General features: G+C 69.4%; 51 protein-coding genes, 4 tRNA genes and 1 other RNA gene (1 of these 56 running past the window's edge). 21 read left to right on the plus strand and 35 right to left on the minus strand.

Features of this window, described 5'->3' with window-relative positions; all coding sequences use genetic code 11:
• Positions 1 to 293: 293 nt before the first annotated feature.
• From LR948_RS02270 to LR948_RS02285, 4 genes are all read right to left on the minus strand, one after another.
• Positions 294 to 944, minus strand: coding sequence for a CAP domain-containing protein (locus LR948_RS02270; RefSeq protein WP_232752305.1), 651 nt, complete (start codon positions 942 to 944; stop codon positions 294 to 296).
• Positions 944 to 2,284 (minus strand): 8-oxoguanine deaminase, encoded by a 1,341-nt coding sequence (locus LR948_RS02275; protein ID WP_232752306.1) that lies wholly within the window; start codon positions 2,282 to 2,284, stop codon positions 944 to 946. The genes LR948_RS02270 and LR948_RS02275 overlap by 1 nt, the downstream gene beginning before the upstream one ends.
• Positions 2,281 to 3,078 carry a histidinol-phosphatase gene (hisN, locus tag LR948_RS02280; RefSeq protein ID WP_255702744.1) on the minus strand — a complete coding sequence of 266 codons (798 nt, stop codon included), beginning with the start codon at positions 3,076 to 3,078 and terminating at the stop codon, positions 2,281 to 2,283. Before hisN ends, LR948_RS02275 begins: the two co-directional genes overlap by 4 nt.
• A 151-nt stretch (positions 3,079 to 3,229) precedes the next feature.
• On the minus strand, positions 3,230 to 3,613 hold the full coding sequence (locus tag LR948_RS02285) for a helix-turn-helix domain-containing protein (RefSeq protein ID WP_232752307.1): 384 nt from the start codon (positions 3,611 to 3,613) through the stop codon (positions 3,230 to 3,232).
• Between the two features lie 282 nt (positions 3,614 to 3,895).
• On the opposite strand from LR948_RS02285, the gene LR948_RS02290 reads away from it, so the two are divergent.
• The 3 genes from LR948_RS02290 to LR948_RS02300 are packed head-to-tail and all read left to right on the plus strand — an operon-like array spanning position 3,896 to position 6,493.
• Positions 3,896 to 4,867, plus strand: coding sequence for an NADPH:quinone oxidoreductase family protein (locus LR948_RS02290; protein ID WP_232752308.1), 972 nt, complete (start codon positions 3,896 to 3,898; stop codon positions 4,865 to 4,867).
• A gap of 4 nt (positions 4,868 to 4,871) precedes the next feature.
• Entirely contained in the window at positions 4,872 to 5,771 is a 900-nt protein-coding gene (locus tag LR948_RS02295; protein ID WP_232752309.1) for an aminotransferase class IV, read from the plus strand.
• Entirely contained in the window at positions 5,768 to 6,493 is a 726-nt protein-coding gene (locus LR948_RS02300) for an HAD family hydrolase (RefSeq protein WP_232752310.1), read from the plus strand. Before LR948_RS02295 ends, LR948_RS02300 begins: the two co-directional genes overlap by 4 nt.
• 64 nt (positions 6,494 to 6,557) lie before the next feature.
• Here the strand turns inward: LR948_RS02300 and LR948_RS02305 are convergent, their stop codons facing one another.
• Positions 6,558 to 7,400 (minus strand): LysR family transcriptional regulator, encoded by an 843-nt coding sequence (locus LR948_RS02305; protein WP_232752311.1) that lies wholly within the window; start codon positions 7,398 to 7,400, stop codon positions 6,558 to 6,560.
• 125 nt (positions 7,401 to 7,525) lie between these two features.
• On the opposite strand from LR948_RS02305, the gene LR948_RS02310 reads away from it, so the two are divergent.
• Positions 7,526 to 7,735, plus strand: a complete 210-nt coding sequence (locus LR948_RS02310) for a DUF1127 domain-containing protein (protein WP_232752312.1) — start codon at positions 7,526 to 7,528, stop codon at positions 7,733 to 7,735.
• Between the two features lie 157 nt (positions 7,736 to 7,892).
• Positions 7,893 to 8,636 (plus strand): Bax inhibitor-1/YccA family protein, encoded by a 744-nt coding sequence (locus tag LR948_RS02315; RefSeq protein WP_232752313.1) that lies wholly within the window; start codon positions 7,893 to 7,895, stop codon positions 8,634 to 8,636.
• 482 nt (positions 8,637 to 9,118) lie between these two features.
• Here LR948_RS02315 and LR948_RS02320 read toward each other — a convergent pair whose 3' ends face one another.
• From LR948_RS02320 to LR948_RS02335, 4 genes are all read right to left on the minus strand, one after another.
• On the minus strand, positions 9,119 to 9,628 hold the full coding sequence (locus LR948_RS02320; protein ID WP_232752314.1) for a GNAT family N-acetyltransferase: 510 nt from the start codon (positions 9,626 to 9,628) through the stop codon (positions 9,119 to 9,121).
• 113 nt (positions 9,629 to 9,741) lie between these two features.
• A complete protein-coding gene (gene rpmG / locus LR948_RS02325; protein WP_218448217.1) occupies positions 9,742 to 9,909 on the minus strand; it encodes a 50S ribosomal protein L33 in 168 nt (55 codons plus the stop codon).
• 111 nt (positions 9,910 to 10,020) lie between these two features.
• An RNA gene (rnpB, locus tag LR948_RS02330) (RNase P RNA component class A) lies at positions 10,021 to 10,428 on the minus strand.
• A 34-nt stretch (positions 10,429 to 10,462) separates the two neighbouring features.
• On the minus strand, positions 10,463 to 11,176 hold the full coding sequence (locus LR948_RS02335; protein ID WP_232752315.1) for an alpha/beta fold hydrolase: 714 nt from the start codon (positions 11,174 to 11,176) through the stop codon (positions 10,463 to 10,465).
• A gap of 164 nt (positions 11,177 to 11,340) precedes the next feature.
• On the opposite strand from LR948_RS02335, the gene LR948_RS02340 reads away from it, so the two are divergent.
• Both LR948_RS02340 and LR948_RS02345 read left to right on the plus strand, forming a co-directional pair.
• Positions 11,341 to 12,525: an NAD(P)/FAD-dependent oxidoreductase gene (locus LR948_RS02340; RefSeq protein ID WP_232752316.1), complete on the plus strand. Its 1,185-nt coding sequence runs from the start codon at positions 11,341 to 11,343 to the stop codon at positions 12,523 to 12,525.
• A 69-nt stretch (positions 12,526 to 12,594) separates the two neighbouring features.
• Positions 12,595 to 13,281 carry a hypothetical protein gene (locus LR948_RS02345; RefSeq protein ID WP_232752317.1) on the plus strand — a complete coding sequence of 229 codons (687 nt, stop codon included), beginning with the start codon at positions 12,595 to 12,597 and terminating at the stop codon, positions 13,279 to 13,281.
• Between the two features lie 16 nt (positions 13,282 to 13,297).
• On the opposite strand, the gene murD is transcribed toward LR948_RS02345, so the two are convergent.
• The 8 genes from murD to LR948_RS02385 all read right to left on the minus strand — a co-directional run bounded on the left by murD (position 13,298) and on the right by LR948_RS02385 (position 21,411).
• On the minus strand, positions 13,298 to 14,701 hold the full coding sequence (murD, locus tag LR948_RS02350; RefSeq protein ID WP_232752318.1) for a UDP-N-acetylmuramoyl-L-alanine--D-glutamate ligase: 1,404 nt from the start codon (positions 14,699 to 14,701) through the stop codon (positions 13,298 to 13,300).
• 73 nt (positions 14,702 to 14,774) lie between these two features.
• Entirely contained in the window at positions 14,775 to 15,995 is a 1,221-nt protein-coding gene (locus LR948_RS02355) for a Coenzyme F420 hydrogenase/dehydrogenase, beta subunit C-terminal domain (RefSeq protein ID WP_232752319.1), read from the minus strand.
• A gap of 250 nt (positions 15,996 to 16,245) precedes the next feature.
• Positions 16,246 to 16,728, minus strand: a complete 483-nt coding sequence (locus LR948_RS02360) for an ImmA/IrrE family metallo-endopeptidase (RefSeq protein WP_232752320.1) — start codon at positions 16,726 to 16,728, stop codon at positions 16,246 to 16,248.
• Positions 16,706 to 17,062, minus strand: coding sequence for a hypothetical protein (locus tag LR948_RS02365; protein ID WP_232752321.1), 357 nt, complete (start codon positions 17,060 to 17,062; stop codon positions 16,706 to 16,708). Before LR948_RS02365 ends, LR948_RS02360 begins: the two co-directional genes overlap by 23 nt.
• A gap of 108 nt (positions 17,063 to 17,170) precedes the next feature.
• Positions 17,171 to 18,379: a beta-ketoacyl-[acyl-carrier-protein] synthase family protein gene (locus LR948_RS02370; RefSeq protein WP_232752322.1), complete on the minus strand. Its 1,209-nt coding sequence runs from the start codon at positions 18,377 to 18,379 to the stop codon at positions 17,171 to 17,173.
• On the minus strand, positions 18,376 to 18,636 hold the full coding sequence (locus LR948_RS02375; RefSeq protein ID WP_232752323.1) for an acyl carrier protein: 261 nt from the start codon (positions 18,634 to 18,636) through the stop codon (positions 18,376 to 18,378). The genes LR948_RS02370 and LR948_RS02375 overlap by 4 nt, the downstream gene beginning before the upstream one ends.
• A 36-nt stretch (positions 18,637 to 18,672) precedes the next feature.
• Positions 18,673 to 19,767, minus strand: a complete 1,095-nt coding sequence (locus LR948_RS02380) for a UDP-3-O-(3-hydroxymyristoyl)glucosamine N-acyltransferase (protein WP_232752324.1) — start codon at positions 19,765 to 19,767, stop codon at positions 18,673 to 18,675.
• Positions 19,768 to 19,797: 30 nt separating this feature from the next.
• Positions 19,798 to 21,411, minus strand: coding sequence for a murein L,D-transpeptidase (locus LR948_RS02385; RefSeq protein ID WP_232752325.1), 1,614 nt, complete (start codon positions 21,409 to 21,411; stop codon positions 19,798 to 19,800).
• Between the two features lie 334 nt (positions 21,412 to 21,745).
• On the opposite strand from LR948_RS02385, the gene LR948_RS02390 reads away from it, so the two are divergent.
• The gene (locus LR948_RS02390; RefSeq protein ID WP_232752326.1) at positions 21,746 to 22,315 is read left to right on the plus strand and encodes a DUF882 domain-containing protein; all 570 of its coding nucleotides are present in this window, start codon (positions 21,746 to 21,748) and stop codon (positions 22,313 to 22,315) included.
• 391 nt (positions 22,316 to 22,706) lie between these two features.
• On the opposite strand, the gene LR948_RS02395 is transcribed toward LR948_RS02390, so the two are convergent.
• The 3 genes from LR948_RS02395 to LR948_RS02405 form a co-directional block, all read right to left on the minus strand.
• Positions 22,707 to 22,783: transfer RNA gene (locus tag LR948_RS02395), tRNA-Asp, on the minus strand.
• A gap of 35 nt (positions 22,784 to 22,818) precedes the next feature.
• Positions 22,819 to 22,895 (minus strand) — tRNA-Asp (locus LR948_RS02400).
• Positions 22,896 to 23,011: 116 nt separating this feature from the next.
• Positions 23,012 to 23,950 (minus strand): pirin family protein, encoded by a 939-nt coding sequence (locus LR948_RS02405; RefSeq protein WP_232752327.1) that lies wholly within the window; start codon positions 23,948 to 23,950, stop codon positions 23,012 to 23,014.
• Positions 23,951 to 24,167: 217 nt separating this feature from the next.
• On the opposite strand from LR948_RS02405, the gene LR948_RS18980 reads away from it, so the two are divergent.
• The 4 genes from LR948_RS18980 to LR948_RS02425 all read left to right on the plus strand — a co-directional run bounded on the left by LR948_RS18980 (position 24,168) and on the right by LR948_RS02425 (position 29,269).
• The gene (locus tag LR948_RS18980) at positions 24,168 to 25,103 is read left to right on the plus strand and encodes a LytTR family DNA-binding domain-containing protein (RefSeq protein WP_232752328.1); all 936 of its coding nucleotides are present in this window, start codon (positions 24,168 to 24,170) and stop codon (positions 25,101 to 25,103) included.
• Between the two features lie 62 nt (positions 25,104 to 25,165).
• A complete protein-coding gene (locus LR948_RS02415) occupies positions 25,166 to 25,819 on the plus strand; it encodes an ABC transporter ATP-binding protein (RefSeq protein ID WP_232752329.1) in 654 nt (217 codons plus the stop codon).
• Complete coding sequence (locus LR948_RS02420) at positions 25,816 to 28,218, plus strand: ABC transporter permease (RefSeq protein WP_232752330.1); 2,403 nt, start codon at positions 25,816 to 25,818, stop codon at positions 28,216 to 28,218. The genes LR948_RS02415 and LR948_RS02420 overlap by 4 nt, the downstream gene beginning before the upstream one ends.
• Entirely contained in the window at positions 28,208 to 29,269 is a 1,062-nt protein-coding gene (locus LR948_RS02425) for a lipocalin-like domain-containing protein (RefSeq protein WP_232752331.1), read from the plus strand. Before LR948_RS02420 ends, LR948_RS02425 begins: the two co-directional genes overlap by 11 nt.
• Before the next feature lie 66 nt (positions 29,270 to 29,335).
• Here LR948_RS02425 and LR948_RS02430 read toward each other — a convergent pair whose 3' ends face one another.
• From LR948_RS02430 to LR948_RS02480, 11 genes are all read right to left on the minus strand, one after another.
• On the minus strand, positions 29,336 to 30,094 hold the full coding sequence (locus LR948_RS02430; RefSeq protein ID WP_232752332.1) for an SDR family NAD(P)-dependent oxidoreductase: 759 nt from the start codon (positions 30,092 to 30,094) through the stop codon (positions 29,336 to 29,338).
• A 22-nt stretch (positions 30,095 to 30,116) separates the two neighbouring features.
• Positions 30,117 to 31,433 (minus strand): TRAP transporter large permease, encoded by a 1,317-nt coding sequence (locus LR948_RS02435; protein ID WP_232752333.1) that lies wholly within the window; start codon positions 31,431 to 31,433, stop codon positions 30,117 to 30,119.
• A 4-nt stretch (positions 31,434 to 31,437) separates the two neighbouring features.
• On the minus strand, positions 31,438 to 32,010 hold the full coding sequence (locus LR948_RS02440; protein WP_232752334.1) for a TRAP transporter small permease: 573 nt from the start codon (positions 32,008 to 32,010) through the stop codon (positions 31,438 to 31,440).
• Positions 32,011 to 32,065: 55 nt separating this feature from the next.
• Complete coding sequence (locus LR948_RS02445) at positions 32,066 to 33,109, minus strand: TRAP transporter substrate-binding protein (RefSeq protein ID WP_232752335.1); 1,044 nt, start codon at positions 33,107 to 33,109, stop codon at positions 32,066 to 32,068.
• Between the two features lie 177 nt (positions 33,110 to 33,286).
• Positions 33,287 to 34,069, minus strand: a complete 783-nt coding sequence (locus tag LR948_RS02450) for a SurA N-terminal domain-containing protein (RefSeq protein WP_232752336.1) — start codon at positions 34,067 to 34,069, stop codon at positions 33,287 to 33,289.
• A 780-nt stretch (positions 34,070 to 34,849) separates the two neighbouring features.
• Positions 34,850 to 34,925 (minus strand) — tRNA-Val (locus tag LR948_RS02455).
• 423 nt (positions 34,926 to 35,348) lie between these two features.
• Positions 35,349 to 35,423, minus strand: a tRNA-Val gene (locus tag LR948_RS02460).
• Positions 35,424 to 35,442: 19 nt separating this feature from the next.
• Positions 35,443 to 36,066, minus strand: coding sequence for an HU family DNA-binding protein (locus LR948_RS02465; RefSeq protein WP_232752337.1), 624 nt, complete (start codon positions 36,064 to 36,066; stop codon positions 35,443 to 35,445).
• Positions 36,067 to 36,219: 153 nt separating this feature from the next.
• Positions 36,220 to 38,628, minus strand: a complete 2,409-nt coding sequence (lon, locus tag LR948_RS02470; protein ID WP_232752338.1) for an endopeptidase La — start codon at positions 38,626 to 38,628, stop codon at positions 36,220 to 36,222.
• A gap of 601 nt (positions 38,629 to 39,229) precedes the next feature.
• Positions 39,230 to 40,351, minus strand: a complete 1,122-nt coding sequence (locus LR948_RS02475; protein ID WP_232752339.1) for an alkene reductase — start codon at positions 40,349 to 40,351, stop codon at positions 39,230 to 39,232.
• Between the two features lie 127 nt (positions 40,352 to 40,478).
• On the minus strand, positions 40,479 to 40,985 hold the full coding sequence (locus LR948_RS02480) for a lactoylglutathione lyase family protein (protein ID WP_232752340.1): 507 nt from the start codon (positions 40,983 to 40,985) through the stop codon (positions 40,479 to 40,481).
• Positions 40,986 to 41,102: 117 nt separating this feature from the next.
• Here LR948_RS02480 and LR948_RS02485 point away from each other — a divergent pair, with 117 nt between their 5' ends.
• The 5 genes from LR948_RS02485 (at position 41,103) to LR948_RS02505 (ending at position 46,469) form a co-directional block, all read left to right on the plus strand.
• Positions 41,103 to 42,008, plus strand: coding sequence for a LysR family transcriptional regulator (locus LR948_RS02485; protein WP_232752341.1), 906 nt, complete (start codon positions 41,103 to 41,105; stop codon positions 42,006 to 42,008).
• A 1,253-nt stretch (positions 42,009 to 43,261) separates the two neighbouring features.
• Entirely contained in the window at positions 43,262 to 44,479 is a 1,218-nt protein-coding gene (locus LR948_RS02490; RefSeq protein ID WP_232752342.1) for an NAD-dependent epimerase/dehydratase family protein, read from the plus strand.
• 7 nt (positions 44,480 to 44,486) lie between these two features.
• Positions 44,487 to 44,867 (plus strand): VOC family protein, encoded by a 381-nt coding sequence (locus tag LR948_RS02495; RefSeq protein WP_232752343.1) that lies wholly within the window; start codon positions 44,487 to 44,489, stop codon positions 44,865 to 44,867.
• Positions 44,851 to 45,651: a glycosyltransferase gene (locus tag LR948_RS02500; protein ID WP_232752344.1), complete on the plus strand. Its 801-nt coding sequence runs from the start codon at positions 44,851 to 44,853 to the stop codon at positions 45,649 to 45,651. Before LR948_RS02495 ends, LR948_RS02500 begins: the two co-directional genes overlap by 17 nt.
• Entirely contained in the window at positions 45,648 to 46,469 is an 822-nt protein-coding gene (locus LR948_RS02505; RefSeq protein WP_232752345.1) for an NAD(P)-dependent oxidoreductase, read from the plus strand. The genes LR948_RS02500 and LR948_RS02505 overlap by 4 nt, the downstream gene beginning before the upstream one ends.
• 238 nt (positions 46,470 to 46,707) lie before the next feature.
• On the opposite strand, the gene LR948_RS02510 is transcribed toward LR948_RS02505, so the two are convergent.
• Both LR948_RS02510 and tgt read right to left on the minus strand, forming a co-directional pair.
• Entirely contained in the window at positions 46,708 to 47,001 is a 294-nt protein-coding gene (locus LR948_RS02510; protein WP_232752346.1) for a glucose-6-phosphate isomerase, read from the minus strand.
• A 157-nt stretch (positions 47,002 to 47,158) separates the two neighbouring features.
• Complete coding sequence (tgt, locus tag LR948_RS02515) at positions 47,159 to 48,286, minus strand: tRNA guanosine(34) transglycosylase Tgt (protein WP_232752347.1); 1,128 nt, start codon at positions 48,284 to 48,286, stop codon at positions 47,159 to 47,161.
• Between the two features lie 155 nt (positions 48,287 to 48,441).
• On the opposite strand from tgt, the gene rimK reads away from it, so the two are divergent.
• Positions 48,442 to 49,851 carry a 30S ribosomal protein S6--L-glutamate ligase gene (gene rimK, locus LR948_RS02520; RefSeq protein ID WP_232752348.1) on the plus strand — a complete coding sequence of 470 codons (1,410 nt, stop codon included), beginning with the start codon at positions 48,442 to 48,444 and terminating at the stop codon, positions 49,849 to 49,851.
• Between the two features lie 435 nt (positions 49,852 to 50,286).
• On the opposite strand, the gene ubiG is transcribed toward rimK, so the two are convergent.
• Positions 50,287 to 50,997, minus strand: coding sequence for a bifunctional 2-polyprenyl-6-hydroxyphenol methylase/3-demethylubiquinol 3-O-methyltransferase UbiG (gene ubiG / locus LR948_RS02525; protein WP_232752349.1), 711 nt, complete (start codon positions 50,995 to 50,997; stop codon positions 50,287 to 50,289).
• Positions 50,990 to 51,826, minus strand: a complete 837-nt coding sequence (locus LR948_RS02530) for an isoprenylcysteine carboxylmethyltransferase family protein (RefSeq protein ID WP_232752350.1) — start codon at positions 51,824 to 51,826, stop codon at positions 50,990 to 50,992. The genes ubiG and LR948_RS02530 overlap by 8 nt, the downstream gene beginning before the upstream one ends.
• Before the next feature lie 158 nt (positions 51,827 to 51,984).
• On the opposite strand from LR948_RS02530, the gene LR948_RS02535 reads away from it, so the two are divergent.
• From LR948_RS02535 to LR948_RS02545, 3 genes are all read left to right on the plus strand, one after another.
• Positions 51,985 to 52,347, plus strand: a complete 363-nt coding sequence (locus LR948_RS02535; protein ID WP_232752351.1) for an SUF system Fe-S cluster assembly protein — start codon at positions 51,985 to 51,987, stop codon at positions 52,345 to 52,347.
• Between the two features lie 178 nt (positions 52,348 to 52,525).
• On the plus strand, positions 52,526 to 54,205 hold the full coding sequence (locus tag LR948_RS02540; RefSeq protein ID WP_232752352.1) for a mechanosensitive ion channel family protein: 1,680 nt from the start codon (positions 52,526 to 52,528) through the stop codon (positions 54,203 to 54,205).
• 303 nt (positions 54,206 to 54,508) lie between these two features.
• Positions 54,509 to 55,594, plus strand: the 5' portion of a protein-coding gene (locus tag LR948_RS02545) for a glycerophosphodiester phosphodiesterase family protein (RefSeq protein ID WP_232752353.1). It continues 153 nt past the right edge of the window; 1,086 of the gene's 1,239 nt are visible here — the first part of the coding sequence; it begins with the start codon at positions 54,509 to 54,511; its stop codon lies beyond the right edge, outside the window.

Genomic DNA, 55,594 nt, shown 5'->3' on the forward strand with positions numbered 1-55,594 from the left:
GGGCCATTGAGGCCCGCCCGGCCGGAGCGAGAGCTCTGCCCTCGCGCTCCCGGAGTATTTTGGGCCCGGTCAGGCCGGGGTGGGGTGGATCGGGGGCGCTTTTGTTTCTTGGGTTCGGGCTGGCCATCCGTCCGGCCGGGCCATTGAGGCCCGCCCGGCCGGAGCGAGAGCTCTGCCCTCGCGCTCCCGGAGTATTTTGGGCCCGGTCAGGCCTGTAGAGGGGGCTTCTTGGCGGGCGGTGCGCTTCTATGGGGATGGTTGGGCTGTTTTGAGAGGGGGGTTTTGTGGCTCTGTCAGCAGCCGGGGCGCGCGAGGACCAGGACCCAGAGGTTGCCGGGGGCGCGGGCGAGGCCGGCTTCGGTGACATCCGGCAGGAGCAGGTTTTCCAGGTGCGCGGGTGAGGTCGTCCAGCCGCGCAGCGCGGCCTCGATGCTGCCTTGGCCGCGCGCGAGGTTTTCGGCGAGGCGGCAGAAGCGGTAGCCGGCGCGGCGGGCGCGTTCCGCTATATCAGAGCCGTCGGAGCCGATGTGCGAGAAGCGGGAATTGCGGGTGAGGTCGCGGGCGTGGGTCTCGGCCATGGCCTGAAGCCTGGGGTTGGCCGCGAGCGAGCCGAGGCCGGCCCGGGCGCGGAAGGCGGTGATGGCGGCGAGGTTGGAGCTGGCGTCGGCGGTGGTCGCGACGGGCGCTCCGGCGTTGGCGGACGCGGGTGAGGGTGCGGCGGCGCCTGAGGCGGCGGTGCGATTGGCGGGAAGCGCGGTAGCTTCTGCGCCAGTCATAGGTGCCGCGGAGGCCGCTCTGGGATCGGCGGTGATTTCAGGCGCGGCGGAAGTCGCGGGAAGCGCGGCGGCGGTCGCGCTAGGACCGGATGCTCCGTCCTGCACCGCCAGCGCGCAGCCCGCCACAACGAGGCACGCCAGCACCACCCCCGCCAGCCCCGCGCGCATCAGACCGCCTCGGCCAGGCGCCGCGCGAGGTGGCGCTGGCGCTCCAGCACCTGGGGCAGGTCCAGCGTCGCGATCTGGCCGTCGCGCACCACCTGGCGGCCTTCGACGAAGAGGTCCCGCACCCGGGTCGGACCGGCGAGGAGCAGCGCGGCGGGATCCCAGCTGCCGGCGCTTTCGACGCCGCGCAGGTTCCAGAGCGCCAGGTCGGCCCGGGCGCCCGGCGCGATGCGCCCGCAGTCTTCGCGGCCCAGCACCTCGGCGCCGCCGCGGGTGGCGATCCAGAGCGCCTCGCGCGCGCTCATCGCATCGGCTCCCCGGGCCACGCGTTGCAGAAGCAGCGCCTGCCGCGCCTCGGCCACCAGGTTGCCCGCGTCGTTCGAGGCGGAGCCGTCGACGCCGAGCCCCACCGGCACGCCCGCGTCGCGCATCGCCCGGACCGGGGCAATGCCCGAGCCCAGCCGGCAGTTCGAACAGGGGCAATGGGCGATGCCGGTGCGACTCCGGGCAAAGAGGTCGATCTCATCGCCGTCGAGCTTCACGCAATGGGCGTGCCAGACGTCCGGGCCGGTCCAGCCCAGGCCCTCGGCGTATTGGCCGGGGCGGCAGCCGAACTGCGCCAGGCTGTAGGCCACGTCCTCGTCGTTCTCGGCCAGGTGGGTGTGCAGCATCACCCCCTTGTCGCGGGCCAGGAGCGCCGCGTCGCGCATCAGCTCGCGGCTGACCGAGAAGGGCGAACAGGGCGCGATGCCGACGCGCAGCATGGCACCCGGGGCGGGGTCGTGGAAGGCGTCGACCACGCGAATGCAATCCTCGAGGATCGCGGCCTCCGCTTCGACCAGCGCATCGGGCGGCAGGCCGCCCGCGCTTTCGCCGATCGACATGGCCCCGCGGGTGGGATGGAAACGCATCCCGATCTCGCCCGCCGCGGCGATCGTGTCGTCGAGCCGCGCGCCGCCGGGATAGAGGTAAAGGTGATCCGAGGTCAGCGTGCAGCCCGAAAGCGCCAGTTCCGCCAGGCCAGTGAGCGCCGAGACATAGACTTCCTCGGGGCCGAAGCGCGCCCAGATCGGGTATAGCGTCTTCAACCAGCCGAAGAGCAGCGCGTCCTGCCCGCCGGGCACCGCGCGGGTGAGGCTCTGGTAGAGGTGATGATGGGTGTTCACGAGGCCCGGCGTGACCAGGCAGCCCTCGGCCTGGATCACCTCGCCCCGGGGTTCGAGGCCCTGGCCGATCTCGGTGATGACGCCATCCGCGAGGCGGATATCGGCGCCCGAGAGCTCGCGCCCGGCGTCGTCCATGGTCAGCACATGGGTCGCGCCGCGGATCAGGACCTCGCTCACGCGACATCCTCCAGCAGCGCCAGCGCCGCGGCGTGCAGCTCGGGCGTGGCGGCGGCCAGGGCGCGGCCGCCCGCGAGCGCGGGGCGACCCTGCCAGTCGGTGACAACCCCACCCGCGGCCTCGATCACCCCGATCGGGGCCTGGATGTCATAGGCGTTGAGCCCGGCCTCGATCACCAGGTCGATCTGCCCGGCGGCGAGCAGCGCATAGGCGTAACAATCCATCCCGTAGCGGGTCAGCCGGGCCGCGCCCGCGACGCGGCGGAAGGCGGCGCCCTCGGCCTCGGTGCCGACCTCCGGAAAGGTGGTCATCAGCCGCGCCTCGGAGAGCCGGGTCACCCCGCTCACGCCGAGGGGCCGGGTGCCGAAGGGGCCGCGCCATTCGGCCAATTCCGCGCCCCCGGTGAAGCGCTCGCCGGTATAAGGCTGGTCGATCACCGCGTGATGCACCCGCGCGCCGTCGGAGAGCGCGATCAGCACCCCCCAGGTCGGCGCGCCGCAGATGAAGGCGCGGGTGCCGTCGATCGGGTCGAGCACCCAGGTCAGCCCCGAGCGGCCCGGCACCGCGCCGTATTCCTCGCCGAGGATGCCGTCCTCGGGGCGCCGCTCCTGCAGGACCGCGCGCATGGCGCGTTCGGCGGCGCGGTCGGCCTCGGTCACCGGGTCGAACCCGGCGTCGAGCTTGTTCTCGGCGGCCAGATCGGCGGCGCGGAAATAGGGCAGGATCGCCCGGCCCGCCGCATCGGCCATGGCATCGGCCACCTGCCGGATCTCCTCGGCGTCGTCTCTGCGCATGCGCGGCCTCCCTGCCCCCGTGACACGGGCCCGGATCCCGGGCCGATCAAGGCCGGGATGACCCGTTTCGCGCGCACGATCAAGTCCGGAGGCGCTCGCGCGCCCCGGGGGTCGGGCAGCCGTCGTCAAGCGGAGAGGCAGGGCGGCGCGGTCAGGCCACGTCGGAGAGCACGCGGGCCAGCTCGAAGAGGCGCCGCCGCTGGTTTTCAGGGATCGCGTAGTAGGAGCGCACGAGATCGAGCGCCTCCTTGTCGCCAAGGATGTCCTTCGGCACCGACTGGCCGATGTCCTCGGCGGCCGGGGCCTCACCCTCTGGCTCGTCGATGCCCTCGAAGAAGAAGCTGACCTGGATGGACAGCGCTTCGGCGATATCCCAGAGGCGCGAGGCGGAGACGCGGTTCGCGCCGGTCTCGTACTTCTGGATTTGCTGGAACTTGATGCCGACCTTCTCGGCCAGCTGCTGTTGGGTCATCCCCACCAACCAACGTCTATGGCGAATACGTTTGCCAACATGGACGTCCACAGGATGCGTCATACACGAGCCCTCTGCTTCTAAAAGCGACTGGCGCAAAGGGGCACCAGACGGAGCTCCGAAGCACCAAAGTTTTCAAGCTGAGCACCCAATCAGCAAGGCTCATGATATATCCAAGACCCCTGCCAAGACAACCCGCAAGAGTTGAAAAAATATGACCCCCTGATGTGTCATGAGTTGTATGCCAGTCTGGAACCGCAGGGCGAAACCGATTTCCACGGCTTGACCCGCTGCCCGCCGCGCCGCATCACCGGAGGCGAGGAATTCGCCAATAAGGAGTGCGGGATGAAGGCTTTGGTCGTCGAGGCGCATGGCGCGCCGCCGGTTCTGAAGGACATGCCCACCCCCCGGCCCGGCCCCGGCGAGATCGCCGTCAGGATCGAGACCTGCGGGCTGAATTTCGCCGATCTTCTGATGGTCCAGGGCAGCTACCAGGACACGCCCGAGCTGCCCTTCGCGCTCGGCATGGAGGTCGCGGGCCGCGTGGCCGAGCTGGGCGAAGGTGTCACCGGGCTGGCCCAGGGCGACCGGGTGGCGGTCTTCGGCGGCTCGGGCGGGCTGGCCGAGGTCGGCTGTTTCGACGCCCGCCGCGCGGTGCCGATCCCCGAGACCATGACCTCGGTCGAGGCGGCGGCCTTCATGGTCGCCTACGGCACGAGCCACCTCGCGCTCGACCACCGCGCGCGGCTGCAGAAGGGCGAGACGCTCCTGGTCCTGGGCGCGGCCGGCGGTGTCGGGCTGACCGCGGTGGAGATCGGCAAGCTCATGGGCGCGAAGGTCATCGCCTATGCCCGCGGGGCCGAGAAGCTCGAGGTCGCGCGCCGCGCCGGGGCCGACATCCTGATCGACGCCGAAACCGCCGACCTGCGCGCCGAGGTGAAGGCCGCGGGCGGCGCGGATGTGGTCTACGACCCGGTCGGCGGCGAGGCCTTCGAGGCCGCCTTCCGCGCCTGCAACCCCGAGGCCCGGCTTCTGCCGATCGGCTTCGCCTCGGGCGACGTGCCGCGCATCAAGGCCAATCACCTGCTGGTCAAGAACCTCTCGGTCATGGGTATCTACTGGGGCGGTTACATGGGCTTCCGCCCCGAGGCAGTCACTGGCAGCCTCTCGACGCTTTTCGCCTGGCACGCCGAGGGCCGGCTTTCCCCGCATGTCAGCGAGGTGCTGCCGCTCGAGCGCGCGACCGAGGGGCTGGAGTTTCTGCGCAGCCGCAAGTCCACCGGCAAGGTGGTGATCGAGATCCAGCCGGCGGAGTGAGCCCATGCCCGAGGAGACCTTCACCCACCAGGCCGAGGAGGACGCCCGCAACGCCGAGGTCCTGATCTGGGTCGACGAGGGGCTGAAGCCCCGGGCCGAGGCCGTGGTCTCGGTCTTCGATTCGGGCTTCATGCTGGGCGACGGCGTCTGGGAGGGGCTGCGCCTCTACAACGGCGCCTGGGCCTTTCTCGACCAGCACATGGACCGGCTTTTCGAGGCCGCCAAGGCCATCGACCTCGACATCGGGCTCACCCGCGCCGAGGTCATCGACCGGCTGGAACAGACCCGCGCCGCCAACGGCATGCAGACCGACGCCCATGCCCGGCTCATGGTGACGCGCGGGGTCAAGGCGCGGCCCTTCCAGCATCCGGCGCTGTCGACGCGCGGGCCGACCTTCGTGATCGTGATGGAGCATTCGCGCCCCGCGATCCCGCGCCCGATCCGGCTGGCCACCGTCGCGCATCAGCGCGGCCTGCCGATGACCCAGGACCCCAAGCTCAACAGCCATTCCAAGCTGAACTGCATCCTCGCCTGCATCGCCGCCGAAAAGGCCGGCGCCGACGAGGCGCTGATGCTCGACGTGCATGGCTTCGTGAACACCACCAATGCCTGCAACTTCTTCATCGTGCGGCAGGGCGAGGTTTGGACCTCGACCGGGGACTACTGCATGAACGGCATCACCCGCCGCGCGGTGATCGAGATCTGCCGCCGCGAGGGCATCCCGGTCTTCGAGAAGAACTTCTCGCTGGTCGAGACCTATTCCGCCGAGGAAGCCTTCCTCACCGGCTCCTTCGGGGCCCAGACCCCGGTGAGCGAGATCGACGGGAGGGAGATCGGCGCGGGCGAGATGGGCCCGGTGACCCGCCGCATCCGCGCCGCCTACAAGGAGCTCGTGGGCGCATGAGGATCGCCATGTGGTCAGGCCCGCGCAACCTCTCGACGGCGCTGATGTATGCCTTCGCCGCGCGGGGCGATTGCGCGGCCTGGGACGAGCCCTTCTATGCCGCCTATCTGGCCCGGACCGGGCTGGCGCATCCCATGGCCGAGGAGATCCGCGCCGCGGGCCTCTTCGATCCCGCCGAGGTCGCCGCGGCGCTCCGGGCCGATCCGCCCGAGGGCCGTGCGCATGTCTACCAGAAGCACATGTGCCAGCACATGATCGCGGGCATGCCGCGCGACTGGATGGCGGATGTGACCAATGTCTTCCTGATCCGCCACCCCGCCCGGGTGCTGGCGAGCTTCGCCTCGAAATACGAGGCGGCGGGGCTCGAGGACATCGGCTTTCTGCAACAGGCCGAGCTCTTCGACGAGGTGGCAGAGCGCGAGGGCAAAGCGCCGATCGTGATCGATTCCAACGACATACGCGACGCGCCCGAAGCGATGCTGCGGGCGCTCTGCGCGGCGCTGAAGATCGAGTTTCATCAAGAGATGCTGCGTTGGCCCGCCGGGCCGAAACCCTATGACGGGGTCTGGGCGCCGGTCTGGTACAAGGCGGTGCATGGCTCGACGGGTTTCGCCGGGCGCGAGGGGCCGCTGCCCGAGCTCTCGGGCGCCTATGCCGCCACCGCCGAGGCCGCCCTGCCCGCCTACGAGAAGCTGAAGGCGCATCGGCTGCGGGCGGGCTGAGCGCGGGGCGCCTTCGGACCGGGCGGCAAGCCTTTGAGTCCGGGTCGCTTTCCCGGCGCGGGCGCTAGAGCGCCGCGAAGCCCTTGCGCAGGAGCTCGGCCAGCGCCGCCGGCGGGCCCTGCTCGGCGCGTTCGGCGTAGAGGTTGATCTTCATGGTGCCGAGGTCCGGCAGCGCGCCCCCGGTCTCGATCCGCTCGAGCTGCGGCGGGGCATGCCCCTCGATCAGCGCCACGACGCCCAGGTCGGCGCTGACCGTGGCCTCGATCGAGCGGTCGCTGTCGCTGTCGATCACCTGGAACCAGGGAATGCCCGAGGCCTCCAGCGCGCGCACCACCGCCGGGCGGAAAGCGCAGATCCGCGCCTGGGCATAGGGCAAGGGCCGCTGCCGCCAGGCGCAGCCGCCCGGCGCGCCGTGCCAGGCCAGGGGCGCCACATGCAGCGTCTCGCCGCCGCGATGCGCCTCGGTCGTCAGGATCAGGTCGACCTCGTGCAGGGCAAATTTCTCCAGCAGAACCGCGGTATTGGCGGTCTCGAGCCGGACCTTCATGCGGGGGAAGGCGGCGGCGAAGCTCTGCAGCGCCCGCGGCACCACCGGGTACAGGATGTCCTCGGGCACGCCGAGCCGGATCTCGCCCTCCAGCGTGTCGTCGGTCAGGAGCGCGTAGATCTCGTCGTTCAGCGACACCATGCGCCGCGCATAGCCCAGGAGCTGCTCGCCCGAGGGGGTCAGCGCCACCCCGCGCCCCGAGCGTTCGAGCAGCGCCAGGCCCAGCATCTCCTCGAGCCGCTTGAGCTGCATGGAGACCGCCGATTGCGTCAGGTTGAGGATCTTCGCCGCGCGGGTCACCCCGCCGGTTTCGGCCACCGCGGCGAAGGAGCGCAGGGTGGTGACATCGAGATTGCGCATTCATCACGCTCCGTGATGGTGGGTGTCATAAACATTCGTTTCCATAATAGCGCCACGACCCGATATTCATCAACAGGAAAGATGCTTCACCCCGAAGGCATCACGCTTGATGAAGGATGAGGAAGATGGCCCATATCGACCGCCTGAGCCTGCCCGCCCTGCCCCGCCCGGGGCTGCGGCGCCGCGTCACCGCCATGCTGGCGCTCGCCCGTCAGCGCCGCCAGCTCGCCCGGCTCGACGACGCCCGGCTGGCCGACCTCGGCCTCAGCCGCGCCGAGGCCGAGGCCGAAGCCGCCCGCGCGCCCTGGGACGCGCCCGATCACTGGCACGGCTGAGCGCCAAGGCTGAGCGCCTGTGCAGCCGCGCAAGATCCGTTCATTGTTTCCCTGTATGGCGCCCGGAAATTCTTGAAACCCGGGCGCCGAGTGCCGATATTTGGCAAGACTTCCGGTGGAGCGATCTGCCGGGCTCATGTTCAATTCGGAGGAATGAATGGCTGAATACAGAACCGTTCGGACCGGCGCGGCCGCCGGTGCGCGTTCGGCTGAGATCGACGAGGGCCTGCGCGCTCACATGAACAAGGTCTACGGCACCATGTCCGTGGGCATGTTCCTGACCTTCCTGGTGGCCTGGGCCGTGGGCTCCAGCCCCGAGCTCCTGGGCATCTTCCGCGATCCTCAGACCCTTCAGCCGAACATCCTCGGCTGGATCGTGATGTTCGCGCCGCTGCTGATGGTCTTCGGCTTCGGCGCGGCGATCAACCGGCTGTCGGCCGCCGGCGCGCAGACGTTCTTCTACGTCTTCGCCGCGGTCATGGGCCTGTCGCTGTCCTGGATCTTCGTCGCCTTCACCGGCATCTCGATCGCCCAGGTCTTCCTGGTGACCTCGATCTCCTTCGCGGGCCTGTCGCTCTTCGGCTACACCACGAAGAAGGACCTTTCGGGCTGGGGCACCTTCCTGATGATGGGCGTGATCGGCCTCGTGGTGGCTTCGATCGTGAACATCTTCCTGCAGAGCCCGGCGATCTTCTTCGCCGTCTCGATCCTCGGCGTGCTGATCTTCGCGGGTCTGACCGCCTATGACACGCAGTCGATCAAGAACGAATACATCGAACATGCCCGCCACGGTGACCAGGAGTGGCTCGGCAAGTCGGCGATCATGGGCGCGCTGCGTCTCTATCTCGACTTCATCAACATGTTCATGTTCCTGCTGCAGCTCTTCGGCAATCGCGAGTAAGCGCGGGTTGTTCTTGGACTGATGGGAAGGCCGCCCTTCGGGGCGGCCTTTTTCGTTTGGGAGGGCTGGCGGGTACGGTGTGGTGGCCGAGGCGGGAGCAGGTCGCGGTGACCCTGGCGCGGCCCTTTGCGACGCCAAAGGTGCGCGACGCTCCCGCCCGACGCGCAACGACCCAACCCTGCCCCCTCCCACCCCACACAACAGAGGGCGCGCGCCGGACCGGGGGCCGGCGCTGCCGACCTCTGAGCCATGCACTTTATCCCAACAAGGTCAGGGCTAGAGGCGATCTAAGCGCACCACTCCAAGGAGCGCCGGCCCAAGGGGCCGGTCCGGCGCGCGCCCGGCATCTTCGATGCTATTCGGGCGCAAGACGGGGCGGCTCACTGTGTTGGTGGTGAGGATCTGCTCAGAAGGAGTGGCGCGTGAAATGCGCCTCTCTCTCAAGCTTCACGCGCAGACTACACCGCACCCCGAAGCCCCCCTCACAACCGCGCCCGCATCGCCACGGCCGGCAGCTTCACCCCGCCCGGCAGCGGCACCGTCACCGGGCCCTGCCGCTCGAATCCCATGGCGGCGTAGAAGGGCTCGGCGTTCAGCGTCGAGACACAGGACAGCTCGCGCATCCCCTGCCCCTGGGCATGGCCGATGATATAGTCGAGAAGCCGCCGCCCGATGCCCTGGCGCTGGTAGTTGTGATGGGTCACCACGTGGCGCACATGACCGACGCCCGGCGTGCGCGCGCCGCGGCCGGGCGCCGCCTGGGTCCAGCCCCCGGCGCCGACCAGGAGCGCCCCGCGCAAGACCAGGAAAAACGAGCCCGACCGCAGCAGCTCGGGCTGCGCCCGCCCGATCACCGGCAGCGCGCCGGCGCAGACCTCCTCGGAGTAGGTCCCGGCCAGAAGCACCGGGTAGGCGGTGGAAAACAGCCGGTCCACGGCGGGAAAGTCCGAGCCATGGGCCCGGCGGATCATCGGCGAATCAATCAACATCATCAATCTGTCCGGAAATGTGGGGCGGCCAGAATAACCCGCGCCCCGGACCGCCCGCACGAAAAACGCCGCCCCCCGGGGGGAGCGGCGTTCCGGAACATCAAAAATCGGGCAGATTACTTGATCTTGCCTTCCTTGTATTCGACGTGCTTGCGCGCGACGGGATCGTATTTCTTGATCACCATCTTCTCGGTCATCGTGCGCGCGTTCTTCTTGGTCACGTAGAAGTGGCCGGTGCCTGCGGTCGAGTTCAGGCGGATCTTGATCGTCGTCGGCTTCGCCATCGTGTCGTCTCCTTCGGGCGGGCGCGCGGTGCCACGCACCCCCGTGAAATTCTTTGAGGCCCGCGTATTGCTCAAGAGGCCCGTCAAGTCAACCGGGCGGGCCCCGGAATCTCGCGCGGAGGGCCTGTAAGCCGGATTCTGTGCCAGGCGGGTCTCCCCGCCCGCGACGACCATTCATCTGGGCCGGCCCTCGCGGACCGGCTCGTGCTGCCAACCCGGACCCCTCGGGCTGAAGCGGCCCTGCGGCGATATCCCCGAAAGGATCAGCCCGCGCGGGGTCCCTATGCGGCATTGCTCCCGGTGGGGCTTGCCATGCGGGTCCGGTTGCCCGGCCCCCGGTGGGCTCTTACCCCACCGTTTCACCCTGGCCGCCGGACGCGCCGGCGGTGGTCTGTTCTCTGTGGCGCTTTCCGTCAGGTTGCCCTGCCCGGGCGTTACCCGGCACCGTCGCTTCAAGGAGTCCGGACTTTCCTCCCCGGCGGGGTCACCCCCGGCCGAGGCGGCCGTCCGGCCCTCCGCGCGTCCCGGGCGATACGCCGGCCCGCGGCCCGCGTCAATCCGCGGCGCGCCGGCGCAGGATCAGGCTGCGAGCCATGAAGTCGCGCAGCGCCTCGGCCACGAGCTGCGGCGCCTCGAGCATGGGAAAATGCCCGGTGCCCGGGATCAGGCAAAGCTCGCCCACCGGCGCGAGCCCCGCCGTCACCTCGAGCCGCCGGGCGCGGATCAGCGGATCCTCGGTGCCCCCCAGCACCAGGATCGGCGCGAGGCAGCGGCGCAGCACCGCCTGCTGGTCGGGCCGGCGCTGCATGGCGCGCGACTGCGCCAGGAGCGTCTCGGCGCCCAGGACCTCGGCCATGCCCGAGAGGACCGCGCCGAGCCGCCCGCGCTCGGCCACCTCTGAGATCGCGCCCGCCGGGAACTCCCGCGTGACCCAATCGGCGATCCGCCCGGCGCGCAGCGCGATCATCCGCGCCTCGCGGGCGGCGGCCTCGGTCGGGGTCTCGGCAAAAGGCGCCGCGGCGATCAGCGCAATACGCGTGACCCGCGCCGGCAGCTGCCGCTGGATCTCGAGCGCCACAGCACCACCAAGCCCATGGCCCACCAGCGCCACCCGCGGCGGCAGGCAGGGCAGGATGCGCTGCGCGATCTCCTCGACCCGGGCCGCGCCCTGCGGCAGCACCAGGCTCACCAGCCGGTCGAGCGCCAGCGCCTGCACCTGATGGGCAAAGACATGACCCGTCGCGCCATGGCCCGGAAGAAAGACCACGGTTTCCTCGGGCGCTGCGCTTTGAACACAAACCTGCACAACGGGAACCCTGCTCGCGCGTCCATCCTGACGCTTGTCCCGAAAGTCTAGCAAAAGCCCCGAACCTGGGAAGCCGCGGCATCGGCGCGCTTGCGAATTGCCGCCGCCCGTGCTTTCCGCGCGACATGGAAGTGACAACGCTGATCCTCGGCGCCGGCGCGGCCGGCATGATGTGCGCGGCCCATGCGGGCCCGGGCACGCTGGTCGTCGACCACGCCAAGGCCCCGGGCGAGAAGATCCGCATCTCCGGCGGCGGGCGCTGCAATTTCACCAATCTCGACGTCCGCTTCGAGCGCTTCCTGGGCGGCAACCCGCATTTCCACAAGTCCGCCCTGTCGCGCTACACGCAGTGGGATTTCATCTCGCGGGTCTCCGAGGCCGGGATCGCCTGGCACGAGAAGACGCTGGGGCAGCTCTTCTGCGACGGCAGCGCCAAGGAAATCATCGCCATGCTGCGCGATGACATGGCGGCGGCGGGGGCCGAGCTCTGGCTTTCGACCAGGCTCACCGCGCTCGAGCATGCCGATGGGCGCTTCCGCGCCACCTTCGAGCGCGAGGGCGCGAGCCGCACCGTGACCGCGCGGAACCTCGTGCTCGCGACCGGCGGCAAGTCGATCCCCAAGATGGGCGCCACCGGCCTTGCCTATGAGATCGCCGAGCGCTTCGGCCATGTCCTGACCGAGACCCGCCCGGCGCTGGTGCCCCTGACCTTCCCCGACGGGCGCTTCAAGCCGATCTCCGGCGTCTCGACCCCGGCGCGCGCGAGCTGCAACGGCACCAGCTTCGACGAGGCGCTTCTTTTCACCCATCGCGGGCTCTCGGGTCCGGCGGTGCTGCAGATCTCGAGCTACTGGCGCGAGGGCGAGAGCCTGGCCCTCGACCTCCTGCCCGAGACGCCCTTGGCGGAGCTTCTGTCGGAGAAGCGCCGCAGCAGCGGCAAGCGCCAGCTCACCACCGAGCTCGCCCATCACCTGCCGCAGCGGCTGGTCGACCACCTCGCCGAGGAGATCGACCTCTCGGGCCGGCTCGGCGATCTTTCGGACGCACGCATCGCGACGCTCTGCCGGGCGCTTCAGCACTGGGAACTGCGCCCGGCGGGCTCCGAGGGCTACCGCACCGCCGAGGTGACCCTGGGCGGGGTCGCGACCGAGGGGGTCTCGTCGAAGACCATGCAGTCCGAGCGCCTGCCCGGCCTCTACATCATCGGCGAGGCGCTGGACGTGACCGGCTGGCTCGGCGGCTACAACTTCCAATGGGCCTGGTCCTCGGGCTGGGCCGCGGGCCGCGCCATCGCCGGGCATGACGCCTAGGTAACAGCCCGGCGACAGCCGCGCAGAAGACGCTTGAAAACGTCATGCGATGGTTACAAATCCGTCGTCATGACCAAAGCCGCCAAGAAAAGCCTGCCGACCCGCATCACCCGCGCGATCCGCGCGCAGGTACCGCGCAAGACCGCGCGCGATCTCTGGAACCGGCTGCGCTTCGGCGCGGGCGCGCCGCAGAGCGACGAATGCCTCTGGGTCGATCCGATGGCGGTGAACCACGTCTATTCCGGCGGCAAGACCTTTCCGCTCCGGCGCCACAACTCGGGCCAGGTGATCCCCGGCGACTGGGACCTCTCGCGCCTGCCCCTGCCCGAAAGCGACAAGGCGCTGTCCTGCCGGCTGCATTTCGTCGAGGGCGTGCCCTGGTCGGAGACCCCGATCTATCACCGCCTCAAGGCCGAGATCCTGGCGGGTGGCCGCCCCGACGGGCTGAAGGACCTCGACGCGCTCGACCGCCGCTACGCGCGGCTCGACAAGCTCTGGAGCTATGCCAAGCGCGAAGGGCTGCGCCCGCGTTCGGAGACGCCCGAGAGCTACCGCCGCGAACACGGCGGGGTGCTGGTGCATATCGCGCGGGACGGCACGCTGATGCGTTCGGGCGGCGCGGCGCATCGCTTCGCCATCGCGCGGCTCTTGCAGCTGCCGAAGATCCCCGCGCAGATCGGCGCGATCCATCCCGGCGCCCTGGAAGCGGGCCACCTGGCGTCCCTGCGCCAACCGCCCGAGATGCCGCGCGGCTAAGCCCGTCACGGCGGCGTCAGCCGCCCGTCACCCGCGCCACCTCGGCGGCGAAATCCTCGCCGCGCTTCTCGAAGTTGTCGTATTGGTCAAAACTTGCCGCCGCCGGGGCCAGAAGCACCGTCTCGCCCGGCAGGGCGTCGCGATGGGCGGCGGCCACGGCGGTCGCCATGTCGGTGCAGATCTCCACCTCGACCCCGGTCAGCCCCAGCGCGAATTGCGCCGCCTCGCGGCCGATCACATAGGCCTTGCTGACATGGGCCAGCCCCGGCTCCAGCGCCGAGAGCCCGCCTTCCTTCATCAGCCCGCCGCAGACCCAGCGGATCTTCTCGAAGGCCTGCAGCGCCTTCAGGGCGGAATCCACATTGGTCGCCTTGCTGTCGTTGACGTAGCGCACGCCGCCCGCCTCGGCGACGATCTGGCTGCGGTGCGGCAGGCCCCGGAAGCTGCCCAGCGCCGCCTCGATCTGCCGCGGCCCGAGCCCCAGCGCCCGGACCGCCGCATAGGCCGCGCAGGCGTTCTGGTGGTTGTGCGCGCCGGGCAGCCCGGGGATCTGGCGCAGGTCGATGGCGCCGACCTGCTTGCCCTTGCGCCATTCGCTGAGGAAGCCCTTGCGCGCCATGACCTGCCAGCCCGGCCCCTGCGGCTTCTGCCCGACCGAGACCCGGATCAGCCGGTCGTCGCCGGGCGACGTGGCGATCTGGTTGGCCAGGAACCGGCCCTCGGGCTCGTCGACGCCGATCACCGCGCGGTCCGGCCCACCCTCCGCGAAGAGCCGGCGCTTGGCGGCGAAATAGCCGCCGAGCCCGGCGTGCCGGTCGAGGTGATCGGCGGTCAGATTGGTGAAGACCGCGATGTCCGGCGTCAGCGCCCGCGCCAGCTCGGTCTGGTAGGACGACAGCTCCAGCACGATCACCGACCCGTCGCCCGGCGGGTCGAGGTCCAGCACCCCGCGTCCGATGTTGCCCGCCAGTTCCACCGGCCGCCCGGCCTCGGCCAGGATGTGCCGGATCAGCGCCGAGGTCGTCGACTTGCCGTTCGAACCGGTGACCGCCACCACCTTGGGCGGGCTGTCGAACGCCATCCACTCGCCCGAGGCCAGGGCCCGGAAGAACAGCCCGATGTCGTTGTCGACCGGCACGCCGGCCTCCCAGGCCGCGGCAACCGCCGGGTTCGGCGCGGGATAGAGATGCGGGATGCCCGGCGAGACCACCAGGAGCGTCAGCTCCGCCATGACCGAAGCCGAGGCCAGCGCCGTGACCTCGAAGCCCTCGGCCTCGGCCCGGGCGCGGGCGTCCGGCGTGTCGTCCCAGAGGACCGGATGCGCCCCGCCCGCCGCCAGCGCCCGCGCCGCCGAGAGGCCCGAGCGGCCCAGTCCCAGGACGCCCACGCGTTCGCCCGTCATGCCGGTCACCGGAATCATCTCTGCCCCTCCGCCGCTCAAACCTTCTGTCTTGCGCGACAGGGCTAGGGCAAATGCCGGGCCAAGGAAAGCCTCACGGCGTCTCGTCCTCGCGGGGCAACAGCCCATAAGGCCGGACCAGCCGCCAGACATGCGCGGGCACCATGTTCTTGATCCGCGCGGGGTGGCAGCGGCGCAGGTGCAGCACCGTCTCGATGGCCTTCATCTCGAGCCGGGCACGGGCGAACTCCAGCCCGCGCGGCCCGATGCGCGGCTGCAGGAAGGACACGAGCGGCCGCAGCCAGCCGGGCATCCGCCGCACCGGCAGCCCGCCCGCGGCGCGCTCGACATTGCCCATGAAGCCCCGGACCGCGCCCGCCCGCGCGCCCTTGGAGCCGGGGGCCGCGCGCTTCAGCCGCGGCCCCAGCCGATCCAGAAGCGCCGCGCCCCGGGCGTTGCGCACGATCAGCCATTGCTGCCCCGCGCCGCCCATGTAGCCCACGGTCACATCGGCCAGCCTGTTGCTGTAATCGACGCAGGTCCGGCAGGTCAGCGGGAAGAAATCCGCCGGCAGATCCGACAGCGGCAGGCTCAGGAAGGGCACCTCGCGCGGCGGCCGCCCGTCGTCGAAGCGCAGCTCGACCCGGTAGTCGGCGCGGAACTCCAGGTAGGAAATCCGCTCGGGCGCGGGATCGAGCCGCGCGAGGAAGGCGTGGAAATTCTCGGTGGTGGTATTGTCCGAACAGGGCGTGCCGATGACGGTGATCTCCTCGAAGCCCAGCTCCGCCTCGAGCGCCCGCAGCGCGTAGACCTGGCAGGGAATGCCGATCACCGCGATGCGCCGGTGGCCTGCGTCCCGCGCGGGCTCCAGCGCCGCGAGAAGCGGCGCGAAGCCCATGCGCATGCCCCGGGTGCGGGCCATGTCGGCGGGATCGGTGACCACGACCGGCATGGGCCGCCAGCGGTCCTCGGGATGCGGCGCCACGGCGAGGACCGCGTCGATCGCCCCGTCCTCAAGAAGCTGCGCCCCAAGCGCCGAAGCGATGCCGGTCCATTGCGCCCCGGGCAGCGGCGGATCGAGCGACGCGCGATACATCGCCCGGGTGACCCCGAAGAAGCCCTCGTCACCCCCGGGCTCGGCTGCGCGGCCATGCACCCGGGCCTCAAGCCCGGGATAATCCGGCTGGATGAACTGGCAGGCCCGCCCGCAGGCCCGGCCGTCGCCCATGCGGCTCACGCCGCAATCGGTGCAGAGCCCCGGCCGCGCCGCGCCGCCGATCTCCGGCACCATGAGTCCCGCGCTGTCGCGTGGCATGCGCCCTCCCGTTCGCCGACACCTGTCAACCCTAGCTGACAGTCGGGTGGCGCACCAACCCCCTGCAGGCCTGACCGGGCCTCAAATACCTCTCGGGGGAGCGCGAGGGGGCAGACAGCCCCCTCGCCCGCGCCCGGACCCGCTCCAGCGGGACCGGGCGCCAGACATGCGCGGGGCCAAAGGCCCCGCCCCGCTGGGTCGTGGGATCAAGAGCCAAGGACGAGGGCGCCCATTACCCTCGTTCAAATTTTCAGGGGTAGGGTTCGCCCAACCGGATGGCCATCGCGTGCTCGGACACGCCGAGCTGCCCGGCGATCTGGGAGCGATTGAGCCCGGCTTCCTGCATCTCTTCGATCAGGTCCCAAGGCATCAACAGGTTGGCCGCAAACTTGTTGGCTTCCGTTTCCTGCTTCGGTCCGATCCGCGTGTTGAAATAGCGCCCTTGATTGGTGCTGCGGTAGGCTCTGTCATCGTCGAGCCCGGTTCCGATAAGGTCACGGTGGCGCACGTAATGCCCGATTTCGTGCGCGAGCGTGAAGCGCTGCCGGGTCGGGGGGTCGCCCGCATTGATGTTGATGGAGAACGATCCGTTGTCCGAAACAAGTTCTCCTGAGATTCCGGCGGGAAGATAGGCGTAATTCACTTTCAAGCCAAGGCTGGACGCCAAGCCTTCAAGGTCAACCGGCGCGTGCTTCTGAGCCGACCGAACCCTACTTGTCAGCGTTTCCAGCATCTCCTCCATCCTCCTGTGCGGCGGCAATTGCGTTGGCGACATCATCGTCTGCAGCGCGGCGGGCTATCTCAGAATATTCTTCATACAATGTAGGCAACATCGCTTCGACTTTCGATATCGCTTCATTCTCGATCCGATCAAGCACTCCTTCCAGTGCCGCGCTGACCTCTTCGCGGGCAACCTGTTCCGCCCGGCGCTGAACGAAGAAAAAGACTGGAAATGCACCGACACCCAATATGATAGCAAGAACGGCAAGCACTGCAGACAGAAAATCCAGTCGTCCGGTTTGGGCGGCAAACTCCATGACCGTCGTGCTCACTTCCGCCGAGCCCATGGGCCCTCCTCTGCGTCATCAAACTGTCTTCGAGTCAAAATTTGCCGCCATTTGGCCGCGGCGGAACCTAACAGTCGGTTAATCGAAGGCGGAAAAGCCGCCCCCGCCTCAGACCTTCCGCAGCGCCAGCACCGCGTTCAGCCCGCCGAAGGCGAAGGCGTTGGAGAGCGCCGCCTCGATCCGGGCCTCGCGGGCCTCGTTCGGGACGCAGTCGAGGGCGCATTCTGGGTCGGGCTCCTCGTAGCCGATGGTCGGCGCGATCACCCCGTCCTTCAGCGCCATGATGCAGGCCAGAAGCTCCACCGCGCCGGTGGCGCCGATGCAATGGCCGTGCATCGACTTCGTGGAGGAGATCATCAGATCGTCCGCATGGGTGCCGAAGACATCGGCCACCGCGGCGCATTCGGTCTTGTCGTTGGCCGCGGTCCCGGTGCCATGGGCGTTGATATAGCCGATCTTGTCCTTCGCGATCCCCGCGTCGCTCAGCGCGCCCGAGATCGCCCGTGCCGCGCCCTGCTTCGAAGGCATCACGATGTCGGCGGCATCCGAGGACATGGCAAAGCCCGCCACCTCGGCGAGGATCTCGGCGCCGCGGGCCTTGGCGTGCTCGTAGTCCTCGAAGACAAAGATGCCCGCGCCCTCGCCCTGCACCATGCCGTTGCGGGTCGCCGAGAAGGGCCGGCAGCCGTCCTTCGACATCACCCTCAGCCCTTCCCAGGCCTTGATGCCGCCGAAGCACAGCATGGATTCCGAGCCGCCGGTGACCATGACCGGCGCCATGCCAGAGCGCACGAACCAGAAGGCCTGGCCCATGGCGTGGTTCGACGAGGAACAGGCCGAGGCCACGGTGAAGCTCGGGCCCTTGATGTTGTATTGCATCGAGACATGCGAACAGGCGGCGTTGTTCATCAGCTTCGGCACCACGAAGGGATGGACCCGGTTCTTCCCCTCCTCGTAGACCGCGCGGTAGTTCTCGTCCTGTGTCGTCAGCCCGCCGCCCGAGGTGCCGAGCACCACGCCCGATTTCGCCGCCAGCTCGCCGTCGAACTCGAGGCCCGACTGGCGGATCGCCTCCTCGGCGGCCATCAGGGTGAACTGGGTGTAGCGGTCATACAGCGCGATCTGCTGGCGGTTGAAGACCGCCTCGGGGTCGAAGCCCTTGACCTGGCCGCCGATCTTCACCGCCAGCCGGTCGACATCGCGCATCTCCAGGGGGCCGATGCCGCAGCGGCCCTCGCGCATGGCCTCGAGCGTGGCGGGCACCGACAGGCCCAGCGCGTTGATCGTGCCGGCCCCGGTGATGACGACCCGTCTCACGCCTTCTGGTCGGCCACGAGCCGCTCGACCCCATCGGCGATCCTGGCCACCGAGGTGATGTCAAAGTCGCTTTCCTGGGGGTCGTTGGCGTTGAAGGGCACGGAGATGTCGAAGGCTTCCTCGATGGCGAAGATCGATTCCACCAGCCCCATGCTGTCGATGCCCAGCTCCTCGAGGGTCATCTCCTCGCGCACGTCCGAGGGCTCCAGCACCGCCTGTTCGGCGAGGATCTCGATCACCTTGGTCCTGATATCCATCCCAGATCTTTCCCGAAGCGATTGTTGTCTTGCGCTCTACTCGCTGGCGGCGGGTTTTGAAACCGCCTTGCGCAGGGCCGCGACCTCGCGCGCGAGCCGTGGCAGCCGGCGCATGGCTTTGAAGATCTCGATCTGCTGATCCATCTTCACCGCCGGGTAGCCCAGCACCACCCGCCCCTTGGGGATCGAGGACAGGACCACCGTCGCGCCGCCGCAGATCACGTTGTCACCGATCCGCAGGTTGTCGCTGACCCCGGTCTTGCCGCCCAGCACCACGAAGGAGCCGATCTCGGTCGAGCCGCCGATGCCGACCAGCCCGCAAAGCAGCGAATGCTCGCCCACCACCACGTTGTGGCCGACCTGCACGAGGCTGTCGATCTTGGTGCCCCGGCCGATCCGGGTGTCGCGCACGGTGCCGCGGTCGATGGTGGTATTGGCGCCGACCTCGACGTCGTCGCCCAGCGTCACGCCGCCCAGCGAATGGATGCGCGCCCAGGGCTGGCCCTCGGCCGCGGCCTCGCCGCCGAGGCTCTCGCGGGCCTTCTCGGCGCCCGAGGCCTCGGGGGTCACGAAGGAAAAGCCGTCCCCGCCGATCACCGCGCCGGGCTGCAGGATCACCCGGTCGCGCAGCGTGCAGCGCGCGCCAATCCGGGCGCCGGCGTGGATCAGACCGCCCTCGCCGATCACCGTCTCGGCGCCGACGAAGGCCTGCGGGCCGATCACCGTGCCCGCGCCGATCTTCGCGCCCGCGCCGATCACCGCGAAGGCGCCGATGCTGACATCCGCGCCGATCTCGGCGCTGGGGTCGATCGAGGTCATCTCGGAGATGCCGGGGGCATAGCCCGCGCCGGGATCCATCATGGCCGACAGCCCCGAAAGCGCGAATCGCGGCCGGGGGGCGAGGATCGCACCCTCGAGCCCGTAGCCCTGCCAGTCCGCCCCGTCCCAGAGGATCGCCGCCCGCGCCTGGCCCTGCGCCAGCCCCTCGGCGTAGTCGGGCTTCATCGCCAGCGCCAGCCAGTCGGCGGGGCAGTCCTGCGGCTCGGCGACGCCGGACAGGGCAATGTCGGTCCGGCCCACGGCCTCGAGGCCGAGGGCCTTGGCGATCGCGTCGAGACGATGGCTGGTCATGTCACCTCCGGGCCTGCCTGCCCGGGTGGTTTAGCTTTGAAGACCGCCCAGCGAAACCCCCGAGGCCTCGAGCGCGCGCCAGATCTGCGCGTCGCGCCCGTAGATGTCGTCGCGGTACTGGGTCCGGCCCTTGGCGGTGGTGAAGGCGGTCCGGTAGATCAGATGCACCGGCACCTTGGTCTCGAGGTTCACCCGCACGGTGCTGCGCTTGCCGAGGTGGTTCTGGAAGAAGCCCACCGGGTCGGCTTCCTGTTTGGCGAGCAGCGCATAAGCGAAGTCATGCGGGTCGTTCAGCCGCACGCAGCCATGCGAGAAGGTCCGCACGGTCCGCGAAAAGAGGCTCTGCGCCGGCGTGTCGTGCAGGTAGATGTTGTAGCGGTTCGGGAACATGAACTTCACCGAGCCCAGCGCGTTCTTCGGCCCCGGCGGCTGGCGCATGGAGAAGGGGAAGCTCGAGGCGCTGTATTGCGAGAAGCCGCGCCCGCGGTTGACCTGTCGCCCCCGGCTGTCGGTGATCTCGAGATGCGAGACCGAATAGGGATTGCGGCGCAGCATCGGCAGGTATTCGTTCACCACGATCGAGCGCGGGACATACCAGCTCGGGTTGATCTCCATGAACTCCATGACATCCGAGAACTCGGGCGTCTGGCGGTCGCTCTCGCGCGAGCCGACCACGGCGCGGGTCTCGAAGGTCACCTTGTCGTCGTCGTAGATGCGCGCCTTGAACTCGGTCAGGTTCACCTTGATGTGGCGTTCGCCGAGCCCGCCGGGGCGGTTCATCCAGCGCTCGCGCTCCATTGCGACGATGACGGACTTCAGCCGCTCGTCGATGCCGACGTTCAGGGCCGAGAGCGTGGCGTCGCCCGCCACCCCGTCGATCTCCTGGCCGTGGTCCTCCTGGAAGTCGCGCACCGCGCGTTCCATGGCGCGGTCGTAGAAGGCGGTCGAGGTATGGCCAAGGTAGCCCATGGACACGAGCCGGTTGCGCAGCGCCACCACCGCCTCGCCGCTGTCGCCGGGCGAAAGCTTGGAGGCGCGCACCGCCGGGCCCCAGCCGCCCCGGGCGCGCTGATCCTCGAGCGCCACGCGGGTCGCCATGAGGCGCACGTATTCGGGGCTCTGCGGCGCCAACGACCGGAAGAGCGCGCGCGGCTCCTCGCTGCCGAGCCGCGCCAGCAGGTCCTCGGGGCTGCGGGCCTCGGGGTCGCGCTTGATCGCGCGCACCACCTCGCGCGGGTCGAGGATGCCGGTCTGCAGGTCGCGCGCCAGCCGCAGGTAGGCGAGCGACATCTCGACCTCGGCCTCGCCCCGAGCGCGCGGCGTGTCGGCGGCGCGCAGCATCCGGTAAAGCCGGTCGGCGTCGTGGCGCGCGGCGGGGATGCCATGGGCCTCGACCCGGCGCATGGCGTCGATCAGCATGGCGCGGCGGTCGCGATGCAGGGCCTCGCCGCCGGTCCAGACCGGCTCGAACAGCCGCGCGCGGTAGAAATCGTTGAGCCCGTCGTGCTCCGCCACGGTTTCGGCCACCGCCTGCTTGAAGGCGGTCACCTGTGCCAGCGCCGGCGCGGGCAGCGCCGTCAGGCCCAGGGAAACAAGGGCCGCGGCGGCAGCCATGCGAAAGCGGAAGGCACGGGGAAACATCATGGAAAGGTCTCGAAACAACGGGCGGACAGAAGGGGTTGAGGACAGTTGATCTGTGAACCAACGCATCTGTCCATTCACATTTCCCTCATGCGGAAAATCTTTTTTGCACCTTTTGCCGCAGGGTCACAAGGCCGCCTTGCCACGCGGCATTCGGGCAACATCCCGGCGTTTTGAGCAATATTTCGCCGAAACCCATTGTATCTCGGAACAATCCGGCCCGTCGGCCTTCCGAGAAAAACCCGATTGTGCAATAACCATTAAGACATCTGGGGGAAGATGGCAGGCGCGCCCAACGAGGTGCGCGATACAGGACAGAAAACGGGACAGGTTTTCTATGACAGACCTACGGACGGGCGGGTTCACCCGCCGTGGCCTCTTGCAGGCCTTCGCTGCGACAGCAGTCACCGCAGCTCCAACCTTCGCGAATGCGGCTGGGTTCCTTCGGGGTGGTGGCGACATCCGTCGCATCAAGATGTATTCCGGGCGCACCGGGGAACGCATCGACATGATCTACTGGGTCGACGGGGATTACATCGCCGACGCGGTGCAGGAGATCACGCATTTCATGCGCGACTGGCGGAACAACAAGGTCAAGAACATCGATCTGCGCACGATCGACATCATGGCCGCCTCGCACAACCTTCTGGACGCAAACGAGCCCTACATGCTGATCTCGGGCTACCGCAGCCCCGAGACCAACTCGATGCTGCGCGCGCGCTCCTCGGGGGTGGCGAAGAACTCGCGGCACCTGCGTGGCGAAGCGGCCGACCTGCGGCTGGCCTCGCGCTCGGTGCACCAGGTCGCCAAGGCCGCCATGGCCTGCCGGGCGGGCGGCGTCGGGCGCTACTCGGGCTCGAACTTCGTGCACATGGACTGCGGCCCGGTGCGGAGCTGGGGCAGCTGAGGCCACCGCGCGAGAAGCGACCTGTCTGGACGTGAAGAGAACGGCGCCTTCGGGCGCCTTTTCTTTTTGGCGGAGAGGGGGGCGGGCGCGGTTCGCTTGGACGTGGAATGCGCTGGCTCAGAGGTGGGCGGCACGACGGGAGCGGCCCTGCCCCCCGGCTGCACGCACCGCCACACGGGGGAAGCACCGAAGCCACCCTGCCCCCGAAAGGCGGACCATTGGCGGATCGTCCGGGCCACGCTGCCCTGCACGGCGGACCACAGGCTGAGCACTTGGGCCGCCCGGCCTCACTCGCCCGACCACCACCATGCCCTAACCACCTCACTTCAAACGCAAAACCACGCCGCGGCCCCAGTCGGGCGCGACGTCTCACTCATCTCTCAAGAAGAAGTGGCGCGGTTGACGGGGCTCGAACCCGCGACCCCCGGCGTGACAGGCCGGTACTCTAACCATCTGAGCTACAACCGCGTAGCGTCTAGGGGCACCTTCGGATCGGAACAGCGTGGCGCGGTTGACGGGGCTCGAACCCGCGACCCCCGGCGTGACAGGCCGGTACTCTAACCATCTGAGCTACAACCGCTCGCTGTCCGCCCGGTGCCCCCGGGCGTGCCGCGCGTTCTAGGCGGGTGTCCTTCCCCCGTCAAGCGGTTTCCGTGCCCGGATTGCGGGCTTTTTTCGCGACCCCGCGGAAGCCCGCTAGCGCGGCGGCAGGGGGATGAACTCGCCGTCATCGCCGGGCGGCAGCTGGAAGCGGCCATGGGCCCAATCCTCGGCCCGCCAGGCCTCTTTCGCGGCCTCGATCCGCTCTTTCGAGGAGGCCACGAAGTTCCACCAGATGTAGCGCGGCCCCTCGAGCGTCGCGCCGCCGAGGAGCATCACCCGGGCGCCTTGCTCGCCCGCGCGCAGCGACAGCCGGTCGCCGGGGCGGAAGACCATCATCTGCCCGGCCTCGAAGCGCTGGCCCGCGATCTCGATGGCGCCCGAGACCACGTAGACGCCGCGGTCCTCGTGGTCGTCCGGCAGGGGAATCGCCGCGCCGGGCGCGAGCTGCGCGTCGGCGTAGAACATCTCCGAGGCGGTCTCGACCGGGGCCTCCTCGCCCCAGGCGCGCCCGAGGATCAGCCGCACCTCCTTGCCCTCGCCGGTCAGGAGCGGCAGCGCCGAGGCGGCGGCATGCTGGAAGTCCGGCGCGCGGTCCTCGTGGTCCTTGGGCAGCGCCACCCAGGTCTGGATGCCGAAGAACGGCATGGCCTGGCGCTGGGTCGCGTCGTCGGTGCGCTCGGAATGGGTGATGCCATGGCCCGCGACCATCCAGTTCACCGCGCCCGGCTCGATCCAGGCGTCGGTGCCCAGGCTGTCGCGGTGATGCATCCGCCCGTCGAAGAGATAGGAGATCGTCGCCAGCCCGATGTGCGGATGCGGCCGCACGTCGAGCCCCCGGTTCGGCAGCAGCTCGGCCGGCCCCATCTGGTCGAAGAAGATGAAGGGCCCGACCATCTGCCGGCGCGGCGCGGGCAGCGCGCGGCGGACCTCGAAACCGCCCAGGTCGCGGGCGCGCGGGACGATCACGGTCTCGATGGCGTCGACCTCGTCTCCGGTCGGGCAATGCGGATCAAGCGCGGGGTTCCAGCTCATGTGGTCTCTCCTTGGGGCATCCGGGTCACGCCAAGAATCATAGAGTGTGCGGGCACTTGCATGAACACGCATTTCGGGAGTAGTCCTGTGCGTGCCTGCGCAGCCAGATTTACGGCCCCCGCGTCGCGCAGATTTTGCCCCTCCGAGACCGCCCGCCCGGGCGGTCCCGTTTTTCCAGTTTAGACCGCATCCCCCTTCACATGCGCGACCGTATATCGTGAGACGATTTCTGATCCAGCGGCTGGTCTTTCTCGACCTCGCCGGGCGGCCCTTCGAGCTGTCATCGGGCCGGCTGGCCCGGGTTTTGCTGCGGCCCTACGGGCTGCTTTACCTGCTGTTGTGTTACGCCACGCTGCTGGCGACCGATCCGGCCGCGCTCGGCACGGTCTTTCCCGCGCCGGTGCTGCCGCCGCTCTATTTCGGGGTGACGCTGGGCTACGTGCTGATCTTCTGCGCGCTGCCCGCGGTGCTGGCCATGCTGCCCGAGCGGCTGCGCCCGCGGGTGCCGACGGTGGCGGCGGGGCTCGTGACCGCGACGCTCATGGTGCTGGCGCTCGAGGTGCTGGCGCGGACCGCGGGCGGGCCCGAGGCCAGCCTGATCTCGCTGCGCCGGATGGTCGGCATCCTGATGCTGGTGGGCTTCTTCGACAGCGTCTTCTTCCTCTTTGCCTATCCCGCCATCGCCCGGCGCGGCGGGCTGCCGCCGCTTGAGGCGCCGCGGGCCCCGGCGCGGCGCGCCTCCACGCCCGCGCTCGCCGCGCCGGAGCCCGAAGCCGCGCCCCCTGCCCCGGCGGCCCTGACCGAAGACCCCGAGGGCCGCGCGCTGGTCGTCGGCTCCACCCGGGTGCCGATCGAACGGGTGCTCCTGATCGAGGCCCGGCAGCACCACGTCCAGGTCACGCTCGAGGACCGGGTCCTGACCCAGCGCGCGCGGCTGGCCGATGTGGTCGCCCAGACCCGGCCCGAGGACGGCTTCCAGCCGCATCGCTCCTTCTGGGTGCCGCACCGCGCGGCGGGCGCGCTGATCCATGACGGCAAGCGCCATGTGGTGCGGCTGACCAACGACAAGGAGGTGCCGGTGGCGCGCACCCGCCTGCCCGAGGTCGAGACCTGGCTGGCGCGCTACAAGAAGATCGCCCGCAGCCGCGGCTGACCGCCGCTTTGCCTCGGCCCGCGCCGCCGCTAGCTCCGGGGAAGATGCGAGGACGAGGTGCCATGCTGAGCGCGCGAGACATCCACAAGAGCTACGCCAGCGGCGGCGCGCAGGTCTCGGTCCTGCGCGGCGTCTCGCTCGAGGTCGCCCGGGGCGAGGCGGTGGCGCTGACCGGCGAAAGCGGCTCGGGGAAGTCGACGCTCCTGCATATCCTCGGCTGTCTCGATGCCGCCGACCGGGGAGAGATCACCCTGGCCGACCAGCGCATCGACGGTCTGGGCGAGGCCGCCCGCGCGGAGCTGCGCCGCCGGCGGATCGGCGTGGTCTTCCAGAGCCTGAACCTCATTCCCTCGCTCGACGTGCGGCAGAACCTGGCCTTCCAGGCCCGGCTCGCGGGGCGCGCCGACGCCGCCTGGCAGGCCGACCTGGCCGAACGGCTGGGGCTCTCCGAACATCTCGACCGCTACCCCGAGGAGCTCTCGGGCGGGCAGCAGCAGCGCGTCGCCATCGGCCGGGCCATCGCCAACCGCCCGGCGCTGCTCCTGGCCGACGAGCCCACCGGCAACCTCGACGAGGAGACCGCCGAACGGGTGCTCGACCTGCTGCTGGAGCTGGCGCGGGAAACCGGCGCGGCCTTCCTCATGGTCACCCATTCGGCGCGTCATGCCGCTCGCATGGACCGGCAGCTCACCCTCGAACAGGGGCGGCTGGCGTGACCCGCGCGGGGCTCTCCGCGCTATTTGCCCATTGGCGGCGCCACCCGCTGCAACTGGCCGCCCTCCTCTTGGGCCTGGCGCTGGCCACCGCGCTCTGGTCCGGGGTGCAGGCGATCAACGCCGAGGCGCGGGCGAGCTACGACCGCGCCGCCGAGACGCTGGGGCAAGGCGCGCTCGACCGGCTGGTCTCGGACCGCGGCCTCGGCATGGCGGAGTTCACCGAGCTGCGCCGCGCGGGCTACCGCGTCACCCCGCTGGTCGAAGGGCGGCTCGAAGTCGGCGGGCGGCGGCTGTCGATCCGGGGCATCGACCCGCTGACCGCCCCGCCCGGGCTTGGCACGCTGGCCATCGCGGGCGACGAGGAGGCGCTCGACGGGCTCCTGTCGGAGGCAGGTCTTTTGCTGGTCGCCCCCGAGACCGCCCGCGCGCTCTCGGGGGCCGAGGGGCTGCCGCCCCTGCGCTCCAGCGCCAATATCGCCCAGGGCGAGGCGGTGACCGATGTCGTCACCGCGCAGCGGCTCCTGGGCGTCGAGACGCTGACCGCGCTGGTCCTGGCGCCCGAGCAGCCCTTCGGCCTGCCGCCCCTGCGCGAGGCCACCGAGTTCGCCTATGTCGAGGGCCAGTCCGGCGGCGACCTCACCCGGCTGACCGAGAGCTTCCACCTGAACCTGACCGCCTTCGGGCTTCTGTCCTTCGCGGTGGGGCTTTTCATCGTGCAAAGCGCCATCGGGCTGGCCTTCGAGCAGCGCCGCCAGACCTTCCGCACGCTGCGCGCGCTGGGGATGCCGCTGGCCCGGCTGATCTGGCTTCTGGCGGGCGAGCTGACCGGCCTCGCGCTGGTGGCGGGCACCGCGGGCATCGCCTTGGGCTATGTCATCGCGGCGGCGCTGCTGCCGGGCGTGGCGGGCACGCTGCGCGGGCTCTACGGCGCGGATGTCTCGGGGCAGCTCACCTTCGATCCGCTCTGGGCGGTCTCGGCCCTGGCCATCGCGCTGGCGGGCGCGGGGCTCGCCGGGGCGCAGGCGCTCTGGCGGGTGGCGCGCATGCCGCTTCTGGCGCCCGCCCAGCCCCGCGCCTGGGCCATGGCCTCGGCCCGGACGCTGAAGGCGCAGGGCGCGCTCGCGGGTCTTTTGCTGCTGACGAGCGCCGGGCTCGCGCTTTTCGGCCAGGGGCTGGTCCTGGCCTTCGCCTGCCTCGCGGCACTTCTGATCGGCGCGGCGCTGGCGCTGCCGCCGCTTCTCATCGCGGCGCTCAGGGCGCTCCGCCCGCTGGCGCGCGGGCCGGTCACGGAATGGCTGCTCGCCGATGCGCGCCAGCAGGTGCCCGCGCTGTCGCTGGCGCTCATGGCGCTGCTGCTCGCGCTCTCGGCCAATATCGGCGTCGGCACCATGGTCGGCAGCTTCCGCACCACCTTCACCGGCTGGCTCGACCAGCGGCTCGCGGCCGAGCTTTACCTGACCGCCCGCACCCCCGAGGAGGCCCGCGAGATCCGCGCTTTCGCCGCCCCGCAGAGCGACGCGATCCTGCCGATCTGGTCGGTGGAGACGCAGATCAAGGGACAGCCCACGCAGGTCTTCGGCGTCGCCGATCACGCGACCTACCGCGAGAACTGGCCGCTTCTGAGCGCCGCGCCGGGGGTCTGGGACCGGCTCGCCGCGGGCGAGGGCCTGTTGATCAACGAGCAGCTCTGGCGGCGCGAGGGGCTGGCGCTGGGCGATCCGATCCGGGTGACGAAGGGCCTGAGCCTGCCCGTCGCCGGGGTCTATTCCGACTACGGCAATCCGGCGGGCCAGCTCATGGTCGGGGCCCGGACGCTCGACGCGGCTTTCCCGGGCCGCCCGCGCCTGCGCTTCGCCCTGCGGCTGCCGCCCGAGGAGGCGCCGGCGCTCGCCCGCGAGATCCGCGACCGCTTCGGCCTGCCCGCGGGCAACCTGGTGAACCAGGCCGAGGTCAAGGCGCTCTCGCTCCGGGTCTTCGAGCAGACCTTCCTGGTCACCGGCGCGCTCAACGCGCTGACGCTGGGCGTCGCGGGCTTCGCGATCCTGACGAGCCTTCTGACGCTCTCCACCCTGCGGCTGCCGCAGCTCGCGCCGATCTGGGCGCTGGGGGTCCGGCCGCAGCGCCTCGGCGCGCTGGAGGTGGCGCGCACGCTGCTCTTGGCGGCGCTGACCTGGGTGCTGGCTGTCCCCGTCGGGCTGGCGCTGGCCTGGGTGCTCCTGGCCATCGTCAACGTCGAGGCCTTCGGCTGGCGCCTGCCGATGCGGCTTTTCCCCGCCGACTGGCTCTGGCTCGGCCTTGCTGCGCTCGGGGCCGCGGCGCTGGCCTGTCTCTGGCCGGTGATCCGCCTTACCCGCCTGCCCCCGAACCGCCTGCTGAGGGTCTTTGCCAATGAACGTTAAGGCATGTCTCGCCGCGCTGATGCTGGCCGGGCCGGCCTCGGCCCAGGGCTTCGCGGGCCTCGGCACCGAGGCGCGGGACTTCGCCGTGCCCGACCCCGAGGCGGCGCTGCGCTTCCCCGAGGACCACTTCCCCCACCCCGACTACCGCATCGAATGGTGGTATCTGACCGCCAACCTCGAAGCCCCCGACGGCACCCGCTACGGGGTTCAATGGACGCTCTTCCGCTCGGCCCGAAGCCCCGGCACCGCGCCGGGCTGGGAGGCAGAACAGCTCTGGATGGGCCATGCCGCGCTGACCTCAGCCGAGGCGCATCGCGTCGACGAACGGCTCGGGCGCGGCGGCACCGGACAGGCGGGCGTCGAGCGCCCCTTCGCCGCCTATATCGACGACTGGGCCTTCGCCTCGATCGCGCCCGAGGGCGCCGACCCGTTCTCCGCCGCGCGGCTCACCGCCCGGGGCGACGATTTCGCCTATGACCTGGCGCTTCGGGCAGAGGGCCCCTTGGTCCTGCAGGGACAAGAGGGCTATTCGGTCAAATCCCCCGCGGGCCAGGCGAGTTACTACTACTCGCAGCCCTTCTACCGGGTCGAAGGCGCGCTCTCCCTGCCCGGAGGCGAGGTGGCGGTCACCGGGCGGGCCTGGCTCGACCGGGAGTGGTCCTCGCAGCCGCTGTCGGAGAACCAGACCGGCTGGGACTGGTTCTCGCTGCATTTTGCGGATGGGGCGAAGCTCATGGGCTTCGGCTTGCGCGAGAGGGACGGCGGGCATTTCACCTCGGCCACCTGGATCGCGCCGGACGGCCGGCCCACGCACTACGGCGACGGGGCGCTGCGGCTGACCCCGCTCGAGACGGCCGAGGTCGCGGGCCGCGAGGTGCCGGTGCGCTGGCGGCTGGAGCTGCCCGCGCGGGGTCTGGAGGTGACGACCGAGCCGCTCAACGAGCAGGCCTGGATGGGCACGCTGTTTCCCTATTGGGAAGGGCCGGTGACGGTCTCGGGCAGCCACGCGGGCGAGGGCTACCTGGAGATGACGGGCTACGGGGCGGAGTAGCGCGCGGCAGCTCGGGAACCGCCCCGCATCGCGCCCCCTACCAAAACCGGCGCCCTACCCTCCGCCTCAGCGCGGCGGCAGCCGCACCGAACCGTCGAGCCGGATCGTCGTGCCGTTGATATAGGCGTTGCGCACGATGTGCTCGGCCAGATGCGCGTATTCGCCGGGATCGCCCAACCGCGCCGGGAAGGGAATATTGGCGGTGATCGCCGCCGTCGTCTCCTCGGGCAGGCCCTGCATCATCGGCGTGTTGAAGAGCCCCGGCGCGATGGCCGCGACCCGGATGCCGAGCTTGGCGAGATCCCGCGCCGCCGGCAGGCAGAGCGAGGCGATCGCCCCCTTGGAGGCCGCATAGGCGGTCTGGCCGAGCTGGCCGTCCTCGAAGGCGATGGAGGCGGTGTTGACGATGACCCCGCGTTCCTCGCCCTCGGGTTCGAGCTCGGACATGGCGCGGGCGGCATGGCTCATCACGTTGTAGGTGCCGAAGAGATTGACCTTGATGGTCCGCTCGAAGAGGTCGATCGCGAGCTTGCCCTCGCGGCCCACGACCCGCGCCGCCCCGGCGATGCCGGCGCAGTTCACCGCGACGCGCGGCGCGCCGAGCGTCTCGACCACCTGGGCCACGGCGCTTTCGACCGCGCCCGCGTCGGCGACATCCACCTGGAAGGCCCGGCCGCCGATCTCCTCGGCGACGGCCTCCCCGCGCGCGGCGTCGAAGTCGAAGATCGCCACCCGGGCGCCTGCCTTGGCGAAATGGCGGGCGGTGGCCTCTCCGAGGCCGCTGCCGCCGCCGGTCACGATCACGGTGCGGTTTTCGATCAACATGGGGGGTCTCCTAGCTCGAGGGTCAATCCGGCAAGAGGAACAGCGTGATCGCCGGGAAGAGCACCAGGATCGCCACCCGCACGAGGTCGGAGCCGACGAACCAGAGCACCGCGCGATAGGTCGCGGTCATCGGCGTCTCGCGGTCCATGCCGTTGATGATGAAGAGGTTCATGCCCACCGGCGGCGTGATCAGCCCGACCTCGACGACGATCAGCACCAGGATGCCGAACCAGATCGCCATATGCTCCTGGCTCATGCCGAAATCGAGCGCGCTGACGGTGGGAAAGAAGATCGGAATGGTCAGCAGGATCATCGAGAGGCTGTCCATCAGGCAGCCGAAGAGCAGGTAGAAGACCAGGATCATCACCAGCACGGTCCAGGGGCTGAAGCCCTGGCCGACCACCCAGTTGGACAGCTCCTGCGGCACCTGGGTCAGCGCCAGGAAACCGTTGTAGATCGCGGCACCCAGGATGATGAAGAAGATCATCGCGGTCGACCGCGCGGTCTCGAGGATGCTTTCCTTGAAGACCCGCCAGCCGAGGTTGCCCGAGACCAGCGCGATGAGCCCGGTGCCCGCGGCGCCGACCGCGGCGCCCTCGGTCGGGGTGAACCAGCCCAGGTAGATGCCGCCCACGACCAGCGCGAAGACCAGGAGCACCGGCCAGACGTCGATCAGCGCGCGCAGCCGCTCGGACATGGGCACCGCCGGGCGGGTGCCCGCCGCGTCGGGGTTGAGCCGCACGTAGATCGAGATCGTCAGCATGTAGCCTGCCGCCGCCAGGAGCCCCGGGATGAAGGCCGCGAGGAAGAGCTTGGCGATGTTCTGCTCGGTCAGGATCGCGTAGATCACCAGGATCACCGAGGGCGGGATCAGGATGCCGAGGGTGCCGCCGGCGGCCAGCGTCGCCGTGGAAAAGCCGCCCGAATAGCCGTAGCGTCTGAGCTCCGGCAGGGCCACGCGGCTCATGGTGGCCGCCGTGGCGAGCGAGGAGCCGCAGATCGCCCCGAAGCCTGCGCAGGCCCCGACGGCGGCCATGGCCACCCCGCCCTTGCGGTGCCCGAGCCAGCTTTCCGCCGCCTTAAAAAGCGCCGAGGACATGCCCGAGAGCGTCGCGAACTGCCCCATCAGGAGGAACATCGGGATGATCGAGAGCGAGTAGCTCGAGAAGGTCGTGTAGGTCTCGGTCTTCAGCCGCGACATGAACATGCCCGAGCTGCCGAGCGCGAAGTAGAGCCCGCCGATGCCGCAGAGGAACATCGCCAGCCCGATCGGCGCGCGCAGGAAGATCAGGAGCAGCAGAACGGGAAACGACAGAAAGCCGAGGGTCAGCATGTCCATGGGCTCAGACGCCCCCTTGTTCGGTCAGATCGTCGTCCTCGCCGCGCAGAAGGCCCCGGACGCGCCGGGCCGCGCAGTAGATCGCCACCAGCGAGGCCACGCAGGCCGCCGCGAAGCTTGCCGCATAGGACCACCAGATCGGGAATTGCAGGATGAAGGTGGTCTGGCCGTTGGAGATCTTGCCCTCCATGCCGACGCCGAGCCGCCAGGTGATCAGCAGGATCACCGCCGAGAGCACCACCTCCCAGAAGGTCACGATGGCCCGCACCGCCGGGCGCGGCAGCGCCGAGACGAAGACATCGACATTGGCATGCGCGCCCGAGAGCTGGCAGATCGGCAGGAAGGCGAAGATGGCGAAGGCCACGCCCGCCTCGACCAGCTCGAAATCGCCGTCGATCGGCCCGACGCCAAGCGCGATCAGCGCCTCGCCGAGACCCGCGGGCAGAAGCCCCGAATGGCCGAGCGTGTTCAACCCGCGGCCGAGAATGCTGAGACAGGCGAGGATCACCAGGGCCGTCAGGACCAGCCCGCCGAGGATCGCCGTCGCGCGCGCCAGGCGCGCGATCAGAATGCCCATGCTGCTTTCCCCCAAAAGCTGCGGGGGCGGTCGCCCGCCCCCGACAGGTCGTCGCTTACTGGCTGTTCTCCTCGATCAGCTCAGCGGCGCGCTGCACCAGCGCCGAGCCGTCCATGCCGGCCTCGTCCATCTCGGCGACCCAGTCCTCGGTCACCTGCTGGGCGGCCTCTTTCCAGGGCGCGATCTGCTCGGGCGTGAGCTCGATGATGTTGTTGCCGCGCTCCATGGCCGCCTGGCGGGGGCCGGCGTCGTCGGACTGCATCTGCTTGCCGGCGAAGCCCGAGAACTCCAGGCCCGAGTTGTCGTCGATCACCGCCTTGAGGTCATCGGGCAGCGCGTCGTAGCGGTCCTGGTTCATCGCGAAGATGAAGGTGGTGGTATAGAGCGTCTCGTCGCCGAAGGTGGTGTGGTTCGACACCAGCTCGTTGACCTTGAGCGCGCCGGTCACCTCCCAGGGGATCACCGCGCCGTCGACCACGCCCTTGGAGAGCGCCTCGGGGATCGCCGGAACCGGCATGCCCACGGTGGTGGCGCCGAGGTCCGAGAAGAGCTTGGTGGTCAGGCGCGTCGGCGCCCGCAGCTTCAGCCCGTTCAGGTCCTCGAGGCTTTCCACCGGTTCGGAGGAATGGATCACGCCGGGGCCATGCACCCAGAGACCGAGGACTTTGAAGTCCGCGAAGTCCTGGTCCATCATGGTTTCCTCGGCGAGCTGCCAATAGGCCCGCGAGACGGCTTCCGCGTCGGTCATGGTGAAGGGCAGCTCGAAGACCTCGGCGCGCGGGAAGCGGCCGGGGGTGTAGCCCGCCACGGTCCAGATCACATCCGCCACGCCGTCGATGGCCTGGTCGATCAGCTCGGGCGGGGTGCCGCCGAGTTGCATCGAGGGGAAGCGCTGGACCTCGATCCGGCCCTCGGAGGCTTCCTCGACGTTGTCGGCCCAGACGTCGAGCACGTTCTTCGGCACATTGGCCTGCGCGGGCAGGAACTGGTGCAGGCGCAGCGTCACCTCCTGCGCCGCGACCGGGCCCGCCGCGGTGAGCGCGGTGCCGAGCGCCGCGGCGCCCATGAGCGAAAGACAGGTTCTGCGAATGATAGGCATCTGGTCTCCTCCCTTGACCATCTCCAGCCCCGTCTTGTGCCGCGGGGCCCTTGATCTGTCTGGGCAGTGTTATGCCGCCCCCCTTGGCACCGCAAATATATTTTTCCTGCCCAAAAATAAGGCGACCGGCGGATCACCCGCCGGTCACAACTGCGTTTCTGACGTCTGCTCAGGCGGTTAGCTGCCGGAGCTTTGCGCCCCTTCCGAGGTGCTCGCGGAGCGCGGCTTGCCGTCGGGGCCGTAGAAGACGATGCGGGTGTCTTCCTGCAGCTCGGCCTGGAGGTCCCCGAAGGCTTCCTGGCGGACCTGCTTTTCAATCTGCGGGCGAACCTCCTCGAGCGGCGGCACCTCGGACTCGGCGTTGGCCTTGATTTCCTCGTAGGTGGATTGCACCGCCTCGTCGGTGACCGCGCCGCTGAGCTCGCGGTCGAGGTAGACCCGCGCGAGGGCGTCGTTCTCGGCCATGTCGCCGTTTTCCTCGATCATCGCCTGGACGTCGCTGTCCTCGGTGGTGATCTCGGCGTCCTGGGCGGCGGTGACCAGCAGTTCGCGCAGGATCAGCTGCTCGACCGCGATGGGCACGATCTGCTCCTGCGGCATCTGGCGGACCTGCTGGGGCAGCGCGGCGATCATCGCCATGACGTCGCCCTCGGTGATCTCGGTCTCGCCGACCATGACCACGAGGCGCTCGGGGTCGCCGGCGCTGTCCTGGGCGCTGGTGCCGGCCTGGGCGCTGGTGCCGGCCTGGGCTTGCGCGTTGGCGTTGGCCTCGGCCTCGGTGTCGGCTCCCGCGCCCGCGCCGGAGCCGGTCGCGACATCAGCGGAGCCTTCCGCCTGCATCCCGGCCTCGGCGCCGGCCTTGGTGTCATCCCCGGTCGAATGGCTGGCGGCATAAGCGCCGCTGGACAAGACCAGCGCCAGCGCGGTGACCGGAGCGATGAGACCTGTGTCGATACGCATGTTCCCTCCTCTTTCATGTGGGTGCGATCTGACACCCAACAGAGGCGGGCGGGCGACGTTCCATTACATCGGGGCAATGTGGAGGCGGGGTGGCGGGATGGTGCTGACGGGGGGGCGGTCGTCACTGAAGCCTAGGTGCTGGGCGTCACAGGGGCAGAGGCGCATTTTTGAGGCCCGGGCAACTGAACAAGGCGGCTCGCCTCCACGGCGCCAAGGCGCGCGGCGTGCCGCCCCGCTCAGAGGCCACCAGCACGTGCAAGGCCAAACGCATGTATCGAAAACAATCGGGGCAACAAACGCCTGCACCAGCCTAATGCCCGAACCTCGGACAAACGCCATAGATCAAAGCCCTTCTACGGCACCTCCCCTCCCCCTCGAACAACGCGCTCCCTCAAACCCCGCGCCCTTCTTGCGCCCGAATAGCATCGAAGATGCCGGGCGCGCGCCGGACCGGCCCCTTGGGCCGGCGCTCCTTGGGATGGCGTGCTTAGCTATCCCCTAGTCCTGACCTTGCCGGGATAAAGCGCACAGCTCAGAGGCCAGCAGCGCCGGCCCCCGGTCCGGCGCGCGCCCTCTGTTGCGAGGGCGGCAAAGGGGTGGTCCGCGTGGTTGGGACGTTCCGGCGAAGGTCGGCCGGTGAGCGGATTGGTTGCTGGGGTTTTGGCGCGGGCGTCCGATCCCGCATGGGGAAAAGCCCCCGCCTTGCCAGCGGAAAACCAGCCGCACGAGCAAGCCGCGACAAGCGCCATGCCCTGCGTCAGACCAATTCACTGGAAACCATGGTGGGCGGTGAGGGATTCGAACCCCCGACATCTTCGGTGTAAACGAAGCGCTCTACCAGCTGAGCTAACCGCCCCCGATGCGGCCTGCCTTGTAGAGCCGGCGCGGCGGGCGATCAAGCCTCTTCCGGGAGCTGCGTGGTGTGGTGGTTGAGTTGGGTGGTAGGTCAGCAGAGCGCCCTACTGGAGTGAGGTCTTACGCGCTGAGACAAAGAGTATCCGGATGCCCCAACAGTGCCTCCGATAAGCGCTCGCTGCGTCTAGGTCCTCTGTTCAGCTCCAGTCGGGGACCGGTTCGGCTTACCTTAGAAACCTGCGCGGGCCGCACAAGCGATCAGAACCTCTCGGACCTCTCGACGCCACCCGCACCCAACCGGGTCACCCCGATAAACAACCCCGCACACCAGCCACCAACGTCCAGAAAACCACCTAACCTCCCCCATCACCGCCCCGGAAACGACAAAGGCGCGCTCCCTGCCGGAGCGCGCCTTCTGAAATCCTGGTGGGTGATAGAAGATTCGAACTTCTGACATCTTCGATGTGAACGAAGCGCTCTACCACTGAGCTAATCACCCGGTGCGGCGTGAATTAGACTCACTCGGCGGGCTGTGCAAGGGGGTCTTTTCCGCCTTTCTGCACTTCCTCGGGCTGGCGCACCTTGGTCACCAGCACCTGGCCGTTGGGAACCTCCTTCACGCGCTGGACCTTCATCTTGCCGAAGGGCTTGAGGTTCAGCTCGCGGCCCTCGGAGAGCGCGCCGCCGAGAATCTCGAGCGCCGCCTCGATCACCGGCTTGACCTCTTTCTTCTTCACCCCGGTCCGGCGGACGATTTTGTCGACCAGCTCGCGCTTCTTCAGCCCGGGCTGCTGGGCGGGCGGCAGGACCGAGGGGTCGAGCGTGGCCGCCACGGCAAGATCAAGCTCGGCTTCGGGGTCGTCCGGGCTGGCGGCGGCGGCGTCCGACGTGGCACCGTCCGACGCGACTGGGGTGCCGTCCAGCCCGGACTTGGCCGGATCGGCATCACCGGCGGGCGCGCTCTCCGCACCGTCACCGCGTGCCGCCTCGACCGCGTGCCCCGGTGCAGGCGCCATCGCGGCCCCCGCAGCTTCGCCGCCCGCACGCGCGCTTGCATCGCCGCCGTCCGCGCCCGCACCGGCCCCGTCCGCACCGGCGCCCTCCGCCGGCCACGTCTCATCTCCTGATCTCTGCTCGCTCATCTCGCGTCCCTCTGTCGTCCCCGGGGCCTTCCACGCCCCTGTTCTGGGGCGGCAGCCTAACAGAGCCCCGCCCGGCCCCCCAAAAGAAAAAGCGCCGCGAGGGGTCCCCCGCGGCGCCTTGCATCTGTCAGGGCCCGAAGCCCCGCAAAGCCCTCAGTGCGCGACCGCGCCGGTCTCGGCCTCGGACTTCTTCAGGGCCTCGTGGGCGGCGGCCTCCTCGGCCTCCTCGTCCCATTCGACCGGCTCGGGCTTGGAGATCAGCGCCTTCTCGAGCACCTCGGAGACGTGATCGACCGGGATGATCTCGAGCCCGTCCTTCACGTTGTCGGGCAGCTCGGAGAGGTCCTTCTCGTTCTCCTTCGGGATGAAGACCGTGGTGATCCCGCCCCGGAGCGCGGCGAGGAGCTTCTCCTTCAGACCGCCGATCGCCAGCGCGTTGCCGCGCAGCGTCACCTCGCCGGTCATCGCGATGTCCTTGCGGACCGGGATGCCGGTCAGCACCGAGACGATCGAGGTCACCATGGCCAGACCCGCCGAGGGGCCGTCCTTGGGCGTGGCGCCCTCGGGCACGTGGACGTGGATGTCCCACTTCTCGAAGCGCGGCGGCTTCACCCCGATCCGGGGCGAGATCGACCGCACGTAGGAAGAGGCCGCGTCGATCGACTCCTTCATCACGTCACCGAGCTTGCCGGTGGTCTTCATCCGGCCCTTGCCCGGCAGGCGCAGCGCTTCGATCTGCAGAAGGTCGCCGCCGACCGAGGTATAGGCCAGCCCGGTCACCACGCCGATCTGGTTCTCCTGTTCGGCCAGGCCATAGCGGTGCCGGCGGACGCCGAGGTAGTCCGACAGGTTGTCGGATTCCACGGTGACCTTGTCGGACTCCTTCTTGACGATCTTGGTGACCGCCTTGCGCGCCAGCTTGGCCAGTTCGCGCTCGAGGTTCCGCACGCCCGCCTCGCGGGTGTAGTAGCGGATGACATCGGTCAGCGCGCCGTCGGTGACCTCGAACTCGCCCTTCTTCAGGCCGTGGTTCTTCACCTGCTTGCTGATCAGGTGGCGCTTGGCGATCTCGGCCTTCTCGTCCTCGGTGTAGCCCGAGAGCGGGATGATCTCCATCCGGTCGAGCAGCGGCCCCGGCATGTTGTAGGAGTTCGCCGTGGTCAGGAACATCACGTTCGAGAGGTCGTATTCCACCTCGAGGTAATGGTCGACGAAGGTCGCGTTCTGCTCGGGGTCGAGCACCTCGAGCATGGCGCTGGCCGGATCGCCGCGGAAGTCCTGGCCCATCTTGTCGATTTCATCGAGCAGGATCAGCGGGTTGGTGGTCTTGGCCTTCTTCAGCGCCTGGATGATCTTGCCGGGCATCGAGCCGATGTAGGTGCGGCGGTGACCGCGGATCTCGGACTCGTCGCGCACGCCACCCAGCGAGATGCGGATGAACTCGCGCCCCGTGGCCTTGGCGACCGATTTGCCCAGAGAGGTCTTGCCCACGCCCGGCGGGCCGACGAGGCACATGATCGGCCCCTTCAGCTTCTTCGAGCGCTGTTGCACCGCGAGGTATTCGACGATGCGCTCCTTCACCTTCTCGAGGCTGTAGTGATCGTCATCGAGGATCTTCTGGGCGCGGCCCAGGTCCTTCTTGACCCGGGACTTGGTGCCCCAGGGGATCGACAGCATCCAGTCGAGGTAGTTGCGCACCACGGTCGCCTCGGCGGACATGGGCGACATGTTCTTGAGCTTCTTGATCTCCGCGTCGGCCTTTTCGCGGGCCTCCTTGGAGAGCTTGGTCTCGGAGACGCGCTTCTCCAGCTCGGCGACCTCGTTCTGGCCGTCCTCGCCGTCGCCCAGCTCCTTCTGAATGGCCTTCATCTGCTCATTCAGGTAGTACTCGCGCTGGGTGCGCTCCATCTGGCTCTTGACGCGGGTCTTGATCTTCTTCTCGACCTGCAGGACGGACATTTCCCCCTGCATGTGGCCGTAGACCTTCTCGAGCCGCTCGGAGATCGAGAGGGTCTCCAGAAGCTCCTGCTTCTGCGCCACGTCGATGCCCAGGTGCCCGGCCACGAGGTCCGCGAGCTTGGCGGCATCGGTGGTCTCGGAGACGGCCGAGAGCGCCTCTTCGGGGATGTTCTTCTTGACCTTGGCGTAGCGCTCGAACTCGTCGGCGACGGTGTTCACCAGCGCCTCGATCGTGGTCTCGTCGCCGGTCGTCTCGTCGAGATACTCGGCGGAGGCCTCGAAGAAGGTCTCGTTGTCGGTGAACTTGTCGATGCGCACCCGGGCCTGGCCCTCGACCAGCACCTTCACGGTGCCGTCGGGCAGCTTCAGGAGTTGCAACACATTGGCCAGCACGCCGGCGCGGTAGATCCGGTCGCTGGTGGGATCGTCCTCGGCGGGATCGATCTGGCTGGCAAGCAGGATCTGCTTGTCGTCGGCCATCACCTCTTCCAGCGCGCGGACCGATTTCTCGCGCCCCACGAAGAGCGGCACGATCATATGCGGAAACACCACGATGTCACGCAGCGGCAGCACCGGATAGGATGTGTTGAGGGAATGTTCCATTTGGCTTCCTTCTGCTCGGCAAGACGGCGGGGCCCCGATTGTCGGCAGCACTGACCGTCTCCTGTCCTGGACAAGGGACGTGTGGTCGAGGCTAACGCTTTTCAAGCGTGACTGACCAGCGGGATTCTGTGCCTGACGCCGCGATCCGTGCAATTATCCACACAAAAAGCGGTAGGCGCCGCAAATGCGGCATCAATATGTTGAGGGCTTGGCCTTGCGCCCCCTCTGGCGTCCCTCGCCTTGGCGGCCCGCCACGGGGGCCGTCGTCGCCCCCCCGCCGCGGGTCCGCGGCCTTGGCGAGATGTAGAGCGGCCCCGCCGCGCAATCGAGAGCCGCGCGCGGATAACTTCGCGATTTGAGGAAAAAGCGACCGAGCATCGCGGGGCGCATGGCCGTGGCGGCCTGCCCGCTCCGGCGCGTGGCGGTCTTGGCGCGGCGGCGCTCTGCGGGCCTCGCGCGCGGGCGTAGACTGAGCGGCCGGGCCGGGCCGCTCGGGCCAGAGAAAGCCCGAGGCCCCGCGAAGGGCCCCGGGCTTCAAGCTTCACCCCGAGGGCCGCCAAGACGCGGCCCTCAAGGCGTGTCGAACGTCAGTCGCCCCGGCTCACTCCGCGGCGTGGTGGCGCTGCGCGGCCATCTCCTCGAGGAAGGGATAGTCGGTGTAGCCGGTCTCGTCCCCGCCGTAGAAGGTGGCCTTGTCGGCCTCGTTCAGATCGGCCTCGAGGCGGAAGCGCTTCGCGAGGTCGGGGTTGGCGATATAGGGCACGCCGAAGGCCACGAGGTCGGCCTTGCCCTCGGCCACGCGGCTCAGGGCGAGGTCGCGGTCATAGCCGTTGTTGCCCATCCAGACGCCGCCGAAGCGCTCTTTCAGCGCGGTCATGTCGACCTCTTCGGGCCAGTCGCGCGGACCGCCGGTCTGGCCTTCGATCATGTGCAGATAGGCCAGCCCGCGCGGCGCCAGGCGGTCGACCAGGTAGTCGGCCAAGGCCTTGGGGTCGCTGTCGGTCGCGTCGTTGGCGCCGGAGAAGGGCGAGAGCCTGAGGCCCACGCGGTCGGCGCCCCAGACGCCCTCGACCACCTCCAGCACCTCGAAGAGCAGCCGCGCGCGGTTCTCCAGGCTGCCGCCATAGGCGTCGCTGCGCCGGTTGGCGCCGTCCTTCAGGAACTGGTCGATCAGGTAGCCGTTGGCGGCATGCACCTCGACCCCGTCGAAGCCCGCGGCCTTGGCGTTCTCGGCGGCGCGGCGGTAGTCCTCGACGATACGCGGAAGCTCCTCGGTCCCGAGCGCGCGGGGCTCGGAGACATCGACCATCTCCTGGCCGTCGAAGGTCGGCGCATTGGCGCGGATCGCCGAAGGCGCAACCGGCTGCTTGCCGTCCTCCTGCAGCGAGGTATGCGAGATCCGGCCGACGTGCCAAAGCTGCATCACGATCCTGCCGCCGGCGTCATGCACCGCGTCGGTGACCTTCTTCCAGGCCGCGACCTGGGCCTCGGAGTAGATGCCCGGGGTCCAGGCGTAGCCCTTGCCCTCGGGCGAAATCTGCGTCGCCTCGGTGATCAGCAAGCCCGCATCGGCGGCGCGCTGGCTGTAGTAGGTGACATGCATGTCCATCGGCGCGTCGTCGGCGTTCATCGCGCGGTTGCGCGTGAGCGGCGCCATGACCAGGCGGTTCTTGAGGTCGATGGCGCCGGCCTTGAGCGGCGTGAAGAGCGCATGTTCTGCCATGGAAAGCTCCTTGAAATCTGTGCTGCGTCTGTCGCGTTCGAGAGGTAACGCCGCAGGTGCGAAAAGGATGCCTGCATCTCCGCACAGCCCCGTGAGCCGAGACGCAGGCCCCCTGCCCCTTGAAATCTCAGGTATAGGCCCCGGGGCTGTAGGTCAGCTCGTAGCTGTGGCTGTAAAGCTCGAAGACGATGCCGAAGGGGTCCTCGACATAGACCATGCGGTAGGGCTTCTCGCCGGGGAAATATTCCCGCACGGGCATGCGCTGCTTGCCGCCGGCGGCGACGATGCGCTCGAGCAGCCCTTCGAGGTCGGGATCCTGGATCGCGAAGTGGAAGGTGCCATGGGTGCGGTAATCGAGGTTGTCCTCGGGCGCGCGGTTGCCGGCCATCTCGAAGAGCTCGATGCCGACGCGGTCGGCGGTGGCGAGATGCGCGATGCGCAGGTTCTGCCAGCCCGGGCCGAAGACATCGGTGCACATGCGGCCGATCTCGCTGTCGTCCTCGGTGACCTCGGTGGCGCCCATGATGGTGTAGAAGCCCAGCACCTCGGTGTAGAACTTCACCGCGGCGTCGAGGTCCGGCACCGAGAGGCCGATGTGCGAAAAGGCGCGCGGGGCGGTGGGGGGGGTCGTCATCTTGCAGTCTCCTGTGGTTTGTGGCTTCTGCCCGGTTCACGCCGGAAGATGGGTTGGCCCCGCCCGCGTTTGAAATTATCATTTCGTTTAATTTTGATAACGAAACGGAATGATTTGATGCTGAACGCCACCTGGCTCGAGACCTTCACCGCGCTCTGCGAGGCGGGCCATTTCACCCGCGCCGCCGAGCGGCTGGGCATGACCCAGCCCGGCGTCACCCAGCACGTCCAGAAGCTCGAGGCGCAGGTCGGCCAGGCGCTGATCTCGCGGTCGGGCAAGTCCTTCTCGCTGACGCCCGCGGGCGAGGCGCTGCGCGAGATGGGGCTTGCCCGGCGCGCCGAGGAGGCCGCGCTCGCCGAGCGCATCGGCGAGGACGCCCCCGACCGGGGCGAGGTCCGCATCGCCTGTTCGGGCAGTTTCGCCATGCTGCTGCACCCCCGGCTCATCGCCCATATGGCGGGCGCGCCGCGGCTCTTGGTGGCGCTCGAGGCCGCGCCCCAAGCCCGGGTCCGCGAGGGGGTCCTGGCGCGGCGCTTCGACCTCGGCATCTGCGAGAGCGCGCCCGAGCATCCCCGGCTTACCGCCCGCGAGATCGGCATGGACGAGCTGTGCCTCCTGGTGCCGGGCGACAGCCCGATCGGGCGCGAGGGGCCGGTGGACCTCGAGGCGCTCGACGCGCTCGGCATGGTCGCCCATCCCGACGGCTTCGCCCATGCCGACACGCTTTTCGGGCTGAACTTCCCCGAGAGCTACCGCGGCGCCGACCGGCTGCGGCTGCGCTGCAGCAACAACCAGATCGGCCAGATCCCCGCGCCGGTGGCGGCGGGGCTGGGCTACACGCTCCTGCCCCGGAGCGGCTACGACACCTACCCCGAGCGCGCCCGGATCCGCATCGCCCCCCTGCCCCGCCGCCACCGCCAGCCGCTCTGGCTCGTCGCTGAAAGGGGGCGCCGGCCGCCGGCCAGGGTGGAGAGCGTTGCGCGGGTGGTGGAGGACGCGGCGGCGAGTTTGGGGGAGGGGTGAGGGGGGGGGTGGGTTTGCCGCCCTTCATGGACTGGCGCAGCCAAGGCCATGGCCACCGGTCATCATGCCCACCGCTCTAGCTCATGCTTACCGCGCTTCATGCCCACCGCTCTTCATACCCACCGCTCTGCATACCCACCGCTTTTAGGGTAAGCACCAACCTGCGAGTCTCAGGGCAAGTAGCAACCGCGAGCGTATCGGGCGACGCTGTGAACGGAGCGCCTTTGTGCAACCTTCCGTATCAACGCCCGCGCTGAAACCACGCCCACCACCCTCTCAACCCGCCCCACCCGAGGGCGCGCGCCGGACCGGGGGCCGGCGCTGCCGACCTCTGAGCGAGGCGCTTTATCTCAGCAAGGTCGGGACTAGGGGATAGCTAAGCACGCCACTCACAAAAGCGCCGGCCCAAGGGGCCGGTCAGGCGCGCGCCCGGCACCTTCGGTGCTATTCGGGCGCAAGGGGGCGCACCGATCTGCAAGGTCGGGGAAAGACCGCGCCGGGGCTGAGCATCGCCTGGAGGCCAAGAGCGACCGCCTAGAAGCCGGCGGACCACCTGCGCAGACACCCGACCTCTCCAAACAGCCCCTGCCCGCTCAAAACCCGCGCAACAGAGGGCGCGCGCCGGGCCGGGGGTCGGCGCTGCTGCCCTCCAAGCGAGGCGCTTTATCCACGCAAGGTCAGGGCTAGAGGCGAGCTAGGCACGCCACTCCAAGGAGCGCCGGCCCAAGGGGCCGGTCCGGCGCGCGCCCGGCATCTTCGATGCTGTTCGGGCGCAAGGTTGGCGTTGGGCGTGGGATCGTTGGGCGGATCTTTGCGGATGGGGGATTGGGCAGGCGGTGGCTTGTGGCGCGCGCCTGGTTGGGCAGGTGGGGCGTGGCCGGTGCGCGGTATCGCGCCCGAAAGCGCCGCTCGTTCCCAACTCCCACCAAACGCCGACCACACCGCCCAATACCACGCCTCCCAAGCTCCCCGCCGCGCAAAATACCCAGTGCTCCCGACATCTCCGCCGCGCAACGATCCTACTCTTCCCAACTCTCCCGCCGCGCAACAATTCTACTCTTCCCAACGCCCCCACCGCGCAACAAAACCCACCGCTCCCAACGCCCCCACCACACTCCAACCGCACCCCTCACACCCCCTTCACACAACAAACCTGCTGGCCGCCCGCCCCGCCCGTCATATTTGTTTCGCTTTACCTTCACATGCCGCCGCGTTACCCGCTTGCGCGCGTGAGGAACAAGGAGACACGCCCCATGAAGATCGCAGTTCTCGGAGGGGACGGTTTCGTCGGCTGGCCGACCGCCCTGCATCTCTCGGACCAGGGCCACGAGGTGCATATCCTCGACAACCTGTCGCGCCGCTGGATCGACACCGAACTGGGCGTGCAGTCCCTGACGCCGATGGACTCGATCCAGGAGCGCTGCCGGATCTGGAAGCAGGAAACCGGCGAGCAGATCCACTTCCACCTGCTCGACCTCGCCAAGGAATACGAACGCCTCAAGGCCTGGCTCATCGACCACAGGCCCGATGCGCTGATCCATTTCGCCGAACAGCGCGCCGCGCCCTATTCGATGAAGACCGACCGCCACAAGGTCTACACCGTCACCAACAACACCAATGCCACGCACAACCTGCTGGCCGCGGTGGTGGAAAGCGGGCTCGACCCGCATATCGTGCATCTCGGCACCATGGGGGTCTACGGCTACTCCAGCGTCGGCGCGCCGATCCCCGAGGGCTATCTCGACGTCGAGATCGACACCCCCTCGGGCAAGAAGGCGCAGGAGATCCTCTATCCCACGAAGCCCGGCTCGGTCTATCACATGACCAAGTCGCTCGATCAGATCCTCTTCCAGTTCTATGCCCAGAACGACGGGCTCCGGATCACCGATCTGCACCAGGGCATCGTCTGGGGCACCCATACCGACCAGACCCGCCGCCACGAGCAGCTGATCAACCGTTTCGACTACGACGGCGACTACGGCACGGTCCTGAACCGCTTCCTGATCCAGGCGGCGATCGACTACCCGCTGACGGTGCATGGCACCGGCGGGCAGACCCGCGCCTTCATCCACATCCAGGACTCGGTGCGCTGCATCGAGCTGGCGCTGAAGGACGCGCCGGCCCCGGGCGAGCGGGTGAAGATCTTCAACCAGATGACCGAGACCCACCGCGTCCGCGACCTGGCCGAACTGGTGGCCAAGCTCACCGGCGCCGAGATCAAATACCTGCCGAACCCGCGCAAGGAGGCCGCCGAGAACGAGCTGATCGTGAAGAACGACCAGTTCCTGGCGCTGGGGCTCGATCCCACCACCCTGGCCGAGGGGCTCCTCTCCGAGGTGGTCGACGTGGCGAAGAAATACGCCCACCGGATCGACCGCAGCCGGGTGCCGGCGGTCTCGGCCTGGACCCGCGACCTGGGCCAGCGCGTCGACCGCGACCCCGAAGGCAAGGGCCTGAAGTCGGTCTCCTGAGATGGGCGTGACGCTCGATCACGTGGTCATCCATGTCACCGACTGGGACCGCGCGACGGCCTTCTACCGCGACGTCCTGGGCGCCGAGGTAGTGCCCCGCGGCGCCGGCCTGGCCTTCCGCTTCGGCGCCCAGCAGATCAACTGCCACGGCCCCGGCGTCGAGGCCACGCCGCTGGCGCGGGTGCCCGTGGCCCCCGGCGGCAGCGACCTCTGCTTCGCCTGGGAGGGCACGCCCGAGAGCGCCGCGGCGCATCTCGCCGCCCATGACATCCCCGTCGAACTGGGCCCGGTGGCGCGCAACGGCGCGCGGGGGCCGGGCTTGAGCCTCTATTTCCGCGACCCCGACGGCACGCTTCTGGAATTCATCTGCTATGACACCTCCGCGTAACGCCTATGTCACGCTGGTCACCAATGCCGATTTCGCCCGGGGGGCGGCGGCGCTTCTGAACGCGCTGGCCGCGACCGGCAGCACCGCCGACCGGGTGGTCATGCACACCGGCGGGGTGCCCGAGGCCGCGCTGGCGCCGCTCCGGGACCGGGCGCGCTGCATCGAGGTGGACCTCCTGCCCACCTCCGAGGCCTTCAACGCCGCCCACCAGAAGGACCGCCTGCACGGCGCCGCCCCCTTCACCAAGGGCGAGAAACCGGCCTTTCACACCCCGCTCGACAATTTCGCCAAGCTTCGGCTCTGGCAGCTCGACTACGACCGGGTGGTCTTCCTCGATGCCGACACGCTGGTCCTGCGCAACATCGACCGGCTCTTCGACTACCCCGAGTTCTCGGCCGCGCCGAACGTCTACGAGGGGCTTGGCGACTTCCACCGGATGAACTCGGGCGTCTTCACCGCCCGGCCCGCGCAGGAGACCTTCGAGGCGATGCTGGCGCGGCTCGACACCCCCGGCGCCTTCTGGCGGCGCACCGACCAGACCTTCCTGCAGGACTTCTTCCCCGACTGGCACGGGCTGCCGGTCTTCGACAACATGCTGCAATACGTCTGGTTCAACCTGCCCGAGCTCTGGGACTGGCAGGCCATCCGGGTGCTGCATTTCCAATACGAGAAGCCCTGGCAGGACCACGCCAAGGCGGACCGCTTGCGCCCGCTGATCGAGCTTTGGCGCGCCTACGAGCGGGGCGAGACGCCGGACCTCTCGGCGCTGCCCGGCCCGGCATGAAGGTCGCGCTGACCGGCGCGGGCGGGGTGGTCGGCGGGCTGATCGCCGAGGCGCTGGAGGCGCGCGGCGACAGCGTTCTCCGGCTCGGGCGCCCGGACTGGCAGCTCGGCGGGCCCGCGCCCGACTTCGGCGGCGCCGAGGCGCTGGTGCATTGCGCCTTCCACCACGCGCCGGGGCGGTTTCGCGGCGGCGATGCGGGCGACCCGGAGGGCTTCCGTGCCAAGAACCTCTCCGGCAGCCGCGCGCTTTTCGAGGCCGCGGTGGACGCGGGCGTGACGCGCATCCTGTTCCTGTCGTCCCGCGCGGTCTTCGACGGCTACCCGCGCGGCACGCGGCTGACCGAAGACCTGCCCCCGCGCCCTGCCGAGATCTACGGCGAGGTGAAGGCCGGGGCGGAGGCGGCGCTCGCGGCGCTGCCGGTCTCCTCGGTGGCGCTCCGGGCGACCGGGGTCTACGGGCCGGGGCCCGCCAACAAGTGGCGCGGGCTGATCGCCGACTATCTCGCGGGCCGCGAGGTGGCCCCGCGCATCGGGACCGAGGTGCATGGCGCGGATCTTGCGGAGGCCGTGGCGCTTCTGCTCGACGTGCCCGGGGTGACGGGGCCGGTGCATTGCTCGGACCTGCTGCTTGATCGGCGGGCGCTCCTGGCGGAGGTGGCGGCGCTGACCGGCGCGGCGCATCCCCTGCCCGCGGCCACTGCGGATGCGCCGAACGTCCTCGACTGCGCGCGGCTCGCGGAACTGGGCTGGCGGCCCGGCGGGTTGGACCGGCTGCGGGCCGATCTGCCCGCGGTGATCGCGGAGGCGCGGGCGGGTTGAGGCTCTGGGCGCGACTCGAGAGCGCGTGAACGCGGAGGGTATGGCGTGACGCAGAGGCGGGTCGAGGCCGGCGGTCCTGACGCGAAGGTGCCGTCAGACGAAAGCTCCGGGCGCGATGGTCATATCACGGAATAGCCACCCGAAGGCGGGCCGCGCCTGCCCCCCCAAACGAAGCCCCCGCCCAAAAGAAAAGGGCCGGTCCACGACCGGCCCCCTCCTCACATTCAAGCGCCGCGCCTCAGTAGCCCACCGGGCAGGGTGCGGGGCGGCCGTCGGGGTAGACGCAGCTGCGCGTCGTGGTGGTCGACTGCGCGCCGCCCGAGTTGGCGGCCAGCGTGGCGCCCGCGGCGGCACCAGCCAGCGTCGCGACGCCGCGCGCAGTGTCGCTCTTGTCGGCGCGGTCGGCCAGGGCCAGGCCCGCGGCCCCGCCCGCCAGGGCGCCCGCGGCGGTGCGCTGGTCCTGGGTCATGTTCGCGCAGGCCGAAAGCCCGGTGACGGCGAGGACGGCGAAAAGCGTGATCGGTTTCTTCATGGTGACGACTCCTTCTGTCTGTCGGAATGCCCGTGTCTGTAGGGCTCCAACTCGCGAGAGACGAAAACGGTCGCCTGTTATCCGATAGCCAAGGGCCGGAACCCCCGCTTTCGGCGGGTTCCGGCCCATGTCCGGGGGTGGATCGGCTTGAATCGGCTCAAATCCGCTCAATATCGCCGAGGGCGCGGGTTTCGTGGAACTCTTTCTCGAAGGCCGCAAAGGCATCGTCGGCGATGGCCGCGCGCATGCCGGCCATCAGTTCCTGGTAATAATGCAGGTTGTGCCAGGTCAGCAGCATGCCCGAGATCATCTCTCCGGCGCGGAAGACATGGTGCAGATAGGCCCGCGAATAGTTCCGGCAGGCCGGGCATGTGCACTGCTCGTCGAGCGGGCGCGGGTCGTCCTGGTGGCGGGCGTTCTTGATGTTCACCTGCCCGCGCCGGGTCCAGGCCTGGCCGGTGCGCCCCGAGCGCGAGGGCAGCACGCAGTCCATCATGTCGATGCCGCGCTTCACCGCGCCGAGGATGTCGTCGGGCTTGCCCACCCCCATGAGGTAGCGCGGCCGGTCCTCGGGCAGCATGTCGGGCGCGAAGTCGAGACAGGAGAACATCGCCTCCTGCCCCTCGCCCACGGCGAGGCCGCCCACGGCATAACCCTCGAAGCCGATCTCGGTCAGCGCCTCGGCGCTTTCGGCGCGCAGGTCCTGCTCGAGCCCGCCCTGCTGGATCCCGAAGAGCGCATGGCCCGGCCGGTCGCCGAAAGCCTCGCGCGAGCGCGCCGCCCAGCGCATGGAGAGCCGCATCGACTCCGCGATCCGCTCTTTGGGCGCGGGCAGCGCCGGGCATTCGTCGAAGGCCATGACGATGTCGGAGCCCAGGAGCCGCTGGATCTCCATCGAGCGTTCCGGCGTCAGCGCGTGCTTGGAGCCGTCGATATGGCTCTTGAAGGTCACGCCCTCCTCGGTGAGCTTGCGCAGATCGGCGAGGCTCATCACCTGGAAGCCGCCGGAATCCGTCAGGATCGGCTTGTCCCAGTTCATGAAGCTGTGCAGCCCGCCCAGCGCCGCGACCCGCTCGGCGGTGGGGCGCAGCATCAGGTGATAGGTATTGCCCAGCAGGATGTCGGCGCCGGTCGCCGCCACGCTTTCGGGCATCATCGCCTTGACCGTCGCCGCGGTGCCCACGGGCATGAAGGCTGGCGTGCGGATCTCGCCGCGCGGGGTGGAAATGCGCCCCGTCCGGGCCTTGCCGGAGCGGGCGTCGAGCGTGAAGGAAAACCTGGACATGCCCCGCCAGATGCAACGCCCGCGCATTTGTCGCAAGAGCGAAACGCCGCATATGCATGGGGAGCCTTGCGGGACCTGCCCTAGCCGACCCCGCGCGCGGCTGGTAGGTCTGGCCTTCACACGCGCGCCCGGAACCCCGGAATAAGGACGAGAGAATGAGTGACGACACCGACCCCGCCGCCGATCTTCTGCGCTTCGGATGGGAGGAATGGGTCGCCCTGCCCGACCTCGGGCTGCCGGCGCTCAAGGCCAAGGTGGACACCGGGGCGCGGACCTCGGCGCTGCATGCCTCGGAGATCGAGACCTTCGGCCCGGCCTCGAAACCCAAGGTGCGCTTCATGGTGCACCCGGTGCCCGAACGCGCCGACCTCTCGATCCCCTGTTCGGCCGAGATCCTCGACCGCCGGGTGGTGACCTCGTCGAACGGAGAGGGCGAGAGCCGCTACGTCATCGGCTCGCGGCTCTCGGTCGGCGAGGAGAGCTGGCCGATCGAGCTGACCCTGACCAACCGCGGCGGCATGGCGAGCCGGATGCTCTTGGGCCGCGAGGCGCTGAAAGACAATATCGCCATCGTCGCCACCGACCGCTTCCAGCAGCCCGAGCTGTCCTACGACGTCTATGCCTCGCGCCGGATGCGCACCGCCGCGCCGAAACGCGCGCTGCGCATCGCGGTGATGAGCCGCGAGAACAATTACTCCACCCGCCGGCTGGTCGAGGAAGGCGAGAGCCGCGGCCATTCGGTCGAGGTGATCGACACCACGCGCTGCTACATGGCGATCAACGCCATGGCCCCGGAGGTGCATTACGACGGCAAGCGCCTGCCCCGCTACGACGCGGTGATCCCGCGCATCGGCGCCAGCGTGACCGCCTATGGCACCGCCGTGATCCGCCAGTTCGAGACCATCGGCACCTTCGTGGTCAACGGCTCGGACGGGATCACCGCCTCGCGCGACAAGCTTTATGCCCACCAGCTCATGGCGCGCCACAAGATCGGCATGCCCAACACCGCCTTCGCGGCAAGCCCCAAGGACACCGAGAGCCTGATGCGCCTCGTGGGCACCGCGCCGCTGATCGTGAAGCTCCTGGAATCGACCCAGGGCAAGGGCGTGGTCCTGGCCGAGACCAAGAAGGCCGCGCAATCGGTGATCGACGCCTTCCGGGGCCTGCGCGCCAACTTCCTGGTGCAGGATTTCGTCAAGGAGGCCGCCGGCGAGGACATCCGCTGCCTGGTGGTCGGCGGCAAGGTCATCGCCGCGATGAAGCGCACCGGCGCCGAGGGCGACTTCCGCTCGAACCTGCACCGCGGCGGCTCGGCCCAGGTGGTGCGGATCTCCAAGGAGGAACGCGACACCGCGATCCGCGCCGCCAAGGCCTTCCGGCTGACGCTGGCGGGGGTGGACCTCTTGCGCTCCGAGGGCGGGCCGAAGGTGCTCGAGGTCAATTCCTCGCCCGGGCTCGAGGGCATCGAGGCGGCCACCGGCAAGAACATCGCCGGGCGGCTCTACGACCACATCGAGGAACGGGTGCGGCCCGGGCCGGTGCGCAAGCGCAAGCTGCTGGGGTGAGGTTTTCGGGGGTGGTTTCGGCTTGAGGGTCGGGTCTGGCTGACCGTCCGGCCGGGCCGTTGAGGCCCGCCCGGCCGGAGCGAGGGCTCTGCCCTCGCGCTCCCGGAGTATTTCCGGCCCGGTCATGCGGGGGCGGGGCGCTTTTCCTTCTTGGGTTCGGGCTGGCCATCCGTCCGGCCGGGCCGTTGAGGCCCGCCCGGACGGAGCGAGGGCTCTGCCCTCGCGCTCCCGGAGTATTTTCGGCCCGGTCATGCGGGGGCGGGGCGCTTTTCCTTCTTGGGTTCGGGCTGGCCATCCGTCCGGCCGGGCGGTTGAGGCCCGCCCGGACGGAGCGAGGGCTCTGCCCTCGCGCTCCCGGAGTATTTCCGGCCCGGTCAAGCCTGAAGGGGGGCTGCGCGCCGGGGGGCTGGTGGGGCTGCGGGGCCTTCGCGGGGGTCAGCGCGGGGTTTCGGCGATGCCCATGTATTGCACGGTTTTCATCGGCAGCGGGCCGAAGGTCAGGTCGCCGCGCCGGGTCAGGCCCCGGGGGCCGAGGCCGGTCATGGCGCGGTGGGTCAGGCCGGCGCGCGTCAGGGCGGCCTTCAGATCGGCGGGGCGGATGAACATCTCGGGGTCATGGGTGCCCTTGGGCAGGATGCGCACCAGGTCCTCGGCCAGGGTGATCGCGGCGAAGCGCGCGAGCGCGTTGCGGTTGATCGTGTCGTAGAGGAAGAGCCCGCCGGGGCGCAGCACCCGGGCCACCTCCGCAAGGACCTTGTCGAGGTCCTGGACGTGTTCCAGCACGTCGACGCAGACCACGCTGTCGAAGCTTGCATCGCCATAGGGCAGCGCCTCGCCGACGCCCTGGTCGTAGCGGATCGTCAGGCCGCCTTCCGCGGCATGGGCGCGGGCGGCGGCGAGCGCCTCCTCGGCGGGATCGATGCCGGTGACCCGCGCGCCGCGCCGGGCAAGCGCCTCGGCCATGAAGCCGCCGGCGCAGCCGAGGTCCAGCACCTCCTGACCCTGCCAGTCGGTGAAGCGGTCGAAATAGGCCAGCCGCCCCGGCACCAGGTTCTTCAGCGTGCGCACCCAGCGGATCCGGTCGGACCACCAGTCCTCGGCCACCTTGTCGTAGATCGTCAGGTCGTTGCGGGCGGGCTCAGGCATCACGTCCCTCTTTTCTCGGCGTCAGGGTCTTCGGCAGCATATAGGGCACGCGGGCGCGGTAGTCGCCGAAACGCGCGCCGAAGCGGGCGAGGTAGCGGCGTTCCTTCAGGCGGTGCGGGGCCAGGAGGTTGTAGAGCGTCAGGATCCCCGCCACGACCAGTTGGTCCGGGGTCCAGACCGGCACGGTCCAGAGGACCAGCGTGAAGCCCAGGTAGATCGGCTGGCGGATCACCGTGAAGAGCCCCGTCGTGGGCATCCCCGGCCAGCGCGGCGCGCGGTTCTGCAGAAGCGACATCCAGCCCAGCGCGCCGGACTGCAGCTCGACGCCCGCGTCGAGGTTGCTTTTCATCAGGAAGAGCCAGGCGCAGAGATGCAGCGCCGCCATGACCCAGAGCATCGCCCCCTCGGCCTGCCACCAGATCACCCCCGAGGGCGTCCAGAGCGTGAAGAGCGCCAGGAGCTGCAGCGCGGCCACGATCGTGTAGAAGGTCGTCCAGAGCCGCTTGCCCCAGTCGCGTGGGGCGAGCCGGCCCAGGACGGTGCCCGCGCGGGTGTTCAGAAGCAGCGAATGCAGCACCGGGAACTGCAGGACCAGCGCCAGGTTCGCCAGCGCCGCCCAGGGCCAGGGCAGGCTTCCCATGCCCGCCTGCATCCCGGTCCAGAGGCTGATCGACATGGCCAGCACCGCCAGCGCGAAGATCGCGTGGCAGAGCGCGCCGATGGCCAGCGCGAAGAGGATGCGCCTCCGCCCGGGCGGCGGGGCGAGATTGCCGAGAAGAAGGCTCAGAAGCCGCCTCATCGGGGTCTGGGGATCGGGGGCCTCGCTCATCGCGGGCGAGTTATCGCGGGGGCCGCGCGCGTCCAGAGCCCGGGGCCGCGACCCCTTGTCCCTGCCCGGGCCGCGCGGGGCGAGCCCGAAGGGCGGGCCTTTACCCGACCCGCCGCATTTCTTATATGTTTGATCGGAATTCCAAGGAAGGACGCTGCATGAACGATCAGAGCCCGAAGATGGAAGGCGCGCCCCTGATCCAGCCCTCGAGCACCGACCATCCGCTCTACGACCGGATCGTCGAGGCCTGCCGGAGCGTCTACGACCCCGAGATCCCGGTCAATATCTACGACCTGGGCCTTGTCTACACGATCGACATCTCATCCGAGAACGCCGTGGGCATCACCATGACGCTGACCGCGCCGGGCTGCCCGGTGGCGGGCGAGATGCCCGGCTGGATCGCCGATGCAGTCGAGCCCATCGAGGGCGTGAAGCAGGTCGACGTCGAGATCACCTGGGATCCGCCCTGGGGCATGGACATGATGTCCGACGAAGCGCGGCTGGAGCTGGGCTTCATGTAAGACCTGCGGCCCGGCGCGGTCGTTGGTGCCGCGCGGGGTTGGCATTTTGCGCTCCGCGAGCGTGGTGCCTTGCGCCGCGCCGGGAGGCTCAGACCGAAGGCCCGCGCGGGCCAAATGCGGCGCGCGGAGCCCGGCCTCGGCGTCTCACTGATCACGATTTCGGGAACCCAAGCGCGGCATGGGCGGTTTCGCTGCCATGCCGATCCTGCGCCTCGTCCTTCTGTGCCTCGCGCTTGTCCTGCCCGTGGCACCAGCCGCGCAGGAAAGCGGCGACACGCCCTGGTACCAGGTCGAGGCGATCAACCCCGGCCTCGGTGCGGCCCCCGACCGCATCGACCGCACCACCCCGCAGGCCGCCATCGAGAGCTTCCTGACCGCCGGGCGCGGCGACAACTGGGAGGCGGCGGCGCATCTTCTCGATCTCGCCGGCTGGCCCGAGGACGAACAGGCCGAGGTCGGCCCGCGGCTCGCCCGGCAGCTCTTCACCGTGATCGACCGCAAGATCGTGGTGAACTGGTATCACCTGCTCGACCGGCCCGATGCGCTGGACGCCCGGGCCGCCGCCGAAAGCGCCATGGCCGGGCAGCCGCGGCGCTCGCTCATGCTGGCGCTCGTGGAGCTGGACGGCCGGCCGGTGAGCCTCAGGCTCAACCGCATGCAGGCGCCCGAGAGCGACCCGGTCTGGCTCTTCTCGCGGCAAAGCGTCGACAACGTGCCCGCGCTCTACAAGCTCTACGGCCCCTCGCGGCTCGAGGCGCTGCTGCCGGCGCCGCTGCGCGAACGCGCCTTCTGGGGGTTGCGCTGGTGGGAGGTCATCGGCCTGCCGCTGGTCCTGGGCCTCGCGGTGGGGCTCGCGCGGCTGACCTATATGGCGATGTCGCGCGGGCTTGGCCGGACGCGCCGCGACGAGGGCAGCGAAAGCATCCTCGTGGCCCTGCGCCCGCCGATGATCCTGGCGGTGGTTTCGACCACGCTGGCGCTCTTCACCCAGCATTTCTTCCTGTTCTCGGGGCGGGTCGACACGCTTCTGTCGCCGCTCATTGCCATCGGCTTCGTCGGCGCGACGATCTGGGCGGTGATCAACCTCGCCGACACGGTGATGGACCGGCTCCTGAGCTTCGACGGCGACGCGCTGACCGCCACGGGCGAGGGCCAGGAGAAGAAGCGCGAGCTGGCCACCAAGGTCGCCGCCATCCGCCGCGCCACCATCGTGATCGTGGTGATCGCCGGGGCCGGCATCATCCTGCGCGAAGCCAACCTGATGCAGACGCTGGGCTTTTCGCTCCTGGCCTCGGCGGGGGCCTTCACGCTGGTCCTGGCCTTCGCGGCGCGCAACATGCTGGCCAATATCATGGCCTCGATGCAGATCGCGCTGAACCAATCGGCGCGGATCGGCGACAAGATCGTCTTCCAGGGGCATCTCTGTTCCGTCGAGCGGATCCATTTCACCTATGTCCAGCTGCGCGAATGGACCGGCAAGCGCATCGTCGTGCCGGTGGTGGACTTCGCCCAGGAGCCCTTCGAGAACTGGACCATGCGCGACCCGGCGATGATCGGCGAGGTGCGGCTGCGGCTGGCGCATGACGCCGATGTCCCGGCCCTGCGCGAACGTTATTACGCGCTGCTCGATCACCTCGACGACCGGGACGAGATCGCCCAGAAGGACGACCGCGGGGTCTATGTGGCGGGCCATGACGCCTTCGGGCAGGAGGTGCTCTTCATGGTGCCCTGCCCCGATCCCAATACCGCCTGGGCGCGGATCTGCGAGGTCCGCGAGGGCATGCTGACCGAGGCCGCGCGGCTGGCCGAGGACGGCCGGCCGATCTTCCCGCAGGTCTCGGCGGCGGAGCCGGCCTGAGGGGAGCAGGCGCTGCCGGCGGGGCGCCCCGGCCTTTGGGCCGCGTGAGATGGCGGGAGATCGCAGCGGCCATGTGGGCCCTGCCCTCGCGACGCCACCGCCCCGGCCCAGCGCGCCCCGCCCGACAACCCACCACCCCGCGCTTGACCCAAGGCCCCGCCTCCGCCCAGCCTGCCGCAGGCCCTTCGATCCACCCTCGGCACCGCCCGCGCGGCGACGTCACCGAACCGTCACGCCGGCGTCACGCCAGCGTTGCCTCGGGCGCGCAAGCGGAGGGCCTGATCCCAACTGAGAGGTTCTTTCATGACCCGTGCATTTTTCCTGGGCGCCGCGCTCCTGGCCCTGCCCGCCGCGGCGAGCGCCGAGACGCATCTGCCCGCCGATCTGTCGGTGAGCTACGGCCCGCGCCCGGCTTTCCTCGCCTCGAAGCTGCCCGAGGGGCCCCTGCGCGACAGGCTCATGGCCTGCGAGGCCGAGCCCGCCGCCACCAAGTTCTCCATCGGGCACCGGGGCGCGCCGCTCCTCTTCCCCGAACACACCGTGGAATCCAACGTCGCCGCGGCGCAGATGGGCGCGGGCATCCTCGAATGCGACGTGACCTTCACAGCCGACAAGGAGCTGGTCTGCCGCCACGCCCAGAACGACCTGCACACCACCACCGACATCGTCACCACCGAGCTCGGCCAGAAGTGCAGCACGCCCTTCTCCCCCGCCTCGGGCGAGACCGAGGCCAGCGCCGAATGCCGCACCTCGGATCTGACCCTGGCCGAGTTCCGCAGCCTCACGCCCAAGATGGACGGCGCCAATGCCGCGGCGACCACCGCCGAGGCTTACCTCGAAGGCACCGCCGACTGGCGCACGGATCTTTTCTCCAATGACGCCACGCTGATGACCCATGCGGAGTCCATCGCGCTTTTCGACAGCCTCGGCGCGGATTTCACCCCCGAGCTCAAGGGCGCCTCGGTCGAGATGCCCTTCGACGGCTTCAGCCAGGAAGACTACGCCCAGAAGCTGATCGACGAATACAAGGACGCCGGCATCGACCCCTCGCGGGTCTGGGCCCAGAGCTTCAACCTCTCGGACGTGCTCTACTGGATCGAGAACGAGCCGGAGTTCGGCAAGCAGGCGGTCTACCTCGATGACCGCTACTCCGAGGAAGACGCCGACGAAGGGCTGATCGACCCGATGGACGCCGCGAGTTTCAAACCGACCATGGCCGAGCTGAAGGAGATGGGCGTCAACTACATCGCGCCGCCGCTCTGGATGCTGGTCACGCTGAACGAGGCGGGCGAGATGGTGCCCTCGGTCTACGCCAAGGAGGCCAAGGCCGCGGACCTCGAGATCATCGCCTGGTCGCTCGAACGCTCCGGCCCGCTGGCCTCGGGCGGC

Origin of the sequence: Roseivivax sp. GX 12232 (genome assembly GCF_021272185.1) — a bacterium.
Lineage (GTDB): Bacteria > Pseudomonadota > Alphaproteobacteria > Rhodobacterales > Rhodobacteraceae > Roseivivax.

Coding starts and splice junctions, on each gene's coding strand:
- LR948_RS02365 (WP_232752321.1), bottom strand. CDS start 17,062: ATGGGCTCGGCGGAAGTGAGCACGACGGTCATGGAGTTTGCCGCCCAA.
- LR948_RS02540 (WP_232752352.1), top strand. CDS start 52,526: ATGGGCGGTTTCGCTGCCATGCCGATCCTGCGCCTCGTCCTTCTGTGC.
- LR948_RS02530 (WP_232752350.1), bottom strand. CDS start 51,826: ATGAGCGAGGCCCCCGATCCCCAGACCCCGATGAGGCGGCTTCTGAGC.
- LR948_RS02475 (WP_232752339.1), bottom strand. CDS start 40,351: ATGGCAGAACATGCGCTCTTCACGCCGCTCAAGGCCGGCGCCATCGAC.
- LR948_RS02425 (WP_232752331.1), top strand. CDS start 28,208: ATGAACGTTAAGGCATGTCTCGCCGCGCTGATGCTGGCCGGGCCGGCC.
- LR948_RS02535 (WP_232752351.1), top strand. CDS start 51,985: ATGAACGATCAGAGCCCGAAGATGGAAGGCGCGCCCCTGATCCAGCCC.
- LR948_RS02485 (WP_232752341.1), top strand. CDS start 41,103: ATGCTGAACGCCACCTGGCTCGAGACCTTCACCGCGCTCTGCGAGGCG.
- hisN (WP_255702744.1), bottom strand. CDS start 3,078: ATGCGCAGAGACGACGCCGAGGAGATCCGGCAGGTGGCCGATGCCATG.
- ubiG (WP_232752349.1), bottom strand. CDS start 50,997: ATGCCTGAGCCCGCCCGCAACGACCTGACGATCTACGACAAGGTGGCC.
- LR948_RS02270 (WP_232752305.1), bottom strand. CDS start 944: ATGCGCGCGGGGCTGGCGGGGGTGGTGCTGGCGTGCCTCGTTGTGGCG.
- LR948_RS02345 (WP_232752317.1), top strand. CDS start 12,595: ATGACCAAAGCCGCCAAGAAAAGCCTGCCGACCCGCATCACCCGCGCG.
- LR948_RS02430 (WP_232752332.1), bottom strand. CDS start 30,094: ATGTTGATCGAAAACCGCACCGTGATCGTGACCGGCGGCGGCAGCGGC.
- lon (WP_232752338.1), bottom strand. CDS start 38,628: ATGGAACATTCCCTCAACACATCCTATCCGGTGCTGCCGCTGCGTGAC.
- LR948_RS02505 (WP_232752345.1), top strand. CDS start 45,648: ATGAAGGTCGCGCTGACCGGCGCGGGCGGGGTGGTCGGCGGGCTGATC.
- LR948_RS02310 (WP_232752312.1), top strand. CDS start 7,526: ATGGCCCATATCGACCGCCTGAGCCTGCCCGCCCTGCCCCGCCCGGGG.
- LR948_RS02375 (WP_232752323.1), bottom strand. CDS start 18,636: ATGGATATCAGGACCAAGGTGATCGAGATCCTCGCCGAACAGGCGGTG.
- LR948_RS02405 (WP_232752327.1), bottom strand. CDS start 23,950: ATGAGCTGGAACCCCGCGCTTGATCCGCATTGCCCGACCGGAGACGAG.
- LR948_RS02385 (WP_232752325.1), bottom strand. CDS start 21,411: ATGATGTTTCCCCGTGCCTTCCGCTTTCGCATGGCTGCCGCCGCGGCC.
- murD (WP_232752318.1), bottom strand. CDS start 14,701: ATGATTCCGGTGACCGGCATGACGGGCGAACGCGTGGGCGTCCTGGGA.
- LR948_RS02465 (WP_232752337.1), bottom strand. CDS start 36,066: ATGAGCGAGCAGAGATCAGGAGATGAGACGTGGCCGGCGGAGGGCGCC.
- rpmG (WP_218448217.1), bottom strand. CDS start 9,909: ATGGCGAAGCCGACGACGATCAAGATCCGCCTGAACTCGACCGCAGGC.
- tgt (WP_232752347.1), bottom strand. CDS start 48,286: ATGTCCAGGTTTTCCTTCACGCTCGACGCCCGCTCCGGCAAGGCCCGG.
- LR948_RS02305 (WP_232752311.1), bottom strand. CDS start 7,400: ATGCGCAATCTCGATGTCACCACCCTGCGCTCCTTCGCCGCGGTGGCC.
- LR948_RS02380 (WP_232752324.1), bottom strand. CDS start 19,767: ATGACCAGCCATCGTCTCGACGCGATCGCCAAGGCCCTCGGCCTCGAG.
- LR948_RS02480 (WP_232752340.1), bottom strand. CDS start 40,985: ATGACGACCCCCCCCACCGCCCCGCGCGCCTTTTCGCACATCGGCCTC.
- LR948_RS02445 (WP_232752335.1), bottom strand. CDS start 33,109: ATGCCTATCATTCGCAGAACCTGTCTTTCGCTCATGGGCGCCGCGGCG.
- LR948_RS02355 (WP_232752319.1), bottom strand. CDS start 15,995: ATGCCACGCGACAGCGCGGGACTCATGGTGCCGGAGATCGGCGGCGCG.
- LR948_RS02440 (WP_232752334.1), bottom strand. CDS start 32,010: ATGGGCATTCTGATCGCGCGCCTGGCGCGCGCGACGGCGATCCTCGGC.
- LR948_RS02435 (WP_232752333.1), bottom strand. CDS start 31,433: ATGGACATGCTGACCCTCGGCTTTCTGTCGTTTCCCGTTCTGCTGCTC.
- LR948_RS02450 (WP_232752336.1), bottom strand. CDS start 34,069: ATGCGTATCGACACAGGTCTCATCGCTCCGGTCACCGCGCTGGCGCTG.
- LR948_RS02295 (WP_232752309.1), top strand. CDS start 4,872: ATGCCCGAGGAGACCTTCACCCACCAGGCCGAGGAGGACGCCCGCAAC.
- LR948_RS02300 (WP_232752310.1), top strand. CDS start 5,768: ATGAGGATCGCCATGTGGTCAGGCCCGCGCAACCTCTCGACGGCGCTG.
- LR948_RS02510 (WP_232752346.1), bottom strand. CDS start 47,001: ATGAAGAAACCGATCACGCTTTTCGCCGTCCTCGCCGTCACCGGGCTT.
- LR948_RS02415 (WP_232752329.1), top strand. CDS start 25,166: ATGCTGAGCGCGCGAGACATCCACAAGAGCTACGCCAGCGGCGGCGCG.
- LR948_RS02360 (WP_232752320.1), bottom strand. CDS start 16,728: ATGCTGGAAACGCTGACAAGTAGGGTTCGGTCGGCTCAGAAGCACGCG.
- LR948_RS02390 (WP_232752326.1), top strand. CDS start 21,746: ATGACAGACCTACGGACGGGCGGGTTCACCCGCCGTGGCCTCTTGCAG.
- LR948_RS02340 (WP_232752316.1), top strand. CDS start 11,341: ATGGAAGTGACAACGCTGATCCTCGGCGCCGGCGCGGCCGGCATGATG.
- LR948_RS02285 (WP_232752307.1), bottom strand. CDS start 3,613: ATGACGCATCCTGTGGACGTCCATGTTGGCAAACGTATTCGCCATAGA.
- rimK (WP_232752348.1), top strand. CDS start 48,442: ATGAGTGACGACACCGACCCCGCCGCCGATCTTCTGCGCTTCGGATGG.
- LR948_RS02290 (WP_232752308.1), top strand. CDS start 3,896: ATGAAGGCTTTGGTCGTCGAGGCGCATGGCGCGCCGCCGGTTCTGAAG.
- LR948_RS02490 (WP_232752342.1), top strand. CDS start 43,262: ATGAAGATCGCAGTTCTCGGAGGGGACGGTTTCGTCGGCTGGCCGACC.
- LR948_RS02320 (WP_232752314.1), bottom strand. CDS start 9,628: ATGATGTTGATTGATTCGCCGATGATCCGCCGGGCCCATGGCTCGGAC.
- LR948_RS02315 (WP_232752313.1), top strand. CDS start 7,893: ATGGCTGAATACAGAACCGTTCGGACCGGCGCGGCCGCCGGTGCGCGT.
- LR948_RS02500 (WP_232752344.1), top strand. CDS start 44,851: ATGACACCTCCGCGTAACGCCTATGTCACGCTGGTCACCAATGCCGAT.